This window comes from Streptomyces sp. NPDC056987 (genome assembly GCF_042673865.1).
Lineage (GTDB): Bacteria > Actinomycetota > Actinomycetes > Streptomycetales > Streptomycetaceae > Streptomyces.
The window spans coordinates 1-57671 of record NZ_JBHURV010000025.1 but is presented as its reverse complement, the minus strand read 5'-3'; the positions used below and the strand labels follow the sequence as shown (position 1 = coordinate 57671).

Sequence of the window (57671 nt, the reverse complement as noted above, 5' to 3'; positions counted from 1 at the left end):
CCGGTGAGATAGCCGAGGAACGTGCTGACGCCGAGACTCGCCCCGGAGGCGAGCGCGAGCACCGGCCGGGGGCGCCAACTGCGCTGGAAGGTGGCGATCCCCGCCTGGAACGCGCCGAACGCGGCGCTGGCGGCGACGCTCGGACCGAAGAGCGCGAGCGTGCCGAACACGACCACGGCGAGACCGGCGGCCCCGCGCAGCGCGACGAACGGTTCGAGCCGCCGCCGCTCGACACTGAGCCCGGAGAGGGCGGTGTCCCTCAACGCCCGGAGCCAGCTCATGGGGTGAGGGTAGCGATTACTCCCGGAATAGAGCGGTAAGGGAGGGAACGACGCGGGGTCAGCGGGTCCGGGGTCAACGGGTCCGGGTCAACGGGGCCGAGGGCAGCGGGGCCAGGGTCAGCGGGTCCGAGGGCAGCGGGTCCGAGGGCAGCGGGTCCGCGTACGGGCGGGTCAGGCGGGGCGGATGCGGCCGCGTCGGTCCGTACCGCCCGCACCGCCGCCCGTACCGCGAGCGTTTCCCGTGCCGCCGCCCGGCACATGGGCCGCGTCCGCCGCGGAGATGCCGTGGGTCCAGCCCTCCGCGTCCGTCACCCCGCGCACCCGCGTCGCGACGGTCTCCGGGAACATCCGGTCCGTACGGTCGGCCACCGCGGCTTCCCGCGCCGCGAGCACCGGGAGCAGTCCGGATCCGCCGCCCGACGCGGCGCTCCTCTCCGCCGTCCCCCCGGTGGCCTCGTCGGCGGCCTGTTCCGTCGCCTGCTCCGTGGCCGCCGCCAGGCGCTCGCCGAGACGGTGCGCGTACGCCATCAGGAACGACTGACGGAAGGTCTTCGTCCGCTTGCGGCCGCCCGCGCGCTGGGCCGCCTCCGCGCGGGTCATGGCCGCGGTGCCCTGCACCAGCAGGGAGGTGTGGAGTAGTTCGACCGCCTCCAGGTCGGGCTCGAACCCGACGACCGTCGAGAAACCGTACGCGCTGTTCCAGACCGCGCGGCAGCGGTTGGCGGCGGCGACCGCGTCGAGCAGGATCGCCTTCGCCGTCTCGTAGGGGGCGTCCACGCCGATCCGGCAGGCGCCGGGCACATCGCCCCGGTGCGTCCGGTCCGCGAGCAGCGCCTCGTCGATGCTGTGGCGCGCCATCAGCTCCTGCGCCTTGGCCGTGAGCGCCTCGGCCTCCTCCGGGTAACCCGTTGCCTCCGCCTTGGCGAGCAGCGCGCGGATCCTGGTGAGCATGCGCGGTTCGCCCTCGGCGGGCGGCAGATGGAGGGGCGCGCCGGGCACCGGCCCGACGGGCTCGATCGCGGGCAGCCGGGCGAGCAGCAGATACAGCTCCAGAACGGTGGTGGCGTACGAGAACCGGTCGGCCCGGTGCGGAGCGCCGCCCGCCGCCGGGCCCGACTCCTGGTCGAGTTCGTCCAGCTGGGCGGTCCAGCGCGGCGTCAGCCGCTCGTAGCGCCGCGCCTCCCCGGCCGCCAGCTCGGCGAGAATCCGCAGATGGGGCCCGTGCAGGTCGCGACGGACGAGGCGGGCGACATCGGCGGGCTGCCAGCCCCGCTCCCAGGCCAGCCGCAGGTACCGCTCGCCGCGCCGCCGGAGTTCCGGGTCGGCGGCCGGGTCGGCGGCGAGGAGGGAGGCGCCGGTGTCGATGCCGTCGGGACCGGGGGCGCCGGCGCCGGTGGAGAGCATCGCGGTCACGGCGCGGTCGACCGTGCGCGCGGGGTCGCCGGTGGCACGCTTCTCACTCATGCCGCGGCCTCGCGGTGCTCCATGGCCATGGGGGCGTCTCCTCCGTCTCGCGCCCTTGATGGTCCCAGGTCCGGGTGGAGCGGTCGCATCCGCCCCGTCCTGGCCCTCCCTGTCCTGCCCCGTCCCGCCCCGCTCTGTCCACAGCCTGTGGACAACGAACCGGCGGCCCGCGTACCGGGATTAGGGTGGTGCATCCAGTCGATGAGCGAGGGCTTTCATCCGCGGAGGAGCGTCCATGGGCGAGAACAAGCAGCGCATGCTGGCCGGCGAGTGGTATCTCCCCGACGACGAGGAGCTGATGGCGGAGACCGAGCGCCGCTTCGCACTCTGCGCGGCGTACAACGGGAACGGCGGCGCCGCGCCGGGCGATCGCGCCGGGATCCTCGCGGAGCTGCTGGGTTCGGTGGGCGAGGACGTCCGGATACGGCCACCGTTCCAGTGCGACTACGGGACGTACATCACCATCGGGGCCCGTACGTTCGTCAACTTCAACGCGGTCTTCCTGGACGCCGCGCCGATCACCATCGGCTCCGACGTCCAGATCGGTCCGAACGTCCAGCTCCTCACGCCCACCCACGAGCTGGACACGGAGCGCCGCCGCGCGGGCTGGGAGAAGGCGTCCCCGGTGACGATCGGGGACAACGTGTGGCTCGGTGGCGGGGTCATCGTCTGCCCCGGGGTCACCATCGGCGAGAACACAGTGGTCGGCGCGGGATCGGTCGTCACGAAGGACCTGCCCGCGGGCGTGCTGGCCGTGGGGAATCCGGCGCGGGTGATACGCGAGCTGACGGCGTCGGACAAGGGGCCGGAGACGGAGCAGGGGCCGGAGCCACGGGAGACGGAGCAGGGGGCGGCTCAGAAGGTGGAGCAGGGGGCAGGTCGGTAGGCGGACCGAACTCGCACCACACCACTTTCCCCCGGGCGGGGCCCGCGTGGTCACCCCAGTCCGAGGCCAGGGCCGCGACCAGGAGCAACCCCCTGCCCTCCGTCGCCTCCGTGTCGACCGATGCGACGCCCGTCGGCCATCTCGGCGGCGTACGGGCGGGGTCGGCGACCTCGACGCGCAGGCGGCCGTCCGGTGAGCGCAGCAGGGTGAGGGTGACGGCGCCGCGCGTGCAGCCGCAGACGCAGACGCCGTGCCGTACGGCGTTGGTGACGAGTTCGCTGACCGCCAGTTCGACGGTGGCCGCGGACTCGCCGCCCACCCGGCGCAGCGCGAGCACCTCGCGGGTGTGACGGCGGGCTCGCCGGGCCGCTTCCGGCGTGTGCGGGAGGGGGATCCGGGTGAGAGAGAGCCATGGCCGGCCGGAGTCGTAGACATCGTGCACAAGTCCACTGTCAGTGAGCATCGCTACTCTCAGGCATCAATAGATCGCAGAGGGCAACCTATCGTGCATGAGAGGAGCGCCGCCGTGCCACATCACCGTTCCCGGGCCCTGTCAGCGGCCCTCAGGAGGCGCCCCTCAGGGGGTGATCACCAGTCAGGGGGTGATCACCAGTCAGGGGGTGATCACCAGCTTTCCGCCCGCGTGTCCCTCCTCGCTCGTCTGCTGCGCCTTGCCCGCCTCCGCGAGCGGGAAGGTCCCCGCGACCCGCACCCGCAGCGCGCCCTCCGTCGCCAGCCGGGCGTTCTCGGCCAGCCCCGCGCGCTTGGCCTCGGGGGTCGTGCCGCCGGAGGAGAAGGTCACCCCCAGCTCCTCGGCCGCCGGGTCGGCGATGGTGACGATCCGGTCCGTCGTGCCGCCGCGCAGCTCGATCGAGTCGGGCAGCGCCCCCTTGCCCGAGGTGTCGAAGACCGCGTCCACCCCCTGGGGCGCGGCCGCACGCACCCGGTCGACCAGGCCGTCGCCGTACGCCACGGGGACGGCGCCCAGCGAGGCCACGTACTCGTGGTTGGCCGGGGAGGCCGTGCCGATCACGGTGGCGCCGCGGGCCACCGCGAGCTGCACGGCCAGGGCGCCGACCGCGCCCGCCGCGCCGTGCAGCAGCAGGGTCTCTCCGTCCCGGACGCCGAGCGCGTCGAGGCCGCGCAGCGCGGTCTCCCCCGCGACGGGGATCGCCGCTGCCTCGTCCCAGCTCAGACCGGCGGGCTTGGCGACGACGACGTCGGCCAGGGCGTAGGGGGCGTAGGCGCCGGTGGCGGACCAGCCCAGCACCTCGTCGCCGACGGCGAAGTCGGTCACCCCTTCGCCGGTCTCGTCCACGACTCCGGAGAACTCCAGTCCGGGGACGGCGGGGAACGTCGTGGGTACGAACGCGTCCATCCATCCGTGGCGGATCTTGTAGTCCATCGGGTTGACGCCTGCCGCCCGTACGGCCACCCGGATCTGGCCGGGGCCCGGGTGAGGCTCGTCGACGTCCTTGACGTGCAGCACCTCGGGACCGCCGAACTCCTCGAAAACGACCGCGCGCATCTCAACCTCCAGAGATCTCATGTTCTTCACGTGACCTGCGTGCCGTACGGGTCCCCCGGGCCCATGGGAGCCATCAACATCCCGGCGGGCTTCCCTGTTCCGGCTTCAGGACCGATCCTCCCGGCGACCGGCCGTGCCCGCCTCCCGGGCGGGCGGCGGGCGGTGACGGGCCGTCGACGGACGGGCCGTCTCGGACGGGCCGTCGTCGCGGGCCGTTGTCAGACCCTCCTGCCAGACTCGCTCCCATGACCGAACGATGGGCGGTGGCTCCGACGGACGGCGGCGGCGCGCTGCTCGTGCCGCTGGGCGAGGACGGCCGGGCGGCCGGTCCCGTGCTGCGGGAGCCGGATCTCGTCGCGGCGGTCGGGGCCCGCCTGCCCGAGGTGGGGCGATGGGTGTGGCGGGCCACCTCCGCGGTGTATCCGCGCCTGCTGGCGGCGGGGGTGCGCGTCGAGCGGTGTTACGACATCGAGGCGAGCGAGTCCCTGCTGCTGGCCCACGAGGGGAGGCTGGGCGAGCCCCGGTCGGCGGCCGCCGCGCTGGCCCGGTTGCGGAACGGGCCGGTGCCGCCCGATCCGCCGCCCCGCTCGGCGGAGCCGGGCTCCCAGTCCTCGCTCTTCGAGCCGCGGGCGGGAGCGGAGATTCCCTTCGAGGACCTGGTGGAGGTCTACGCGGACCAGCAGCGCAGGCATGGGGCGGCCGAGCATCCCGGGCGGCTGCGGCTGCTCACCGCGTCCGAGTCCGCGGGCATGCTGGTGGCCGCGGAGATGCACCGGGCGGGGCTGCCCTGGCGGGCGGACGTGCACCGGGAGGTGCTGCACGAACTGCTCGGCGAGCGGTACGCGGGCGGGGGCGAGCCCCGGCGGCTGGCGGAGCTGGCCGACGCGGTCTCGGCGGCGTTCGGCCGGCGGGTGCGGCCGGACCTGCCGGCCGACGTGGTGAAGGCGTTCGCGCAGGCGGGCATCCGGGTGAGGTCGACCCGGCGGTGGGAGCTGCAGGAGATCGACCATCCGGCGGTGGAGCCGCTGATCCAGTACAAGAAGCTGTACCGGATCTGGACGGCGCACGGCTGGAGCTGGCTCCAGGACTGGGTGCGGGACGGCCGGTTCCGCCCGGAGTACCAGCCGGGGGGTACGGTCTCGGGCCGCTGGACCACCAACGGCGGCGGGGCGCTGCAGATCCCCCGGGTGATCCGCCGGGCGGTCGTCGCCGACGCCGGGTGGCGGCTGGTGGTCGCGGACGCCGACCAGATGGAGCCGCGCGTCCTGGCCGCGATCTCCCGCGACCCGGGGCTGATGCAGGTGGCGGGGCACCCCGGCGATCTGTACACGGCGCTCTCCGACCGGGCCTTCTCGGGCGACCGGGAGCACGCGAAGCTCGCCCTGCTGGGGGCGATCTACGGCCAGACGTCCGGTGACGGGCTGAAGAATCTGGCCGCGCTGCGCCGGAGGTTCCCGCTCGCCGTGGCGTATGTGGACGACGCGGCCCGGGCGGGCGAGGAGGGCAGGATCGTACGGACCTGGCTCGGGCGGACGAGCCCACGCGCGGCCGGCGCGGAGGACGACGAGGCCGGAATCCCGCAGGAGGCACCGGAGCCGGACGGACCGGCCCCCACCGGCTCCGGCGGCTTCTCCGGCGGGGAGTTCACCCCCGGATACGCGTCGTCGAACGGCCGGGCCCGGGGCCGTTTCACCCGTAACTTCGTCGTACAGGGCAGCGCGGCCGACTGGGCCCTGCTGATGCTGGCGGCGCTGCGCCGGGCGATCGCGGGGATGCGCGCCGAGCTGGTCTTCTTCCAGCACGACGAGGTGATCGTGCACTGCCCGCGGGAGGAGGCCGAGGAGGTGGCGGCGGCGATCGGCGCGGCCGGCGAGCTGGCCGGGAGGATCGCCTTCGGCGAGACACCGGTGCGGTTCTCGTTCACGACGGCGACAGTGGAGCGCTACTCCGACGCGAAGTGATGGGACGTGATGGGACGTGTTGTCGAAGTGATGTCGAAGTGACCCGAAGCCGGTCCGGCCTGTGGACGCGTTTCAACGGACGGAGATCATCCGCTGCCCGGGGCCCCGGCACAGGGCCCCGGGCGTGGGGCGTTCGTCAGGCGTTGGGGTCGAACGGGATGCCGGCCGGTTTGGCCTTCTCCAGGTGGCTGTTGAAACTGCCGTCCTTGAGGCCGAAGTTGGCGCTGCCGAAATTGGCCTGGCCGAGCTTGTCGCGGAGGCCCGCGGGATACCCGTTCCAGCCCACCAGGGTCGGGTACTGCCACGCGCGGTAGTGGTTCTCCGGCGGCTCGTCGTTGGCGTTCGCGGCGCGGAAGGCGTGCGTGCTCAGGCCGTCCTTGTGGTAGACGATCTTGGGGTGCGCCCCGTCCCAGCGGATCTGGTCCCGGCCGTGGACGGTGAAGCCGCCGTGGGCCGAAGTGGAGACGTACTGCGCCTGATTGTTCTGCACCCACACCACGACGTGTTCCCAGTCGTGACGGTGTCCGCCGATCGTGGCCTGGTCCTTCTCGAAGTAGAGGCCGTACATGACCGCGCACCAGCCGTTGTTGCACTTGGACCGCGCGTACCCGTTGGTGTTGTCCAGGTCCGACTGGTCGCGGCACTCGCCCTGGGGCGCCCCGGACGGGTTGAGGCCGCCGTTGAGGGTGCCGTCGGGGCCGATGGCGGGGGTGGGGTAGCAGCCGTCGGTGTCGTAGTCGTAGGCCGGCTGGTACGTACGCTCCAACTCGTCCGCGTTCCCCGGCAGGGCCGTCGGAGGCGCGGCGAAAGCACTGCCCGGAAAGGCGACGACCAGCGCGACCGCGCTGCCGAGGGTGAGTGCGGCCTTACGCATGCGCGAGCTCTTCTTCACTGCGTCCTCCTGGTGGACCGCGACGTGGGGCCGACGGCGATATTGGCATGCCCACTTCACGTGTAGGGAACTCCGGCACATGGCAGCTCGTTACGAACGAAATGGAGCTTCGAGCAGAGCAACCAACGCCAGGAGAAGGCGAGTTGACATCGAGCTGACGCGGACCGGAAGCCGCGCGCCCGCCGGGTCCGCCGCTCCCGCTCCGCCGATCACTTCCATTCCATGGAGTCACCGAGTCCGCAGCGTTCCCGCTTCCCCACCCCCTTTCACGGAGGCCCTGAACCATGACCCGGAACCACCCCCACCCCCACACCCGCACCACGGAGCCGCCGTCCCGGCGCGCCGTGCTCGGCACCACCGCCCTCGCGGCCCTCGCCCTCGCGGCCGGCGCCGGCCCGGCGAGCGCCGCCGCACGGCCGAGCGGCGCGTGGCCGACCGAGTTCCCGCTGCCGGACGGCTTCCTCCCCGAGGGGATCACCATCGGCGACCGCCCGTACGCCTACATGGGCTCGCGCGCCAACGGCGCCATCCTCCGCACCGATCTGCGCACCGGCGAGGGCACGGTCGTCCACCCGGGCGAGGCCGGCACGGCGGCCGTCGGGGTCGAACTGGACGAGGACGGGCTGCTCTACGTCGCCGGGGGCGGCGGAGGGACGGCGCGGGTCGTCGACACCCGCACCGGCCGGCTCGTGGCCACGTACCGACCGACGCCCGCGACCGGTCACTTCATCAACGACGTGATCCTGCTCGGCGACCGCGCCTGGTTCACCGACTCGCGCGACAGCGTGCTGTACGGGATACCGCGCGGCCGGGCGGCCGCAGCGGGCCGGAAGGCCGGCATCCGCAGCCTCCCCCTCGGCGGGGACTGGGTGCAGACGCCCGACGTGAACAACGCCAACGGCATCGTCTCCGCCCCCGGCGGCCGGGGGTTGATCGTCGTGAGCAGCCAGCCCGGCCGGCTCTACCACGTGGAGCTGAAGACCGGTCACGCCACGGAACTCGCGCTGAACGGCGCGGCCGACGTCTCCAACGGCGACGGCCTCCTCCGGCTCGGGCGGACCCTGTACGTCGTCCAGAACCGGCTGAATCTGATCAGCGTGTTCGAACTCGACGCGGGGCTGCGCTCCGCCACCCTGCGCCGTACGATCACCGACCCGCGCTTCGACGTGCCGACCACCGTCGCCCGCTGGGGCGACCGGCTCTATCTGGTCAACGCCCGCTTCACCACACCGCAGACACCCGAGACGACGTTCAACGCCGTGGCCGTTCCCCTCTGACCACACCCACCGACCACAACCACCTACAAGGCCCCGAAAAAGGAATGCGCCGGATCCCGCCTCCGGCGCATTCCCCCTTTCCCCTTCGCGGCACTTGCTTTTTCCGCGAAAGCGTGAGCAACGAAAAAACCCATAACGATCCCATAACGCCACCGCTGCAGGTGAGTTAGGGTTCAACTCGTGATGGACCGTCTCGTAATCAAGGGTGCCCGCCAGCACAATCTCCGCGATGTTTCCGTGGACCTGCCCAGGGACGCGCTCATCGTTTTCACCGGAGTATCCGGTTCGGGGAAGTCGAGCCTGGCCTTCGACACCATTTTCGCCGAGGGTCAGCGGCGTTACGTCGAATCGCTTTCCGCATATGCCCGCCAGTTCCTCGGTCAATTGGACAAGCCCGATGTCGACTCCGTCGAGGGGATATCCCCGTCGATCGCCATCGACCAGAAGACCACCGGCCGCAACCCGCGTTCCACCGTCGGCACCCTCACCGAGGTCTACGACTTCCTGCGCCTGCTGTACGCGCGCGTCGGCCGCCCCCACTGCCCGGAGTGCGGGGAGCCGATCACCCGCCAGACGCCCCAGAAGATCGTCGACCGCCTGCTCGCGTACGACGAGGGCGTACGCCTCCAGGTGCTGGCCCCCGTCGTACGCGACCGCAAGGGGGAACACGCCGATGTCTTCCGGCAGCTGACGGCCGACGGGTTCAGCCGGGTCCGGGTGGACGGTACGGTCCTTCCGCTGACGAGGCCGCCCGCGCTCGACCCGCGCAAGAAACACTCGGTCGAGGTCGTCGTGGACCGGCTGACCGTGAAGCCGGCCGTCCGGCAGCGGCTCACCGAGTCCGTCGAGACCGCCCTCGGGCTGGCGGGCGGCGCCATCGCCGTCGAGTTCGTGGACCTCGCCGCCACCGACCCCGGGCGCGAGCTGACCTTCTCGGAGACGATGGCCTGCCCCCGGGCCCATGACATCGGCCTGCCGGAGCTGGAGCCCCGGCAGTTCTCCTTCAACGCGCCCTGGGGCGCCTGCCCCGACTGCGGCGGCCTCGGCTCGCGCGCGGAGGTCGACCCCGGCCTCGTCGTCCCGGACGCCGGGAAGTCGCTCGCCGAGGGCGCCATCGCCCCCTGGACCTCGACCAGCGGCGCCGAGTACTTCTCCCGGCTCCTCGACGCGCTGGCCGCCGAGACGGGGTTCAGCACCGCCACTCCGTGGCGCGAACTCCCCGCCGCCGTACGGAAGGTGGTGCTGCACGGCACGCCGGAGCGGCTCCGCCTCTCGTACACGAACCGGTTCGGCCGGGACCGTTCCCACACCACCCCGTACGAAGGCGTCATCCCGCACATCCGGCGCCGCCACGCGGAGGCCGAGGAGAACGCCTCCCCGTCGCGGTTCGAGGGCTATATGCGGGAGGTGGACTGCCCCGCCTGCGGCGGCGCCCGGCTCCGGCCCGAGGTGCTCGCGGTCACCGTGGGCGGACGCGGTATCGCGGAGCTGACCGCGCTGCCGCTCGACGAACTCGCCGCGTTCTCCCGCGACCTGCGGCTCGAAGGCTGGGAGCGCCGGGTCGCCGAGGCCGTCCTCGCGGAGATCGACGAGCGGCTGCGCTTCCTCCTGGACGTGGGCCTGGACTACCTGACGCTGAACCGCCCGGCCGCCGGTCTCTCCGGCGGGGAGGCGCAGCGGATCCGGCTGGCCACCCAGATCGGATCCGGGCTGGTCGGCGTCCTCTACGTACTGGACGAGCCGAGCATCGGACTGCACCAGCGGGACAACCAGCGGCTGATCGGGACGCTGCTGCGGCTGCGCGACCGGGGCAACACGGTGATCGTGGTCGAGCACGACGAGGAGACCGTACGGGTGGCCGACTGGGTGGTGGACATCGGTCCCGGGGCCGGCGCGCTCGGCGGGCACGTGGTGCACTCCGGTACGGCGCGGGAGCTGCTGGCCCACCCCACGTCGCTGACGGGCGCGTACCTCTCGGGGCGGCGGCGGATCCCGGTGCCCGAGCGGCGCCGGCCCCGGACCGAGGGCCGCGAGATCACCGTGCACGACGCGGCCGAACACAATCTGCGCGACGTGACGGTCTCGTTCCCGCTCGGCCAGTTCATCGCCGTCACCGGCGTCTCGGGCTCCGGCAAGTCGACACTGGTCAACGACATCCTCTACACGGCGCTGGCCAAACGCGTCCACCGCGCCCACCGGGCGCCGGGACGCCACCGTACGATCACCGGCGCCGAGGAGATCGACAAGGTGGTCCGGGTCGACCAGTCGCCGATCGGCCGCACCCCCCGCTCCAACCCCGCCACGTACACCGGGCTCTTCGACCATCTGCGCCGGCTGTTCGCGCAGACGGCGGAGGCGAAGGTACGCGGCTACCAGCCGGGCCGGTTCTCCTTCAACCTGAAGGGCGGCCGCTGCGAGAACTGCCTCGGCGACGGCACCATCCGCGTGGAGATGAGCTTCCTCCCGGACGTCCATGTCCCGTGCGAGGTCTGCCACGGGGCGCAGTACAACCGCGAGACCCTGGACGTCCACTACAAGGGGAAGTCGATCGCGGACATCCTCGCCCTGACCATCGCGGAGTGCGAGGACTTCTTCGCCGGGCACGCGATCATCGGCCGTCACCTCAGGACGCTGAACGAGGTCGGACTGGGGTACGTGAAGCTCGGTCAGGCCGCCACCACGCTCTCCGGCGGCGAGGCGCAGCGCGTGAAGCTCGCCGCCGAGCTGCAGAAGCGCACCAGGGGCCGCACCCTGTACGTACTCGACGAGCCGACCACGGGGCTGCACACCGACGACGTACGGAAGCTGCTGGCCGTCCTGCACCGGCTCGTCGACGCGGGCAACACGGTCGTGGTGATCGAGCACGACCTCGACGTGGTCAAGACCGCCGACCGGGTCGTCGACATGGGCCCGGAGGGCGGCCGCCGGGGCGGCACCGTCGTCACCGAGGGCACCCCCGAAGAGGTCGCGGCCCACCCGCACTCCCACACCGGCCGTTTCCTGCGCCCGCTGCTGGACGGCCCCCGGACCGGGCCGGGGACGGGCACGGGGACGGGGAGCTGACGCCATGGAGACGGACCCCGGCACCACCCGCACCACCCGCGCAGCCCACGCCGAAGAGGACACCGACGCCCCCGCGCCCCGGCTGCCCTCCGGCGGGGACTCGGTCGACCAGGTACGGGACTACCTCAAGCGCATCGGCCGCGTCCGCCTCCTCAGCGCCGAGCAGGAGGTGGACCTGGCGAAGCGGATCGAGGCCGGGCTGTTCGCCGAGAGGAAGACGGCGGAGGACCCCGGCCCGGACGCCCGCCACCGGAGGGAGCTGAACATCCTCGCCGAGGACGGCCGCCGGGCGAAATCCCACCTCATCGAGGCCAACCTCCGCCTGGTCGTCTCCATCGCCAAACGCTACAGCGGGCGCGGCCTCATGTTTCTCGACCTGATCCAGGAGGGGAATACCGGGCTGATCCGGGCCGTCGAGAAATTCGACTACACCAAGGGTTTCAAGTTCTCCACGTACGCGACCTGGTGGATCCGCCAGGCGATATCCCGGGCCCTCGCCGACCAGGGCAGGACCATCCGTATCCCGGTCCATATGGTGGAGGTCATCAACCGGCTCTCCCGGGTCCGCCGGGAATTGCTCCAGGATCGGGGGGTCCACCCCACTCCGGAGGAACTGGCGGAGAAAATGGAGGTGTCCGTCGAGCGGATCACCGAACTCGACGGCTACGCCAGGGAACCCATCTCCCTGCACACCCCTCTCGGCGACGACACCGCCACCGAACTGGGCGACATGATCGAGGACGTCGAGTCGGCCTCCCCTTCGGACCTGGTCACATTCCTGCTCCTGCGGACCGAGATCCACGCCGTCCTCGCCACGATGACCCCGCGCGAGGCCGGCATCATCTCCCTCCGCTACGGCCTCGCCGACGGCCGCGCGAAGACGCTGGAGGAGATCGGCCAGGTGTACGGGGTGACGCGCGAGCGCATCCGCCAGATCGAGTCCAAGACCATGTCCAAGCTCCGCCACCCCTCCCGCTCCCAGGTGCTCCGGGACTATCTGACGGCCGACTGACGCCGCGCCGGGGCTTCCCGGCGTCCAGGCCGCACGGCGTCACGGCGACACGGGCGCCGCGGTGTCCCGACAGGTCAGCGGACGATGCCGTGCTCCCAGGCCCAGGCCGCGATCTCCACGCGGTTACGGGCCGGCAGTTTGTCCTGGATCCGGCTGAGATGGCTCTTGACGGTGCTGAGGGAAAGACTCATCCCCCCGGCGATCTCGTTGTTCGTACGGCCCCGGGCGACCTGGGCCACCACCTTCAGCTCCTGGGGAGTGAGGCGGCGCGCGGCGGCCTCCGCTGTCTCGGCCCGGGAGGGCCCGCTGAGGTGTTCCAGGAGTCTGACCGTGACGGACGGTGAGATGAGGGACTCCCCCTTCACGGCGGCGTGCACCGCCTCTATCAGCAGCCGGGGGCCGGAGTTCTTGACCAGGAAGCCGCTGGCGCCGGCGCGCAGGGCACCGTAGACGTACTCGACCAGATCGAAGGTGGTGACGACGACGATCTTCGTACCGGACGCCATCGCGCCCCGGTCCTGGCGCAGGCGCTTCGTCGCCTCCAGGCCGTCGAGCCCCGGCATACGGATGTCCATCAGACAGACGTCGGGCTTCAGCCGGCGTACCGTCTCCACGGCCTCGATACCGTCGGACGCCTGGCCGACCACGGAGATGTCCTCCTGGCTCTCCAGGATGAGCCGGAAGCCGGTCCGTACCATCTCCTGGTCGTCCGCGATCACCACTGAGACGCTCAACGCGCTTCCCCACTCCCTCACTTCACCGGTATCGAGGCCGCCAGTTCCCAGCCGCCCTCGGGCATCGGGCCGCTGGTGAGCTCGCCGCCCAGCTCGGCCACGCGCTCCGACAGGCCGATCATGCCGAAGCCACTGTGCCGGAACCGTCCCCGGACCCGCTGCGGTCCGGTGGCGTTGTCACGGACGCGGACGGTCAGCCGGCTGTGGCCGGACTCCGCGCCTCCTCCGGACTCCGCGCCTCCTTCCATCAGGACGTGCACGGTGGTGGCCGTACGGGCGTGCTTACGGACGTTGGTCAGCCCTTCCTGGACCAGCCGTTCGACGGTCTTCGCCAGCGCGGGCGACCAGGCGGCGCTGTCCACGCCGTCGGCCACGTCCAGCCAGGCGTGCTGTCCCGTCGTGGGGAAGCGGTGGACCAGGTTCTCGATCGTCGTCAGGACGGGCGTGACCGGTGCCGGCGCCGCACGGTCGCCGGTCTCCCGCAGCAGTCGGACCATCCGCCCCATCGCCACCAGCCCTTCCTGCCCGGTCCGTTCGATGTTGGAGAACAGCTCGCGCGCCGTGCCCGGGTCACGCCCCGCGGTGTACTCCCCGGCCTGGGCCTGGACGACCATGGCCGTGACGTAGTGGGCGACATGGTCGTGCAGGTCGCGTGCGAGGTCCAGGCGTTCGGACTGGCGCACCCGGTCGGCCGCCGCCCGGCGTCTGCCGTCCTCGGTCCGCAGATAGCCGCCCAGCAGCGCGAAGCCCACCGCGAGCAGGGTGAAGAGCCGGTCGACCCCGTCGAGCAGCGGCAGATCCGACAGTACCGGAGCACGGCCATCGAGGAGCATCGCCGCCACGGCCGTCGGCACCGCCGCCACGGTGAGCGGCAGGGGCCGCCCGTACCGGCAGACCAGGCACAACAGCACCAGCAGCCCGAGGAGTTCGGCCCATCCGGGGGTGCGCTGGAGCACCGTACGTTCCACCAGCGAGGTGGTCAGCAGCGAGACGGCCGCCGCGGTGACGGACAGCGCGCACACCGTCCACTGCCGGCCGGCCCGGTACGCCGTCGGCACCGCGGCGGCCACGCCCAGGGCCAGGACACCGCTCGCAACGACCGCGAGCCCGACGCCGCTGCGGCTCACCACACCAGCGTCCAGCACCACCGGCAGCGCGCAGACGCCCGCCACGGCGGCGGCCTCCGGCGCGGGACGCGGAAGGGAGGGAGGCATGACGAGGAGGATAGACGGCCGTTCGCGGATCCGGCCGCGGCTGCGGGCGGATGCGTACTTTCGGCCGATGCCACCGCGGCGAATGCAGACTTTCGGAGGCACCGGGGCCCCTGCGCCGCCTCCAGAATGAGCCATGTCCGAGACCAACTCCCCGGCCAGGCACCAGGAGTCGAGATGCAGATCTCCCCGTTCCACCCATTCCGCGCATTCCCCGAGGCGTCCCGAAACACGTCCCGCAAAGCGTCCCGCGAGCCCTCCCGTACGTACCTCAGGTCGCTGGGGGCCGCCGGCGTCGCGGCCGTGGCGGCCGTGTCGCTCACCGGGTGCGGGCTGTTCGGCGGGAGCTGGGACGTGAAGATGGAGGTGACGGGAGCCGGGGCCGCCGACATCGCCTACAGCTTCTCCGGCGACAACGACGGGAAGACCGCAACGGGGCAGCAACTGCCGTGGACCAAGGCGCAGAACGTCGGATTCGGCTTCAACGACGTGGGGGTCAAGGACGCGCCCCCCGGCACCGCCTGCCGCATCTACGTCGGCGGCAAGCTCAAGGACGAGCAGAAGGAGCCCGACGACAAAGGCACCGTCTCGTGCTCCATCCATCTCAAGGACTGAACCGGTGGCCTCGAACGTGCTCACCCGTACGACCGTCCGCGCGGCGGCGTCACCAAGACGTACGGAACACCCGGCGTGCACGCCCTGCGCGGGATCGATCTGGAGGTGGAGCGGGGAAGGTTCCTCGCGATCATGGGACCCTCCGGCTCCGGGAAGTCCACCCTGACGCACTGTCTGGCCGGGCTGGACCGGCCCTCCTCCGGCACGATCACCATCGGGCACACCGAGATCACCGCGCTCTCCGAGCGGCGGCTCACGGACCTGCGCCGCGATCACATCGGCTTCGTCTTCCAGCAGTACCACCTGCTGCCGGAGCTGAACGGCTCGGAGAACATCCTGCTGCCGCTGGAGATCGCGGGCCGCCGCCCCGACCAGGGCTGGCTGGACGCGGTCGTGGGCGCGCTGCGGATCGGGGAGCACCTCTCACGCCGGCCCTCGGAGCTCTCCGGCGGCCAGCAGCAGCGCGTCGGCGAGGTGAGGTTGTCCGTCCCCTTGCCCGCGCTCAGAGGTGGTCCGCGTCGACCAGCCCGTCCTGGATGGCGCGGGCCACCAGGCTTGCCTTGGTGCGCGCGGGGCGGCCGACGTTCGCGTACTTGATCCGCACCCGGTCCGGATACGATGTGACCGTCCGTACGGAGATGCCGGGACGCTGTGCGACCAACTGCCGGGTGCGCCGACCGTCGCCACTGCGGGAGCGTGCGCGATGGAGACGACCGGCGGCCTCCGCGCACCGGTCAGCGTGGTCGTCGGCCCAGCGCATCGGCCTGAGACGTCGCACCCGCACCGACGGCACGGTCACCGAGCGGAAGCTGACGGACGAGGAGGAGGCCCGCCGCGTGCTGGTGGAGAACTTCGGCATCGACGCGTCCGAGGGCCTGACGCTACTGAGGTGAGGGCGACCGGATCGTGGTGGCGGCCTCACCCACGCGAGCCTCGATGCACTCCCGTTCGCCGTCGGCCGACGCGGGCAGGAAGCAGGCCCGGACCGTGCTGCCGGGGTGGGCCGCGGTCATCTCGGTGAAAACGTAGGTTTCCGTGTTGGCCCCGTCCTCGATGCGCACGTCGTGGGTCGGGCCGCCCGCGGTGACCTCCACCCGGTCGCCGATCTGCGTCCCCCAGGTCCGGGCCCAGCTCGCGCCGCACTTCTCGCTGTAGCGCAGCTCCACGCGGGCGCCGGTGGCGGTGCGGTACGTGGTGAGGGATTGGGGGTTGATGCCGCATACCAGGCGCATCGGGTCCCGGCCCTCGCAGGCGGTTCCGTGGCATTGGGGGGCGAGAGAGTACAGGGCGGAGGCCGACAGCGGTTCGTCCTCCGGGGCCTCCCGGTCCGGTGTCAGGACGAGCACCAGTGCCACACCACCGACGATCACGGTGCACGCCGACGCCAGCACCACCATGAGTCTGCCCACCCGGCCGCGCGGCCGCCTGGTTTCGGGGGGCCGGGGCGGCTCCTGCGGCCGCGGCTCGTCGGCGGCACGGGCGTGCACCGCCGCGCGTCCTCTCCAGTCCGACTCGGCGATCTCCCACAGGGCCAACAGCCGCCCGCCCGGCTCGTTCGCGATCCGGCACAGGTCCTGTACGGCCTGACGAGGGGGGAGGCTCTTGCCGTTGAGGTAGCGCTCCCAGGAGGACTTGCTGTACGCCGTGCGTTCCGACAGCGCCGCCAGGCTCAGACCCGTACGGGCCCGCAGCTCCCGCAGCGCGGCGGTCAGCCGGGTGTGTTCCACGGTCACTTCGGTGCCGCCTCCCGTAGGGCCTTCCAGGTGCGCGGGCCGATGACACCGTCCACGACCAGCCCGTCCCGTGTCTGGACGCGCTTGACCGCGTCATGTGTCTTCGGGCCGAAGACGCCGTCGATGTCTCCCGGGGAGATGCCCGCCCGGCGCAGCAGGCACTGCGCCTCGGCCACTTCCGGCCCGATGTGGGTGTTCGCCAGGATGGTGTTCGTGGTACGGCTGAGGCCCGCGTACCAGCGGCCGTCACGCTGCTCCAGCCGGCAGGTGTAGATGACCGGCACCATGGACTCCGACACGACGGCCGGGGTCGCCGCGACCGTATCGGCGCGGTCGTGCGCGAGCTGGGTGCGGGCGTCGGCGAGCCGCACCGCCAGCAGGATCGCCGCGGAGACCGACAGCACCAGGGCCACCGCTCCCGCCGCAACCGCGGCGCGCAGGTAACGCCCGTACGGCTGCTGCTCCGTGAGAGCGTGGTGCGGCGTCACCGGGGTACCCTCCGGGACGCTCTCCGGGGCACGGTTGGTGACCACGCGTCCCTCCGCCCAGCGTTCGGCGGCGATCTCGTGCAGCACCAGCAGCCGGGCCGGATCGTCACCGCCGATGCGGGCCACCGCCTCGACGGCCTCCCGGGGCGGCAGTGACCTGCCGTTCAGATACCGCTGCCACGACCTCGCGCTGTACCCGGTCCTCGTGGCCAGTTGACGCGTGCTCAGTTCGCTGCGGTCCTTCAGTTTGCGCAAAGGCACGATCAACTGGCGGACGTGTGGATGCAGTTCAGCAGGCAGCTCTTTCCAGCGCATGTTCCCCCGCTCCCGTTAGGGACCGCTGGTCGGGCCCCCGTATCCCGGTCTCATTCTGCATCAGCCGCCACGGCGCTCACCGAACGGCCGCCACGCCCGTGCAGAATCGGCCGTCCCCGCTCGCGGACGTCCCGGCGTACCGACTCGGCGGGCGACGTCCCACCAGGTCAGCGAGTGGGACGTCCCAGGGTGACGCCACTTCTGCGCCGGCTGTGGCCGGACATCGCGCTCAACCCGCAGTCTCGTTGCGGAGCCGACCGGTGCGGTCGGTTCCGTTCATCGCACGTCAACGGAGGGGAACAGCATGCGAGCTCTCACGAAGGCACTCGTCAGTGCCACCACCGCGGTCGGGATCGCCGTCGGTGGCCTTGCCACCGCGGGCACGGCCATGGCGGCTCCCGCGCCGGCCCAGCAGCAGGCGGTGAGCGCCGAGGTCGCGCCGCTCGCGGTGGTCAACCTGGGGCTGAGCACCGCCCAGGCGAAGCACTGGCAGTGCTGGCTGCGCGCATTGGGTTACAACCCCGGCACGATCGACGGGCAGCTGGGTACCAACAGCTGGAAGGCGGCACAGAGGTTCTTCACTCCCCAGGGCTTCTACAACGATTCCATCGACGGAGTCGTCGGACCCAACACGATCAAGGCGCTGCAGCGCTACCTGAACTCCCGCAACCTCGGCTACGACCTTGCCGTCGACGGGATCGCCGGAACACGCACCAAGGCCGCGTTCGCGCATTACGCCGACAGGTTCTCGCACCTCTGCTGAGCCGACCCGACGACCGCCCACGAGCTGCGGCCCGTCCTCCCACCAGGGAGAGGACGGGCCGCAGCGAAGTACGCGTCCTGACCAGTCGGCAGGTCTTGTGGCGGTGTTTTCCGGCCCCAAGATCAAAATTCAAGTCAAGAGAAAGAGAGAAGCCATGCCTTCCCGCTCTGTCCGAAATCGGGCTCTCGCCGCCGTAGGTGCCTTTGCCGCCGCGGTCGCCGTCGTCACTGCCACCGCTCCCACCTCTGCCGCGGCCGGCGGATACCCCACCTGCACCTCTTATAAGACCATTGCCGATGGCGGCCTGAATATAAAGGTGCCGTCCACGGCGGCTCCCAGCGGCAGCACCATCTGCAACCTGGTGCTGAACCCCAACTACACAGGTGATGACACGGCCGTCAAGACTCTCCAGACAAGCCTCAAGACCTGTGAGGGATACTCACACCTGGACGTCGACGGCGCTTACGGGCGCCAGACCTTCCTGGCGGTAGAGGCTGTCCAGAAGAAGTACGGCCTGGACACAGATGGTATTTACGGCCCGCGGACGCGCACTGCGATGAAGCACGCCGGTTCCCTGGGACACTGCGGCCGCATCTGATCCGTACGCGGCAGGCCGGGCGAGCGGGCCGATCCGGCCCACGGGTTCGGGGTGCGTGTGCTGGAGCCGGGACAGGGCGTGCCACAGGATGGCCGGCAGATCCTGCGCGGTCTCTTCTCTGCTGCGTCTCATGTGCCCTGCGTATGGCCCGGGCCGGGGCGCAACGTGTCCCCGGCCCAGGCCATCCCACGCGGTGACGCGACAACTCCGGGCGCCCTTCCGCCCCCTCCGGGCCGGGCTGTGCGCGCCATGCCGCACCCGGGCAAGCCCCTCGGGCAGGACGGGTTGCCTGGGTCAGGTTCGCCGGCGGAACAGGCCACAGAGCTAGCCCGGCTCCTGGTCACGGTCCTCCTCCGGCTCCGCTGTACGGCGGCCTACCGGCGGGCGGCTTCGTCGGCGGCTTCCTGCCGGGCGACGTCGTCGGCGTGGCACGTCCCGCACACGGACAGGTCGTCGGCTTCGAGGGTCTGTCCCTCGATCTGCGCAAGGCGGAGACGGCGAAGGACTACCCCGATCTGCTCTGCGAGACCGTCAAGGACACGGGTGTCCGCGCTCCGGCGGCGGAATGGCGGAACTCGTTCGCCACATCCGTCTGGCGCACCCCGAGCACGGACAACACGGTCGACATCCGGGTCAACAAAAACAAGAAACCGCAGGTCAGAGGTATGACCTGCGGCTCACCATGGAGCCGCCTTCGGGATTCGAACCCGAGACCTACGCATTACGAGTGCGTTGCTCTGGCCAACTGAGCTAAGGCGGCGTGCCGTCCGGACCATCGTGCGGTCTGCGGCGCCGCCAAGTCTACACAGTTTCGAGGGGTGCTCCGTCCACCCCCGGTGTGTGGGGGTTCTCGCAGGTCAGGGCGGTCTGGGCGAGTCAGGAGCACTTCTTTCCGCGGGCGGGGGGCGTGCCCTCCAGGAGGTAGGTGTTGATCGCCGTATCGATGCAGTCGCTGCCGCGCCCGTACGCCGTGTGGCCGTCGCCCTCGTAGGTGAGGAGCGTGCCCGAGGAGAGCTGGTCGGCGAGGGACCGGGCCCACTTGTAGGGGGTGGCCGGGTCGCGGGTGGTGCCGACCACGACGATCGGAGCCGCGCCCTTCGCTTCGATGCGGTGGGGGGTACCGGTGGCTTTGACCGGCCAGTACGTGCAGTTCAGGGCGGCCCAGGCGAGGCCCCTGCCGAAGACCGGGGAGGCCTGTTCGAAGGAGGGGAGCGCCTTGGCGACCTCGTCGGGGCCGGAGAAGGAGGGCGGGAGGTCCAGGCAGTTCACCGCGGAGTTGGCGAACATCAGATTGGCGTACGTGCCGTCGCTCTCGCGTTCGTAGTACGAGTCGGCCAGGGCGAGCAGCGCCGCCCCGTCGCCGTCCATCGCGGCGGCGAGGGCCTCGCGGAGCTGGGGCCAGGCGGACTCGTCGTACATCGCGGCGATCACGCCGGTCGTGGCGAGGGACTCGCCCAGCTCACGGCCTCCGCCCGCCGGGACGGGGCGCGCGTCCAGCTGTGTGAAGAACGCCTTCATCCGGTTCGAGACATCGGCCGCGGACTTCTGGCCCAGGGGGCAGTCCGCCTGCTTCACGCAGTCCTCGGCGAAGGACCGGAAGGCCGTCTCGAAGCCGGCCGTCTGGTCGCGGTTCAGCTCGCGGGCCGGGAGGGACGGGTCCATCGCTCCGTCGAGGACGAGGCGGCCGGTGCGCTGGGGGAACAGTTCGGCGTAGGTCGCGCCGAGGAAGGTGCCGTACGAGGCTCCGACGTAGGAGAGTTTCCGGTCGCCCAGCACCGCGCGGAAGAGGTCCATGTCGCGGGCTGCCTCGACCGTGGAGACATGCGGCAGGACCGTGCCGGAGCGCTTCTCGCAGCCCTGGGCGAAGTTCTTGAAGGACTCGGTCAGCTTGGTGATCTCCGCCGGGTCGTCGGGGGTCTGGTCGACCTGCGTGTACGCGTCCATCTCCGGCCCGCCGAGGCATTCGACGGGCTCGCTGCGGGCCACGCCGCGCGGATCGACGGCCACCATGTCGTACCGGGCGCGGACCGGGGCCGGGTAGCCGACGCCGGCGTACGCCTGGAGGTAGCCGATGGCCGAGCCGCCGGGGCCGCCCGGGTTGACCATGAGGGAGCCGAGGCGCTTGCCGGGGCCCGTGGCCTTCTTCCGCGCGACGGCCAGGTCGATCTCGGTGCCGTCCGGCTTCGTGTAGTCGAGCGGGGCCTTCATCGTGGCGCACTGGAAATCCGGGACGCCGCAGTCCCGCCAGGCGAGCTTCTGGTCGTAGTACTTCTTCAGGGCGGCCGGGTCGCCGGACACCGGGCCCGAGGCCGGGTTCGACGCGGACGCCTCCGTCGGCGAGCCACCGGAACTGCAGCCGGAGATCAGCAGGCCGGCTGCGGCCAGCGCGGTGGCGGAGATGCGGAACAGGCGCCTGGTGTCCATCCAGGGATGCTAGCCGTCCGGCCCGGCCCGGGGTCCGGCCACGCTCGTACGGGTGAATCCCGACCGGTACGGGTGATCTTGCGACCGTACGAGCGAGCGCGCCCCGGGTCAGCCCGCTCTCAGCGACACGGCCATCGCCTCCACCGCGAGCAGCGGCGCCACGTTACGGTCCAGGGCCTGGCGGCAGGCGACGATCGACTCGATGCGGCGCAGGGTCCGCTCCGGGGTGGAGGCGCGGGCCACCCGCTCCAGCGCGTCCTGCACATCGGCGTTGGCGAGCGCGACCCTCGATCTCATCTGGAGGGCGAGCACATCGCGGTAGAACCCGGTCAGGTCGGTGAGGGCCAGATCGAGGCTGTCGCGCTGCGTACGGGTGGAGCGGCGCTTCTGGCGGTCGGCCAGCTCCTTCATCACCCCGGCCGTGCCCCGGGGCATCCTGCCGCCCGCCGCGGCGCCGAGAGCGGCCTTCATCTCCTCCGTCTCCTTGGCGTCGACCTCCTCGGCGACCTGTTTGGCGTCCTCGGTGGCGGCGTCGATCAGCTCCTGCGCCGCCTTGAGGCAGCCGCCGATGTCGTCCACGCGCAGGGGCATCTTGAGGACGGTGGCCCGCCGCGCCCGGGCGCGCGGGTCGGTGGCCAGTCGGCGGGCCCGCCCGATGTGGCCCTGGGTGGCCCGCGCCGCGGCGTGGGCGGCGTCCGGCTCGATCCCGTCCCGCCGGATCAGGACGTCGGCGACGGCGGCCACGGGCGGGGTACGCAGGACGAGGTGGCGGCAGCGGGAGCGGATCGTCGGCAGGACGTCCTCCAGGGAGGGCGCGCAGAGCAGCCAGACCGTCCGCGGCGCCGGCTCCTCCACGCCCTTCAGCAGGACGTTGCCCGCGCCTTCGGTGAGCCGGTCCGCGTCCTCCAGCACATTGACCTGCCAGCGCCCGCCGGCCGGCGAGAGCTGGGCGCGGCGGACCAGTTCGCGGGTCTCCTTGACGCCGATGGAGAGCAGGTCCGTACGGATGACGTCCACATCGGCGTGCGTACCGATGAGGCTGGTGTGGCAGCCGTCGCAGAAGCCGCACCCCGGCTCGCCGCCGAGGGCCCGGTCCGGGCTGGTGCACTGCAGGGCCGCGGCGAAGGCGCGGGCCGCCGTGGACCGCCCCGACCCCGGCGGTCCTGTGAAGAGCCAGGCGTGCGTCATCTTGGACGCCTCGGGCGGGGCGCCGCCCCCGGCCTCTGCCGTGACCAGCGCGTCCGCGTCACGGGCGGCGGCGGCCAGCGTGGTCGTGACCCGGTCCTGCCCGACCAGCTCGTCCCATACGGTCATGCGCCGCCACCGCCCCGCCTTCTCGCGCCGCGAGCCTCGTGGCTCCACGGCTCCGTCACTCCGTACCTGTGCCGTCCCGCCAGGACGTACCCGATGGGACGTACCCGCTCGGAGTCCATTGTGGGGCCGGGGTCTGACAACCCGGCCCCACCGGGGCGGCTCCGGCCCCACCAGCGGCCGACCGGCAGGCACCGGCCGGCCGACGGGCAGCCGCCGACTGGCTAGCGGCGGCGCCTGCCGTCGGTGTCGCCGGTGCCGTTGGTGCCGTCGGTGTCTTTGGTGCCGTCGGTGTCGTCGGCCGTCCCGTCACGCGGGCCGAGCAGTTCGTCCGCCAGGGTCGGCAGATCGTCCAGCGGCGTCTCCTCCGCCCAGTCCGAGCGGCGACGCGGGCGCTCCGGCGGGCGCTGGAGGCGGGCCTCAGGAGCGGCGTCCGGGTCGATCACCGGCAGTTCCCGCGTGCGCTCGTTCTCCCGCTCCCCGGACGGCGCCGGGTCGTCCTCGCGGAAGAAGCCCCGGGGCACCCGGTCGGCCGGGTCACCGTTCCGTACGGGCGCCTGGCCACCGTCGCGTACGGGCGGCAGGACGGCGGTCTCGTCGGCCGCTCGCGCGTCCCGCGGAGACTCCCGCGGTTCGTCCCGCACCTGCGGCAGGAGCGCCGTCTCGTCGGCCGCGCCGGGCCGGTCCTGCCCGGCGCCCGGACGGTCCTGCCCGGGCCGCGGGGTGTCCGGGCGTACCGCCGGGACCTCCTGCGTCACGTCATCCGCGGCGCTCGCCGGCTTCGTGAAGTCCGGCTTCCTGAGGTTCGGCTTGACCACCGGGGTGGGAACCGTGACCTCGGCGGGTGAGACCTCCGCCGCGGCGGCCTCGGCGGCCGCCGCCCGCTCCGCGGCATGGCGCGACTCCTCGGCCCTGAGCAGCGCCTCCTCCGCCTTGCGCTGCTTCTCCAGGCGCCGCTCCTCCGCCTCGGCACGGAGCCTGGCCTCTTCCTGGGCCTGTCGCCTCAGGCGCGCCTGCTCCGCCTCGTACGCCCGCTCCTCGGCCTCGCGCCGCTTGCGCTCCTCCTCGGCGGCCCGGCGCTCCGCCTCGGCGCGCTCCCTGGCCTCCTGCGCCTGCCGCTCCTCCTCACGCCGGCGCGCCTCTTCCAGCTCGCGCCGCTTGCGCTCCTCCTCCTCGGCACGGAGCTTGGCGAGCTGCGCCTGGCGCTCGCGCTCCAGCCGCTCCTCCTCCGCCTTGCGCGCGGCTTCCTCCTCGGCCTTGCGGCGGGCCTCCTCGATGGCGGCCTTCCGCGCCTCCTCCCTGGCCTCGATCTCGGCCTCGGAGAGCGGCAGAAGCTGGTCGAGCCGGTGCCGTACGACCTTGGTGACGGCTTCCGGCTCCTGGCCCGCGTCCACGACGAGATAGCGCGTCGGGTCGGCGGCTGCCAGGGTGAGGAAGCCGGTCCGTACCCGCTGGTGGAACTCGGCGGACTCGGACTCCAGCCGGTCCGGCGCCTCCGTGAAGCGCTCGCGCGCCGTCTCCGGGGAGACGTCGAGCAGCACCGTGAGATGCGGTACGAGCCCGTCCGTCGCCCAGCGCGAGATACGGGCGATCTCGGTCGGGGAGAGGTCGCGGCCCGCGCCCTGGTAGGCGACGGACGAGTCGATGTAGCGGTCGGAGATGACGATCGCGCCGCGCTCCAGGGCGGGGCGGACGACCGAGTCGACATGCTCGGCGCGGTCCGCCGCGTACAGCAGCGCCTCGGCGCGGTTGGACAGCCCGGCGCTGGACACGTCGAGCAGGATCGACCGGAGCCGCTTGCCGACCGGAGTGGCGCCCGGCTCCCGGGTGACCACCACTTCGTGGCCCTTGGCCCGGATCCAGTCGGCCAGCGCCTCGACCTGTGTGGACTTCCCGGCGCCGTCCCCGCCCTCCACGGCGAGGAAGAAGCCGGTCCCGACCGGGGCCTGTACGGGGTCGGCTCCGCCGCGCAGCGCGTCGCGGAGGTCACGCCGGAGCGGCACGCCGGACCGGTCGTCCGTCTTGGCCAGCACGATCGCTGCGACGGGCAGCAGCAGTGCGCCGACCAGCATCAGGGTGAACGCGGCGCCGTCGTGGGCGAAGACGAAGGTGCCGCCGGCGAGGCGGTGCGGGCCGATGGCCGCGGCGAGGAGGGGGGCGGCCACCAGGCCGAGCGCGACGAAGACCCTGGCTACAGCTTGCAGGTGTTCGGTGACTCGCTGTCGACGGTACTCCTCGATCTCCACATCGACCAGGGCGTGGCCGGTATACGCCACGACGCCCGCCGTGAAGCCGGTGAACAGCGCGAGCAACAGCACCGTCGCCGTGTCCGGTACGAGGCCCATGGCGAGCAGCGCGACGCCGGTGACCGCGATGCCCAGCGCGAACAGCCGGCGCCGGGAGAGGGCGGGGAACACCTTCGCGCCGCAGCGGATGCCCAGCGCCGTACCGCCGGTCAGGGCGAGGACCAGCAGGGCGAAGGCGACCGGGCCGCCGCCGAGGTCCTTGGCCTGGAGGACGGAGACGGCCACCGCCGACGCGACGGCTCCGGCGATCGCGCCGCAGGCGAGGACGAGCAGCGGCACCGCGCCCGTACGGCCCTTGTCCCCGCCGCCGGAACCGGAACCTCCGGAACCGGCGCTCCCGGAACCGGTGCTACCCGGACGGCGCAGCCCTTCGAGCGGGGAGCGCGGCCGGGGCGTCGCCCCGTCGGGCAGTTCCAGGAAGTACAGGGCGGAGACGGACGCCGAGAACAGCCCGGCCGCGACATACGAGCCGAGGGCCGCCTGGTGCAGCGAGAACCACTCGATGCCCGTGCCCAGCAGGTTGCCGATCAGCGTCGCGACGAGCAGGACGGCGGCCGCGGCGGGGACGGACAGGAACGTCGTACGGAGCGAGAGCCGCCGCAGCGCGTCGAGGTGGTCCGGCAGCGGACGTACGGCGGCGCCCTCCAGCGGCGGGGCGGGGAGCAGCGACGGAGCGGCGCTCTCCTTGGCCACCGTCCAGAAGCGCTCGGCCACGCCCAGCACGAAGACCGTGCTGAGGAGGATCGGGAGGGCGCGGTCGGGGGTCCAGTCGAGCCACAGCGGCGCGACGATCAGCAGACCGAGGCGGAGGACATCGGCGACGATCATCGTCCAGCGGCGGTCCAGCGGCCCACCGTCCCGGTCCGGCTTGGCGGGCTTGGCGGGCCGAGCGGGAGTGGCTCCGGTACCGCCGGACTCCCCGGAAGCGGCGCCGTCAGGCGCCGTGCCCGCGTCCCCGGGCGACTCCGCCGCCCCGGACGCCCCGGGCTTCCCGGCGGCCGCCCGGGCTCCCGTACGCGGTGCGACCAACGCCGTCAGCGGCCCCAGCAGCACCGCTCCGAACAGCAGCGTGGCCAGGATCCTGGCGCCGAACACGGCGGCGACGGCGAACGCCGCGCCCCGGTATCCCGTACCGAACGAGCCCTCCGCGATCGCGGCTTGCAACGAAAGCAGCAGAAGCACGAGAACGGCGAGTACGTCGCCGATCCCGCCGACGAACTGGGCACCCCACAACCGCCGCAGCGGAGGAAGGCGCAACAGTGATCGAACGGCGCGCTCTCGTGAGTCTGCGGCAAGTGCGTCGGAGTCGGAGGAGGAGCTCACGACCCCTGGCTGCTCGGCTCGTGTCATTCGCCCAGCCTATCCGGAGCCACCGACAACCCCGGAGCCCCGTCCGAACAAACGACCACCTGGCCACCCTCGCCCGGTTTCCCCGCCGCGCACGACGGCCGTCACGCGTCCGTCGTCGCGGCCGCACGGCTCCGAGCCCACGGCCTTCACACATCCGAGCCACGGCAGCGCCCGGCGCGCGACACGCCTCGCGCGGCGCCCTCCGAGCGGCACAGTCCGGCGACGCGCGCCGGGCGGCTCACACCCGGCGGCATGCGCCGGGCGCCGCCCGCGTCCCGCCGCCGCTACAGGCCCCTCGTCGCTACGCGTCCGTCGTCGCTACGCGTCCGTCGTCGCCGAGCCCGAGGCCGACGACGACGCCGACGACTTCTTCGCCGCCGTCTTCTTCGCCGTGGCCGTCCCGCCGGTCGCGGTCGCCTTCTTGGCCGTCGTCTTCTTCGCGGCGGCCTTCTTCGCCGTCGTCGCCTTCTTGGCGGGCGCCTTCTTCGCGGGAGCCTTCTTCGCCGCCTTCTTGGCGCTCTTCTTGGCCGGGCCCTTCGCGCGCTTCTCCGCGAGCAGCTCGTACCCGCGCTCCGGGGTGATCGCCTCGACGCTGTCGTCCGTCCGCAGGGTCGCGTTCGTCTCGCCGTCCGTGACGTACGGGCCGAACCGCCCGTCCTTCACGACCACCGGGCGCTCGCTCACCGGGTCCGTGCCCAGCTCCTTCAGCGGCGGCTTGGCCGCGGCCCGGCCCCGCTGCTTGGGCTGGGCGTAGATAGCCAGTGCCTCTTCGAGCGTGATGTCGAAGAGCTGGTCCTCGCTGGTCAGCGACCGCGAGTCGGTGCCCTTCTTCAGATACGGGCCGTACCGGCCGTTCTGCGCGGTGATCTCGACGCCCTCGGCGTCCGTCCCGACCACCCTCGGCAGCGACATCAGCCTGAGCGCGTCGTTGATGGTGACCGTGTCGAGCGCCATGGACTTGAAGAGCGAGGCGGTGCGCGGCTTGACCGCGTTCTTGCCGGTCTTCGGCGTGCCGTCCGGCAGGATCTCGGTGACGTACGGCCCGTAGCGGCCGTCCTTCGCCACGATCTGGTTGCCGGTGACCGGGTCGGCGCCCAGCTCGAAGTCGCCGCTCGGCTTGGCCAGCAGTTCCTCCGCGTACGCGACGGTCAGCTCGTCGGGCGCCATCTCCTCGGGCACGTCGGCGCGCTGGTGGCCCTCCGCGTCCTTCTCGCCGCGCTCCACGTACGGCCCGTACCGTCCGACGCGCAGCATGATGCCGTCGCCGACGGGGAACGAGGAGATCTCCTTGGCGTCGATCGCGCCGAGGTCGGTGACGAGTTCCTTGAGGCCGCCGAGGTGGTCCCCGTCGCCGTTGCCCGCGCTCGAAGCGGCGCCCGCGTTGTCGTCGCCCTCGCCGAAGTAGAAGCGCTTGAGCCACGGCACCGAATGGGCCTCGCCCTGGGCGATGCGGTCGAGGTCGTCCTCCATCTTGGCCGTGAAGTCGTAGTCGACGAGCCGGCCGAAGTGCGTCTCCAGCAGGTTGACGACGGCGAAGGACAAGAAGGACGGCACCAGTGCCGTGCCCTTCTTGAAGACATAACCGCGGTCGAGAATGGTGCCGATGATGGAGGCGTACGTCGACGGGCGGCCGATCTCCCGCTCTTCCAACTCCTTGACCAGCGACGCCTCGGTGTAGCGGGCGGGCGGCTTGGTGGCGTGGCCGTCGACCGAGATCTCCTCGGCGGCGAGCGCGTCGCCCTCGGCGACCTGCGGCAGCCTGCGCTCGCGGTCGTCCAGCTCCGCGTTCGGGTCGTCCGCGCCCTCGACGTACGCCTTCATGAAGCCGTGGAAGGTGATCGTCTTGCCGGAGGCGGAGAATTCCGCGTCCCGGCCGTCGCTCGACGTTCCGCCGATCCTGACGGTGACGCTGTTGCCGACCGCGTCCTTCATCTGGGAGGCGACGGTCCGCTTCCAGATCAGCTCGTACAGCCGGAACTGGTCGCCGCTCAGTCCGGTCTCCGCGGGGGTGCGGAAACGATCACCGGAAGGACGGATCGCCTCGTGCGCCTCCTGGGCGTTCTTGACCTTCCCGGCGTACGTACGCGGCTTGTCGGGCAGATAGCCCGCCCCGTACAACTGCGTGACCTGGGCACGGGCCGCCGCCACCGCGGTGTCCGAGAGGGTCGTGGAGTCCGTACGCATATAGGTGATGAAGCCGTTCTCGTACAGCTTCTGCGCGACCTGCATCGTGGACTTCGCCCCGAAGCCGAGCTTGCGCGACGCCTCCTGCTGGAGGGTCGTCGTGCGGAAGGGCGCGTACGGCGAGCGGCGGTACGGCTTGGACTCGACCGAGCGCACGGCGAAGGAGGAGTCCGCCAGCGCGGCGGCCAGCGCCCGCGCGTTCGCCTCGTCGAGGTGCAGCACCTGGTCGGACTTGAGCCGGCCGTCCGGACCGAAGTCGCGGCCCTGCGCGACGCGCCGGCCGTCGACCGAGTTCAACCGGGCGACCAGCGAGGACGGGTCGGACGGGTCCCCCGGGCGGCCGGTGGCGAACGTACCGGTCAGGTCCCAGTACTCGGCGGAGCGGAAGGCGATGCGCTCGCGCTCGCGCTCGACGACGAGCCGGGTGGCGACGGACTGGACGCGGCCCGCGGAGAGGCCCCGCATGACCTTCTTCCACAGGACCGGCGAGACCTCGTAGCCGTACAGCCGGTCGAGGATACGACGGGTCTCCTGGGCGTCGACCATGCGCGTGTTCAGCTCACGCGGATTGGCCACCGCGGCCCGGATCGCGTCCTTGGTGATCTCGTGGAAGACCATCCGGTGGACGGGGACCTTCGGCTTGAGGACCTCCTGGAGGTGCCACGCGATGGCTTCGCCCTCGCGGTCCTCATCGGTGGCGAGGTAGAGCTCGTCGGATTCGGCCAGCAGCTCCTTGAGCTTTCTGACCTGTGCCTTCTTGTCGGCGTTGACGACGTAGATCGGCTGGAAGTCATGTTCGACGTCCACTCCGAGGCGGCGCACCTCGCCCGTGTACTTCTCGGGCACCTCGGCGGCGCCGTTCGGGAGGTCGCGGATGTGCCCGACGCTCGCCTCGACGACATAGCCAGGGCCGAGGTAGCCCTTGATCGTCTTCGCCTTGGCAGGCGACTCGACGATGACGAGTCGGCGGCCGCCGTGTGCGGTCTCGCTGGTCGGGGACAACTTCGCTCTTCTCTCCGGTCGACGCTGGGTGGGCCCGTACGGCAGTACGGCAGAACGGCACGGCGGGGCGCGTGACGGCCCAGCGGTGACGCTGCTTCGCTGCGGAGTGTGACGGTACAACCCGCCCCCGTGTCAAACGGCAAAAGACCGCAACGGCCACTCGAACGGTAACCCGACTCCAGCCGTTCCTGCCGCCCGGACCCCCTCGCCCGTCGCGTCGGGCCGCCCCGGCGGTGGGCGCTCCGGGGCGCCTGGTGACAGTCGGGTACGGGCGTCGCGTGGGGCGCCCGGGACTCGTCCCCGCCGGGTCGCGGCCCAGGTCCGGGGCGCTTCCGCAGCAGGTCCGGGGGATGGTGGCACCGTGCGCCGGGGCGTGCGGGTCCCGCCCGCCGGGCCGGGACGATCATGGTCGCCGGGGTGGCTTCAGGATGGTGGAGCGCTTGGATCAGATACGACCGAAGCACCACACGCCGAGAGCGAGAAAGACCACGCCCGAGAGTGTCGCGAGCGTGATGGATGCCGCGGGCCGCACGCCGTGCGCCACCGGCGCCCGGTGCAGGACGCAAGCGCCCGTCCACAGCAGCAGCCCGGCGCCGAACAGCGTGAACACCACTCCCGCGAAGATCGCCGGCTCGCTCTCCACGGCCGCCTCCCGTCTCTCCGTGGCGCCCGTCTCGGGGCGCCTGGAATCCAGAAGGCAGATGCTGGCACCCCGGGACATACCCGGCGCGAACTCCGGGTGAACGCGGCGCGTCACGGGGCGTCCGACGACTCACCGGCTGGCGGCTCACCAGCGTGCGGCTCACCAGCGGGCAACTCACCGGCCCGCGGCTCACCCCAGCGCCGGACCCGGTGCGGCCCCCCGGGCGGCCGGCGAGCCGGGGACCGGGGCCGAGGCCGGCTCCAGGAAGCCCTCCTCCACCAGCAGCCGGATCGACTGCGGCGTCCGGTCCCGGAGCAGGACCGGGTCCTCCCCCATGAGCTGGGCGATCGCGTCCAGGATCCGCCCGGCGCTCAGGGACCCGTCGCAGACCCCGGCGAACCCGGCGCCGACCGTGTCCACCTTGGTGGCCCGGCGCATTCCGCGGTGCTGCCGGAGCACCACATGCTCGGGGTCCTCGGCACCCGGCAGCCCGACCTGCTCCTGGACGACCTCCGCCGCGAGGACGAAATGCTCGGCGAGCAGTGCGGCGTCGTCCCGCGCCCGCAGATAGTCCTGCCGCTCGAAGTGGGCCCGTACGCTCTCGCCGAGCGGCTGCTCCACCGAGTGCGGCCACTCCTCCACGACGATCGACGGCTCTGCGGCGCCCGACTTCCGGAGCGAGATCCAGCCGAAACCGACCGCCTTCGTCCCGCGGGCCTCGAACTCGTCCAGCCAGGCGTCGTACCGCGCCGCGTACGCCTGCGGATCGCTGCGGTGGTCTCCGCTGTCGCGCAGCCACAGCTCGGCGTACTGCGTCACGTCCTGGACCTCGCGCTGGACGATCCAGGCGTCGCAGCCGCGCGGCACCCACGACCGCAGCCGCTCCTGCCATTCCTCCCCCTCCACGTGCTGCCAGTTGGCGAGGAACTGCGCGTATCCGCCTTCGTTGAGCCGGTCCCCCGCCTGCTGAACGAGCGTGCGGCACAGATCGTCCCCGCCCATTCCGCCGTCCCGATAGGTCAGCCGGGCGCCGGGGGAGATCACGAACGGCGGGTTGGAGACGATCAGGTCGTACGTCTCGTCCCCGACCGGATCGAAGAGGGAGCCCTCGCGCAGCTCGGCCGCGGGCGCCCCGGAGAGCGCCAGGGTCAGCCGGGTGAAGCCGAGCGCCCTCGGGTTGAGATCGGTGGCGGTGACCCGGGTCGCGTGCTGGGTGGCGTGCAGCGCCTGGATCCCGGAGCCCGTGCCCACGTCGAGCGCCCGGTCCACGGGCGTACGGACCGTGAGCCCCGCCAGGGTCGTCGAGGCACCGCCGACGCCGAGCACCACGTCCTCGCCGTGCCCCCGCGCGCCCGCGGCACCGCCGACGGAACAGCCCAGGTCGGAGACGATGAACCAGTCCTGCCCGTCCGGTCCGCCGTACGGCCGTACGTCCACGGTGGCGGTGATCCGGTCGCCGTCCCGTACGACCCAGCCGTCCGTCAGCGCGGCATCCAGCGGAAGGGCGGCTTCCGCACGCTCCCCGGGGACCGCCCTCTGGAGCAGGAAGAGCCGGACGAGCGTTTCGAGCGGGGTGTCACCGCGGGTGGCGCGCAGCGCGGGTACGGTCTCGCTGCGGGCCAGCGCGGCGTAGGCGGAGGCACCGAGCAATTCCAGGAGGCCGTCGGCGGTGAAGTCGGCGGCGAGCAGGGCCGCACGGAGTCGGGGCGAGTGGTCGGGCGAGGGAAGGCTGGTCGTACTCACCCGCCCATTGTGGCGTCTCCCACTGACAACGGCCCGCGGCCCGGCCCCTGGACGTGTGAGTCCGATGGGGCCGGGCCGCGGGTGCCACGTTCGGGAGTGCGGTCCACGACAGGGCCCGCGACGGGGCCCACGGCGGTCGGGCGCCGCCGCGCGGTCAGCGCTCGCTGCCCGCCGTCGTGGGAGAGGCGGACGCGCCACCGACGGTGGGCTTCTGGCAGCCGGGCTGCTTCACCATCGCCTTGCCGACATCGCCGGACTGCAGCTTCTGGAGCGCCTGGTCGCCGCTCTTGCTGAGGGTGGCCAGTTCGTCCGCGACATCCTTGAGGCCGTCGGCGAACTTCGCCTGGTCCTTGGTGTCCAGTTCGTCGACCTTCGTCTTGAGGCCCTCGTAGGACGCCGCGGTGGAGTTGAGCTCCTTGACGGCCTCCTGCTGGGTCTTCTCGCCGTCGGTGACGGGCGGGGCGCCCGCGCTGTTCACGGCGGCGCCCAGCGACTTGTACGCCTGGGAGATGGACTGGAAGGCGGCGGCGTCCGCCGTCTGGACGTCAGCGGGTTTACTGCTGTCCGAGGTCGCCTGCTGGATGGACGTGTTGGCGTCCGCGATCTTCTTTAGCTGTGGCTGGACCTGGTCGCAGACCTTCTTGGCCCAGTCGTTCACCTTGCTGTCGTTGTCGTCACCGCTGCAACCGGACAGCGCCATGAGCAGTACCGCACCGCCGGACAGCGTGGCCACAAGCTTCTTGTTCACCGGATGGGTCCCTTCCAAGGCTCTCGGCCCCGGAACATACACGCCGCCGGGGTGGCAGCCGCGCGCCGGACGTCCGGTACGTAGGCTATTGCAGCCATTTGCACCAAGGGAGAGACACCTCACGCGCACGGCCCGCTCCGGCGCGGCGCGTAGGGGCCGCACGTACCGACCGCAGATTCGGACGGCACGTACGGACGCCACGTACGGCACGTACGGACGGCCGGTCAATCCGCGCCGTCCGTACGCACCTTGACCGGCTCCGATCATGACCGGCCCCGATCGATGGCCTGGACAGAGCCGGACCAGCTGTCCGGTCAATCAGGCGGAGAAAAGTGACCAGAAGCGGTCATCCGGTGGCCGAAGGACGACCGACGGGTGACCGGAGGTCATGACGCCGCCACCGGATCGGGCGACTTCTCGCTGCCGCCGCCACTGCCCTCCCCGCCGCTCCCGTCCCCGTCGTCCACGGTGACCGAACGCCGCTTGGAGACATAGACCGCCCCGACGATGACCACCAGGGCGAGCACCGCGACCAGGGTGCGCACCCCCGCGCTGGCATCGCCCCCGTAGCTGAACTGCACGACCGCCGGGGCGATCAGCAGCGCGACCAGGTTCATCACCTTCAGCAGCGGGTTGATGGCGGGGCCCGCCGTGTCCTTGAACGGATCCCCGACGGTGTCGCCGATGACCGTCGCGGCATGCGCCTCGCTGCCCTTGCCACCGTGGTGCCCGTCCTCGACCAGCTTCTTCGCGTTGTCCCAGGCGCCGCCGGAGTTGGCGAGGAAGACGGCCATCAGGGTGCCGGTGCCGATCGCACCCGCCAGGAACGACCCGAGCGCCCCCACGCCGAGCGAGAAGCCCACGACGATCGGCGTGAGCACGGCGAGCAGCCCCGGTGTGGCCAGCTCGCGCAGCGCGTCCTTGGTGCAGATGTCGACGACGCGCCCGTACTCCGGCTTCTCCGTGCGGTCCATGATCCCGGGGTGCTCGCGGAACTGCCGCCGCACCTCGTAGACCACCGAGCCCGCCGACCGCGACACCGCGTTGATGGCAAGACCGGAGAAGAGGAAGACGACCGCGGCGCCAAGGATCAGCCCGACCAGGTTGTTGGGCTGGGAGATGTCCAGGCTGAGCGTGAGTTCGCCCGCTCTGGCCCCGACGTCCGCGACGGCGGTCGCGATGGCGTCCCGGTACGAGCCGAAGAGCGCCGCCGCGGCGAGTACGGCCGTGGCGATGGCGATGCCCTTCGTGATCGCCTTGGTGGTGTTGCCCACGGCGTCGAGCTCGGTCAGCACCTGGGCGCCCGCGCCCGTCACCTCGCCGGACATCTCGGCGATGCCCTGCGCGTTGTCGGAGACCGGCCCGAAGGTGTCCATGGCGACGATGACGCCGACCGTGGTGAGCAGCCCGGTGCCGGCCAGGGCCACCGCGAACAGGGCGAGCATGATCGACGTACCGCCCAGCAGGAAGGCCCCGTACACCGCGAGACCGATCAGCAGTCCCGTGTAGACGGCGGACTCCAGGCCGATGGCGATGCCCGCGAGCACGACCGTGGCGGGGCCGGTCAGGGCGGACTTGCCGATGTCCTTGACCGGTCGCCGGGTGGTCTCGGTGAAGTAGCCGGTGAGCTGCTGGATCAGGGCGGCGAGCACGATGCCGATGGCGACCGCGACCAGGGCGAGGAGCCGGGGGTCGCCGCCGTGCGTGAGGATCGACCGGTCGGAGACGCCGTCCAGCTCCGCGTACGAGGACGGCAGGTAGACGAAGACCGCCACGGCCACCAGGACGAGCGAGATCACCGCGGAGATGAAGAAGCCGCGGTTGATGGCGCTCATGCCGCTGCGGTCGGTACGGCGCGGGGCGACCGCGAAGATGCCGATCATCGCGGTCACCACGCCGATCGCGGGGACGATCAGCGGAAAGGCGAGACCGAAGTCGCCGAACGCCGCCTTGCCGAGGATCAGCGCGGCGACGAGCGTCACGGCGTACGACTCGAAGAGGTCGGCGGCCATGCCAGCGCAGTCGCCGACGTTGTCGCCCACGTTGTCGGCGATGGTGGCGGCGTTGCGCGGATCGTCCTCGGGGATGCCCTTCTCGACCTTGCCGACGAGGTCGGCGCCGACATCGGCGGCCTTGGTGAAGATCCCGCCACCGACGCGCATGAACATGGCGATCAGCGCGGCGCCGAGGCCGAACCCCTCCAGGACCTTGGGGGCGTCCGCGGCGTAGACGAGGACCACGCAGGAGGCGCCGAGCAGCCCGAGCCCCACGGTGAACATGCCGACCACGCCGCCCGTACGGAATGCGATCTTCATGGCTTTGTGCGAGACGGCCGTCAGATCTTTTTCCGGTTCGCCTTCGGCCGGTGTCGCCTCACGCGCGGCAGCGGCCACCCGCACATTGCTGCGTACGGCGAGACGCATGCCGATGTAACCGGTGGCCGCGGAGAAACCGGCACCCACCAGGAAGAACAGCGAACGTCCCGCGCGCTGCGACCAGTTGTCGGCCGGCAGCACCATGAGCAGAAAGAAAACCACCACGGCGAATACGCCGAGGGTGCGCAACTGCCTGGCCAGATAGGCATTCGCGCCTTCCTGTACAGCGGCAGCGATCTCCTTCATGGAATCGGTGCCCTCACCGGCCGCCAGGACCTGGCGCACCAGCAGCTGGGCCACGAACAGCGCGGCCAGCGCGACGACCGCGATGACGATCACGATCAGCCGATTGCCGTCCGTGAGTATCGCGGCCGCGAGAGAAGTGGGGTGCTCGGACAGGTGTGGTTGGAAGTGTCCCGCCATTCGTCCTCCTTGACGCTCAGCGTTCAAGATGGACGGATTGTAGGGAGCGGAACCTGATCAAAACAGAGCGCGCCACAAGGTAATTGACCTTGACATAAGGAATCACCCGGGAAACGAGTAATGGGATAAAAGCGTTTACGCGGTCGGATGGAAACCGGCAGAAATAAGAAAGGCCCTGCTCAGCAGGGCCTTTCCCGGTACGGCCGGAAGGGGTGCGGCCGATGAAATGATCAGGACATCCGAAACCGTCAGGATGTCGCGACGGGCGGTGTCGTGGGCCAGCTCATCCGGATGACGCCGCCGTCGTCTCCCGAAGTCACCTCGACGTCGTCGACGAGCCCGCTGATGACCGCGAGGCCCATCTCGTCCTCGCCCTCGGCGTCACCCTCGTGGCCGCCGGGGGACGCGCCCTCGCCCGCTTCCGAGGCCCCGGCTCCGCCGGAGCCCGTACCGGACACCCCGTCGCCGACCTCGATGGAGAACGCCTTCTCCTCCTCGGTGAGCACGACTCTCACCGGGTCGGTGATGCCATGACTGCGGTGCAGCCCGACCGCACGGCTGCATGCCTCACCGACCGCGAGTCTGACCTCGTCCAACACAGCTTCGTCGACGCCTGCCCGGCGAGCAACGGCGGCCGCCACCAGACGGGCCGTTCTGACATGTTCGGGCTGGGCGCTGAAGCGGAGTTCAACGGTGGCCATGCGATCCCCCTCGAACGTATGAGCGTGCAAACTCACGGGCGCGGGCACCCGGGCGCGACGGCCCGGTGCCTCTGCCCGCTCCTCCGGAAAGCGGCGTCCGACCTCAGTCGGTGGCCGCCACGGCCTCGTCGACCGTGGTGTGGATCGGGAACACCTTGGTCAGACCGGTGATCCGGAAGATCTTGAGAATGCGCTCCTGGTTGCAGACCAGGCGCAGCGAGCCCTCGTGGGCGCGCACACGCTTCAGTCCGCCCACGAGCACGCCGAGACCGGTCGAGTCCAGGAAGTCCACGCCCTCCATGTCGACAACCAGGTGGTAGCTGCCGTCGTTCACCAACTCGACCAACTGCTCGCGCAGCTTGGGCGCGGTATACACATCAATCTCGCCACCGACCTCGACGACCGTACGGTCGCCACCAGGGCCGGACACATTGCGAGTCGACAGGGACAGGTCCACGGATCCTCCAGCACCTTGCTATCGAGCGGTCGCCCCTCGGGTCTCCCCGACGGAGCCAGGGGACGTATCGCCAGCCGCGATGGCATTCAATCACTTACCAGCGGTCATGCACGACGCCTTGGGCCCATTGTCCGTCATGCCAGTGACACACTCGATGCCGATGGCCAGGAATCATCGTCCCAGTGGACCCCCGCAGACCGGGGGCGAACGCCCCTCTCCCGGCACGGTCCTCGACCGCCTCGCCGCAGGGGCGGGCCGTGCTGCGCGCATCACCCATACGGAGCACCTGCCCCCACGTGAGGGCCGTCATGCCGTGTGGCCCGATCGCATCCGCGCGGAAGTGATCAACGCCATTCAGCGGGCGGGCGTCGAGCACCCGTGGACGCATCAGGCGGTGGCCGCCGAGCACGCCCTGGACGGCGAGTCCGTCGTGATCGCCACCGGAACGGCCTCCGGCAAGTCGCTCGCCTATCTCGCCCCCGTGCTGACCACCCTCCTCGACGGCGCCGAGGCGCCCAACGGCCGTGGCACCACGGCGCTCTACCTCGCCCCGACCAAGGCCCTCGCCGCCGACCAGCGGCGCGCGGTGAAGGCCCTCGCGGCCCCGCTCGGCAACGGCGTACGCCCCGCCGTCTACGACGGCGACACCCCCGTCGAGGAGCGCGAATGGGTCCGGCAGTACGCGAACTACGTACTGACCAACCCCGACATGCTGCACCGGGGCATCCTCCCCTCCCACCCCCGCTGGGCCTCCTTCCTGCGCGCGCTGCGCTATGTCGTCATCGACGAGTGCCACACCTACCGCGGCGTCTTCGGCTCGCACGTCGCCCAGGTGCTGCGCCGGCTCCGCCGCGTCTGCGCCCGCTACGGCGCGCACCCGGTCTTCCTCCTCGCCTCGGCCACCGCCGCCGAACCCGCCCAGGCCGCGGGCCGGCTCACCGGTCTGCCCGTGCGCGAGGTCACCGACGACGCCTCCCCCCGGGGCGAACTGGTCTTCGCCCTCTGGGAGCCCCCGCTCACGGAGCTCCACGGCGAGCGAGGGGCGCCCGTACGCCGTACCGCCACCGCCGAGACCGCCGACCTCCTCACCGACCTCACCGTCCAGGGCGTCCGTACGGTCGCCTTCGTACGATCCCGGCGCGGCGCCGAACTGATCTCCGTCATCGCCCAGGAACGCCTCGCCGAGGTGGACCGCTCGCTGGCCCGCCGGGTCGCCGCCTACCGGGGCGGCTACCTCCCGGAGGAACGCCGCGCGCTGGAGAACGCCCTGCACTCCGGCGAGCTCCTCGGCCTCGCCGCCACCACCGCCCTGGAGCTGGGCATCGACGTCTCCGGCCTGGACGCCGTCGTGATCTCCGGCTACCCCGGCACCCGGGCCTCGCTCTGGCAGCAGGCGGGCCGGGCGGGCAGATCGGGACAGGGCGCGCTGGCCGTTCTCGTCGCCCGGGACGACCCGCTGGACACCTTCCTGGTCCACCACCCCGAGGCGCTGTTCCAGCAGCCGGTGGAGTCCACCGTCCTCGATCCGGACAATCCGTACGTCCTCGCCCCCCATCTCTGCGCCGCGGCGGCCGAACTCCCCCTCACCGAGGACGACCTGACGCTCTTCGGCCCGGCCGCGCCCGCCCTGCTGCCGCAGCTGGAGTCCGCGGGGCTGCTCCGCCGTCGCGCCGCGGGCTGGTACTGGACCCGCCGCGAGCGGGCCGCCGATCTCGCCGACATCCGGGGCGAGGGCGGGCGTCCCGTCCAGATCGTCGAGGCGTCGACCGGGCGGCTGCTCGGCACGGTCGACGAAGCGGCCAGCCACACCGCCGTCCACGACGGCGCCGTCCACCTCCACCAGGGCCGCACCTATCTGGTGAAACACCTCGACCTGTCGGATTCGGTCGCCCTGGTCGAGGAGGCCAACCCGCCGTACTCCACCACCGCGCGCGACACCACCGCCATCTCCGTGCTCGAAACCGACACCGAGATCCCGTGGGGCACCGGACGCCTGTGCTACGGCTCCGTCGAAGTCACCAACCAGGTCGTCTCCTTTCTGCGCCGCCGGCTCATCACCGGCGAAGTACTCGGCGAGAGCAAGCTCGATCTGCCGCCACGGACCCTGCGCACCCGGGCCGTGTGGTGGACGGTCACCGAGGACCAGCTCGACGCGGCCCGGGTCAACCCCGAGCAGCTCGGCGGCGCGCTGCACGCCGCCGAACACGCCTCCATCGGCATGCTGCCGCTCTTCGCCACCTGCGACCGCCGGGACATCGGAGGCGTCTCCGTACCGCTCCACCCGGACACCCTCCTGCCTACCGTCTTCGTGTACGACGGCCACCCCGGCGGCGCGGGATTCGCGGAACGCGCCTTCCGCACGGCCCGCGCCTGGCTCACCGCGACCCGTGAGGCCATCGCCTCCTGCGAGTGCGAGGCGGGCTGCCCGTCCTGCATCCAGTCGCCCAAGTGCGGCAACGGCAACGACCCGTTGCACAAGCGGGGCGCCGTACGCCTGCTGACCGAACTACTCAGGGCGGCGCCGCCGGATCCGGAGGACTCGTCGGAGGAAGCGCAGGCCCAGAGCCCGGCCCGTTCGGCGCATCCGGCGGAGGAGGCGCGTCCCATGGAGGAAGTGGATCCGGCGGATACGCCGATCGCGGCGGACCGGCCCGCGCCCTGACCGTGGGCGCGTACGGACCGAACCGCGCGGTGGCCGTCACCTCCGCGACCTCCCCGCTCAGCACGCACCGGACCACCCGCGCCCCCTGTGCCGCCGCCACCTCGGCCGCCCGGCGGCAGGCGTCGGCCGGCCCGCTCGGCACGCGGTCGGCCGCGGCGAGCGCCGCCAGATCCGCGGCGGCCCCCGCGCGGTGGCGCGCGACGACCGCCTGCCCCATCGCGAGCACCGCCGCGAAGACCACACACATCGTGGTCGCCGCCATGGCAGCCCACACCGTCGCCGCGCCCCGGTCCCGGCTCATGGAGCCGCCCCCGCCGGTTCCGGGCCGCCTGGCGCCCCTTCAGGGCCGCCCTGGGCGTCCTCCGCCGGCGCGACGGCCTCCGAGGCGAGCGTCAGGGCCAGTGAGCCCGGTCCAGGCGCCGGTGCCTCCACCCGGACCCGCCAGACATCACCCGTACGGCCCAGGGTGACCCTGGCTCCCTCCGGGGCGGCCGAACGGGCGGCGGCCAGCGCCGTGGCCCGTGGCTCGGACCTCGCCGCCGCCCGCGCCCCCGCCCTGGCGGCGTCCACGCACTGGATCTGCGCGGCTGCCGCCGTCAGGCCCCAGACCAGCGACAGGGTGAAGACCACCAGCGCGGGCACCGTCACGGCCGCCTCCGCCGTCACCGAGCCCCGATCCGCCCCACGCACCCGGACGGGACGCCTCCGGGCCGTACGCACCGGCTCAGAACTGCGCACCGAGCGCCCTGCCGATCAGCCCCTCCAGCGCGCCCGAGACGGACCCGCTGGTGACCACCCGGTAGAGCACCGCCGCGAAGGCGCAGGCGGCGATCGTCCCCACCGCGTACTCGGACGTGGTCATCCCCGTATCGGCCCGCGCCCGCCGCAGCAGTGCGCGGAGCAGCCCGTCCCTTCGCCGTACCGGTCGCGTCTCGCGCGTCTGTCGCGTCTGTCGTGTCCACATGTGACTCTCCCCGTCCTCCGTGACAAATCATGGGAAAATGCTGGAAATCATCGACGGCGGAAATCAGTTGCCGTTCAGCAGTCCGCTCGCCAGACCGATCACCACCGGGGCCACCCCCACCGCCAGGAAGGCGGGCAGGAAACACAGCCCCACCGGTGCGGTGATCAGCACCTGGGCCCGCTGGGCCCGGGCCACGGCCTCCCGCGACCGGGCCGCCCGGAGGCCGTCGGCCAGCCGGGACACCGGCTCCGCCGCCGGCGCTCCGGTGGCGGACGCCCGCTCCAGGCAGCGGGCCAGCCCGGCGGCGCCCGGTATCGCGCCGAACCGCCCCCACGCCGCCGCCGGTTCACCACCGAGCCGGATCTCCGCCGCCGCACGTGCCAGCCCGTCACCGACGGGGCCGCCCAGCGACTCCCCGACGACCTCCGCCGCCTCGCGCGGCCCGGCCCCGGCCGCGACACAGGCGGCCAGTAGATCGGCCGCGAGCGGAAGCTGCCCCGCCGCCGCGTCGGCCTTGGAGCGGTCGCGGGAGCGGTGCGTACACAGCCACCTTCGGACCCCGTACGCCCCGGCCAGCCCGACCACGATCCCCGTCACCCCGCCGACCAGGGCCCAGGCGATGACCACCACACCGAGCGGCGGGCCCCAGCGCCGGGCCCGTTCCGCCGTCCACGGGCGGGTCCGCGACGGCCGCTGTACGTGCCCGGCCCCCAGGAGCACGGCCAGCCGCCGACGGACCCACCGTCCGCGCCGCCCGACCGACACCGCGACGAACAGACACCCCATGGCGACCGGCACCAGAACCGCCGTCCACAGCCCGGGTACCGGAGCGGGCCTCATGACGCCTCGCCGATCCGTACGATCCGGGCGGCCCACCACAGCCCGGCGGCCTCCAGCAGGCCGCCCACCGCCAGACAGCCCAGGCCGGCCGGGGTGTGCAGCAGCACGCGCAGCGGATCCGCGCCCAGCGCCCAGCCCATGGCCAGCCCCACCACGGGCAGCAGCGCGAGCACGACCACCGTCGACCAGGCGCCCGCCAACTGCGCGCGCAGCCCCTCACGCTGCTCGCTCTGCGCCCGGAGGGCCGCCTCCAGCCGGTCCAGCCCGGAGGCCAGCCCCGCGCCGCCGTCCACCGCCACCCGCCAGCAGGCCGCGAGCCCCACCAGGCCCTCCGCCCCCGGCTCACGCGCCGCCCGCCGCAGCACGTCCGGCACATCGCCGCCGAACCGGGCCGCCGCCAGTACGGCGGGCTCGGCGCCGCCCAGTCCACCGGTCGAGGCCGCCGCGACCAGCAGGGCCTGCACGGGCTGCAGTCCCGCCCGCAACTCGCCCGCGGCGGCGCCGCAGAGCGCCACGATCCCGGCGGCGCGCCGCTCACGCTCCTTCCGCCGCTCGCCCGCCCGCAGCCGCCGCCCCACCAGCGGCACCGCCAGCGCGCCGCCGAGCAGGGGCAGCACCGACTCGCCCGCCAGGGCGAGCAGCAGCGCGGGGGGCAGGCACAGCCACTCCTTGGGCAACCCCCGCACGCTGTCCCTGAACCGCGGAAGCAGACGCTCCCGCGAGGGCTCCCCGTGCGCAGGCCCCATGGGCGCGCCGCCGGACGCCAGCAGCAGTCCGGCCCGGCGCAGCCCTCTCTCCTGGCGGGCCGTCAGCCGGACCGCGGCCACCGCGCACGGCACCGCCGCACACGCGAGGGCCGTCATGGACATCCCGGTCACAGCGCACCCCCGAGCAGTGCCCGCAGCCGCGGCCAGCCGCAGTCGTGCGCGAAGGCGTCGGCGCGCCACCGCAGCGCGGGTACCGGCACGACGAGTCCGGCGGCATCCCGTTCCAGCACATGTACCTCGGCGAGCCTCCTGTGCCCGTCGCGGTCCCGCACAAGATGGATCACGACGGACAGCGCCGCCGCCAACTGGCTGTGCAGGGCCGCCCGGTCCAGCCCCGCCGCCGTCCCGAGGGCCTCCAGCCGCGCGGGTACGTCCGCGGCCGTGTTGGCGTGCACCGTGCCGGAGCCTCCTTCGTGTCCCGTATTGAGGGCGGCCAGCAGTTCGGTGACCTCCGGTCCTCTGACCTCACCGACGACCAGCCGGTCCGGCCGCATCCGCAGTGCCTGGCGGACCAGGTCCCGCAGGGTCACCAGGCCCGCGCCCTCCTGGTTCGCCGGGCGGCCCTCCAGCCGCACCACATGCGGATGGTCCGGCCTCAACTCGGCCGAGTCCTCGGCCAGTACGATCCGCTCGCGCGCTCCGACCAGACCGAGCAGGGTGGACAGCAGCGTCGTCTTCCCCGTGCCCGTACCCCCACTGATCAGGAAGGAGAGCCGGGCGTCCAGCAGCGCACGGAGCAGCCGCTCGCCGCCCGGCGGGATCGTCCCGGCCCGGGTCAGCTCCGCGAGCGAGAACGCCTTGGGGCGCACCACCCGCAGCGACAGACAGGTCGAGCCGACGGCGACCGGGGGCAGCACCGCGTGCATCCGTGTGCCGTCCGGGAGCCGTGCGTCGACCCAGGGCCTGGCGTCGTCGAGCCTGCGCCCGGCCACGGCGGCGAGCCGCTGCGCCAGTCTCCGTACGGACGCCGCGTCCGCGAAGGACACCGTTGTCAGTTCGAGCCCGCCACCCCGGTCCACCCACACCCGGTCGGGTGCGGAGACCAGCACATCCGTCACGGACGGATCGGCGAGCAGTGGTTCCAGCGGGCCGCTGCCCACCAGCTCGCACCGCAACTCCTCGGCGGCCCCTAGCACTTCCGAGTCGCCCAGCAGCCGTCCCTGCGCCCGCAGGGCGGCGGCCACACCGGCCGGGGTGGGCTCGGCCCCGCTCTCCGCGAGCCGCTGCCGCACCGCGTCGAGCAGCCCGCCGGCCGCGGAAGGGGAGAAGGGCTTCAAAGGCATCGTGGAGGTCATGCGGGCACGCTCCCGTCCGTGGCGAGGGCTCGCTCCCAGAAGGCCCTGCAGAACGCCGCGAGCGGCCCGCGCGCCCGGGCTCCCGGCGGTGCTCCGTTCTCCAGCGTCTCCGACAGCCCCGGCTCCAGCGGTAGTTCACCCGCCAGCGGAAGGCGGAGCGCGTCGGCGATCCACTGCCCGTCGAGGCCGGCGGCGTAGGGTCCGCGGACCACCGCGCGCAGGTCGTGGAGGACCATGCCCACCGCCGAGGCCACCCGCCCGGCCGCCGCGACGGCCCGCAACTCCGCGGGGACCACCAGCAGCCCCACGTCCACCTGGGCCAGCGCCTCGGCCATGGCCTCGTCCACTCTGCGCGGGAGATCCACGACGACCACACCGCCGCGCCTGCGGGCCGCGGCCAGCACCGATCTCATGGCCTCCGGCCGGACCGCCACGGAATCTCCACGATCCCAGCTGAGAACCCTCAGTTGGTGCAGTAAGGGCAGCGACTCCTCCAGTGCGCCGCCCGCGACCCTCCCCTTGGAAGCCGCGAAATCCGGCCACCGCCGCCCCTCGGCCTGTTCACCACCGAGCAGCACGTCGAGCCCTCCGCCGAGCGGATCGCCGTCGACGAGCATCGTGCGCCGGCCCTCGCGCGCCGCGGTGACGGCCAGCGCGCAGGCGAGTGTCGACGCCCCGGCGCCGCCCCTGCCGCCGATCACCCCGACGGTCAGCGCCGGCCGGCCCACGCCCTCGGCGGCGTCCGCGATGCGGTCCACCAGCCAGTTCTCCGCGTCCGGCAGCCGCAGCACACACTCGGCCCCGATCTCCACCGCCCGGCGCCACACGTCCGGGTCGTCCTGGTCCTTCCCGACCAGCATCACCCCGCGCCTGCGCGTGGCGCCCCGGCAGCGGGCCGCCGCATCGTCCCCGACGAGGACCAGCGGCGCGTCCTCCCAGGAGCCCTTCCGCTCCGGCACCGCGTGGTGCACCTCCGGCTCGGCACCGGCCGCGGCGCACAGGCGCAGCAGGTCGTCGAGCAACTCCGCGTCCTCGGTGAGGATCAGCGGTCCGGCCCGGTGTCCGTCCGGCCCGCGCGAGCGATCGGATGTCATGGATCCAGCCACGATCTCCGCCCCCTATCTCTGACGTGATCCGGTATCCGCGAGCGCTTCTCTCCGCGATCTCGCACTGATCCGGTATCCCTGATTCCGGCTTCCGCGAAGTTCGCGGCCGGAATCACCGTGCAGGAGAACAAGAAATCGTGTGGATCTTGCTGAAAAACTGTGGACAACTCACCAGTTGTGAATATCCCGGTAGCTCATACCGGTGACTTCCGGAGCGGAGCGCTTTGACTACGCAACGTGACGGGCATGCTGGTGGCGCGGTCATCGCGCGGAGAGATCGAAGAGAGGAGGACGCCGTGGCGTGAAGGCCCAAAACGCGTCCGGACATGCGACGACCCCCGCCGGGGGGGAGAGCGGGGGTCGTCCCCACGGCCGACTCGGGGGGGGGGGAGGAGCCGGACCGGGTTAGCACGGTCGCGAACGATCCGTGACTTCCATGGTGTACCCGAGAGCCTTCTCAGGCAAACCCACGCGCCGCACCTTACGCCGAATGGTGGGCGCATATGCTCGACCCCGTGGAAAACCACTCCTTGCCGCGCACAGCAGCCTTCTTTGACCTGGACAAGACGGTCATTGCGAAGTCTTCGACGTTGACCTTCAGCAAGTCCTTCTACCAAGGCGGCCTGATCAACCGCCGCGCCGTACTGCGCACCGCGTACGCACAGTTTGTCTTCCTCGCCGGAGGGGCGGACCACGACCAGATGGAGCGGATGCGGGAGTACCTTTCCGCGCTCTGCAAGGGCTGGAACGTCCAACAGGTCAAGGAGATCGTCGCGGAGACCCTGCACGATCTGATCGACCCGATCATCTACGACGAGGCGGCGTCCCTCATCGAGGAGCACCACACCGCCGGCCGCGACGTGGTGATCGTCTCCACCTCGGGCGCGGAGGTCGTCGAGCCCATCGGCGAACTGCTGGGCGCCGACCGCGTCGTGGCCACCCGGATGGTCGTCGGCCCCGACGGCTGCTTCACCGGCGAGGTGGAGTACTACGCGTACGGGCCGACCAAGGCCGAGGCGGTCAAGGCGCTCGCCGCGTCCGAGGGGTACGACCTGGCCCGCTGTTACGCCTACAGCGATTCCATCACCGATGTGCCGATGCTCGAATCGGTCGGCCACCCCTTCGCCGTCAACCCGGACCGGGCGCTGCGGCGCGAGGCGGTGGCGCGCGCGTGGCCGGTTCTCGTCTTTAACCGGCCCGTCCGGCTGAAGCAGCGCCTGCCCGCTTTCTCCATGCCGCCCCGCCCCGCCCTGGTCGCGGCGGCCGCGGTGGGCGCGGCGGCGGCGACAGCCGGACTGGTCTGGTACGCCAGCCGCCGTCGGCAGTCCGCCCTCTTTGCCCGTGTTTGAACCTAAAAGTAAAGAAGTGGGGCCGGGGGTTCCGCATCCTGGCGGACTGGAGTACAAAGGATTCAACGGCCCGCGAGACCAAGGACATCCGAGAGGATCACCTTTATACGCACCAGGCCCCACGGACCGAGCATGGAAGCCGAGCACCCACGCGACGTCGACCCGTCGATTACGGGCCAGCCGCACCAGGCGACGGGCAAAGTACGCGACCTGATGGGCAATACACGAGGACGCTTGGTAACTCGACGGACATGCCAGCGGCGGTGCCCCCACGGTACCGCCGCATCTTCGTCCAGGGGGCGGGCCTCAGGCAGCGCCCCGCTGCAGGGCCTCGCAGACGGCCGTGGACTCCCGTACCCCCAGCTCGACGGCGCGACCGCAGTGCGTGATCCACGCCGCCATGCCCTCCGGGGTTCCGGTGAGATAGCCGTCAAAGGCAGCCGCATACGCAGCGCGCCCCAGTTCCGCGTGACCGACCTCCGCCGGGCAGATCGACTTGGGGTCGAGACCGCTGCCGATCAGCACGATGCGCTCGGCCGCCCGCGCCACCAGGCCGTTGTACGACCCGAAGGGACGCAGCGCCAGCAACTCCCCGTGCACCACCGCAGCCGTCACCAGCGCGGGCGCCGTACTGGTCGCGATCACCAGCCGGGCCAGTCCGTCCAGCCGTGCGGCCACCTCGTCCGCGCCCGGCAGCGGCGCCTCGGCCCACGGCCCCGCGGCCGGCGCCTCGTCGGGCAGCGCCCCCTCGGCCAGCAGTGCCCCGGCGCCGGAAGCCGCGGGGCCGGAGCCGGGCACCTCCACGACCGGTTCACCCGCCAGCCGGGGCCGCCCCACGGTGCGGTCGGACACCCCGGCGCCACCGGCCGCCACCAGGTGCAACCGGGCCAGCACCCGGAGCGGCGACTGCGACCAGATGGAGAGCAACTGGCCCGCCTCGGCGTTCAGCCGCAGGGCGGCGCCGACCGTACGCGCCTCGGCGTCCGAGCCGAAATCGCTGCGCCGGCGCACCTCTTCGAGCGCCCAGTCCGCCCCGGACAGCGCGGCCGAGCCGCGGGCCGCCCGCAGGGCCGCCTCCGAGGTGACCTCGCCGCCGCGACGCCGCATCACGCGGTGGCCGTACACCCGGTCGACGGCCTTTCGCACGGAGTCCACGGCGTCGGGGACGCCCGGCAGAGCCGCCAGGGTGGCCAGGGGGTCCTCCGGCCATGGCGCGGAGGAAGCGTCAGAGGCTGTCGTACTCATAAGTAGCGAGGCTACGCGCCCCGCGCGTACGTCCCACCTTGGAGTGGTCTTCTCCACACAAGCACCTCACCCGCAGCGAGAATGCAGCTACCCTACGTGAACATGAAGATCGCTTTCGTGGGGAAGGGCGGCAGCGGCAAGACGACGCTGTCCTCGCTCTTCATCCGCCACCTGACCGCCAACGAGGCCCCCGTCGTCGCAGTCGACGCCGACATCAACCAGCATCTCGGAGCCGCGCTCGGCCTCGACGACACAGCAGCCGCGACGCTGCCCGCGATGGGGGCACACCTGCCGCTGATCAAGGAGTATCTGCGGGGCACCAACCCTCGGATCTCCTCGGCGGACTCGATGATCAAGACAACGCCGCCGGGCGAGGGATCGCGGCTGCTGCGAGTCTGCGAGAACAACCCGGTGTACGACGCGTGCGCCCGCCCCGTGGCCCTGGACGACGGCGAGATCCGGCTGATGGCCACCGGCCCGTTCTCGGAGTCCGATCTGGGCGTGGCCTGCTACCACTCGAAGGTCGGCGCGGTCGAGCTGTGCCTGAACCACCTCGTCGACGGGCCCCACGAGTACGTGGTCGTCGACATGACGGCCGGCTCGGACTCCTTCGCCTCCGGGATGTTCACCCGGTTCGACATGACGTTCCTGGTCGCCGAGCCGACCCGCAAGGGGGTGTCGGTCTACCGCCAGTACAAGGAGTACGCACGGGACTTCGGGGTCTCGCTCAAAGTCGTCGGCAACAAGGTCCAGGGCCGGGACGACGTGGAGTTCCTCCGTGACGAGGTGGGCGAGGACCTGCTCGTCACGGTCGGCCACTCCGAGTGGGTACGGGCGATGGAGAAGGGCCGGCCCGCCCGGTTCGAGCTGCTGGAGGCGGACAACCGCTGCGCGCTCCAGACGATGCAGGACACGGCGGAGGACTCGTACGAGCTGCGCGACTGGGAGCGGTACACCCGGCAGATGGTCCACTTCCACCTCAGGAACGCCGAGAACTGGGGCAACGCGAAGACGGGTGTCGACCTGGCCGCCCAGGTCGACCCCGCCTTCGTCCTCAGCGAAGCACTCGCCCTGCCCCAACCCTCCTGACGAAAAGCCGGCCGGCCGCTCAGCTTTCCGCGGCGGTGGCCGGGGAGGCGGAGGCGGCGGGGGAGGCCGGCGAGGCCGAGGCGGCCGGGGAGGCGGAGTTCATGGGGGAGGTGGCCGCCGTGTAGGCCGCCCAGCCGCCCTTCGGGGCCTCGCCCACGCCGAGGCCCCGCAGCTTCTCCAGGGTCGCCGGGTCCTGCGCGTCCAGCCAGTCCACAAGCTGGCGGAAGGTCACGCACTGCACGTCCTTCTGGGGGCAGACCGTCTTGATGGTCTCCTCGACGGCGCGCATGTACGTGCCGCCGTTCCAGGACTCGAAGTGGTTGCCGATGATCAGCGGGGCGCGGTTGCCCGCGTAGGCACGGTCGAACGCCTGGAGCAGGCCGTCACGCATCTGGTTGCCCCAGTACGTGTGCTGCGATTCTTCGCCGCTCGACTCCCCCGACTGGTTGTACATGAAGTTGTAGTCCATCGAGAGCGTCTCGAACTCGCGGCCCGGCACCGGAACGAGCTGGAGCGGGACGTCCCACAGCCCCTCCTTCTTCTTCGGCCAGACCTGGTTGCCGATGCCGCTGGAGTCGTAGCGGAAGCCGAGTTCCCGGCCGGCCCGCATCGCGTTCTTCTGACCCTCCAGGCACGGCGTACGGGCGCCGATCAGCTCCTTGTCGTAGTCGAAGGGCAGCGGGGCCTCGTCCTGGAGGCCCGCGTTGGTCTTCCAGCCCTTCACGAACGACTTGGCCTGGTTGATCTCGCTCTTCCACTCGTCGACGGACCAGGTGCCGACGCCGCCCTCGTTGCCGCAGAAGTGGCCGTTGAAGTGGGTGCCGATCTCATTGCCCTCGCTCCAGGCGGCCCGCACCTCGCGCAGGGTGTCCTTGATCCCCTTGGTGTCGTTGAAGCCGATGTCCGACTGGCCGGGCAGGTGCTTCGGCGGGTCGTACTGCTGGGCCTTCTCCTCGGGGAGCAGGTAGACCCCGCTCAGGAAGTACGTCATCTTCGCGTTGTACTTCCGGGCCACCTCCCGGAAGTGCGAGAAGAGCTGCTGGCTGTCCTCGCCGGCACCGTCCCACGAGAACACCACGAACTGCGGGGGCTTCTGGCCGGGCTTCAGCCGCTGCGGCGTGGAGAGATGCGGCTGCGCACCGGTGAACGCGGTCGAGCCGTCACCGATGAGCCGTACGGCGTTCTGCGCTCCGGGCGCCCCCTTCTCCGCCCGGGCGCCCTTCGCCGCCCCCTCCCTGGCGCCCTGGGCACCCGAGCATCCGGCGAGACCGACGGCGAGCGCCACAGCAGCCGCGCCGAAGGAGATCCGTTTTGTGGCGGCCAGCATCCGCCCACCTCTTCCTTCAGGTTCCGTACCGAAGTGCCGAGCGGCGACTGCCGACGCGGCGTCGAGCGCGGACAACCTCGCACTGAGACCAATAAGAAGAAGAAACGACAAGCCGGACAAAATGACTAATCACCACCCCGGGTGAATAACTAGACCATTTGCCCGAAATGACCTACATAAATCTTTACCCTCCATTACGATCCGTTTACCAAGAGTTGAATCGGGCGCCGAACAGGTGTCCGCCAGCCGCCCGGAGGGGACGGAAATCATGACCGCCGGCGTTCCCAGTCAGACCGACCGTCCCGCCCGCCCCGCGCCGCCGGGCGGCCACAGGTTCCGGATCGCCGGGGCCGATCTCTCCGCGTCCATCTCCGTCTTCCTGATCGCGCTCCCGCTCTCCCTGGGCATCGCGCTCGCCACCGGCGCACCGCTCCAGGCGGGCCTGGTGGCCGCCGCGGTCGGGGGGCTGGTCGTGGGCCGGTTCGGCGGAGCGCCGCTCCAGGTCAGCGGGCCGGCGGCCGGGCTCACCGTCGTCACCGCCGACTTGATCCAGCGGTACGGCTGGCGCACCACCTGCGCCATCACCATCTGCGCGGGCCTCGCCCAACTCGGCCTCGCCGCGCTGCGGGTGGCCCGCTCCGCGCTCGCCGTCAGCCCGGCGATCGTCCACGGCATGCTCGCGGGGATCGGTGTGACGATCGCCCTCGCCCAGCTGCACATCGTGCTCGGCGGTTCACCGCAGAGCTCCGCCGTCGCCAACGTACGCGGGCTGCCCGCCCAGTTGGCCAACCTGCACCCCGGCGCGCTCTCCGTGAGCGCCCTGACGGTCGCGGTGCTGCTCCTGTGGCCGCGTATCCCCGGGAACGCGGGCCGAGTGGTGCGGAAGATCCCGGCCGCGCTCGCCGCGGTGGCCCTCGCGACCACGGCGGCGGCTCTCGCCGGGCTGCGGCTGGAACGGGTCGACCTGCCGTCCTGGAGCAGTCACGCCCTGCCCGAACTGCCCGAGGGGCCGGTGCTCGGGCTGCTCGCCGCCGTCCTCACGATCACTCTGGTCGCCAGCGTCGAATCACTCCTCTCCGCGGTCGCCGTGGACAAACTGGTGGCCGCGCGCAAGACACCCGGCGTCCGGATCCCGCGCGCCCGGCTCGACCGGGAGCTGGCCGGACAGGGCGCGGGGAATCTGCTCTCCGGCGCCCTCGGCGGCCTCCCCGTCACCGGGGTCGCCGTGCGCAGCTCCGCCAATGTCGCCGCCGGGGCGGTGAGCCGGAACTCGACGATGCTGCACGGCCTGTGGATCGCGGTGGCGGCCCTGCTGCTCGTGCCCGTGCTCGATCTGATCCCGCTGGCGGCCCTCGCCGCGCTGGTGATGGTCGTCGGGGTCCAGATGGTGAACATCACGCATCTGCGCAGCGTGCGCCGGAACCGGGAGATGCTGGTGTACGCGGTGACGATCACCGCCGTGGTCCTCACCGGAGTGCTGGAGGGGGTCGTGATCGGCATCGCCGTGGCCGTGGCGGTCGCGCTGCACCGGCTGGCGAGAACGCGGATCACGGTGGAGGAGCGCAACGGTGTCCACCGGGTGCGGGCCCGGGGCCAGTTGACCTTCCTCGCCGTCCCGAGACTCAGCCGGATGCTGCACCAGGTCCCGCAGGAGGCCAGATGCGTGGTGGAGCTGGACGGGTCGTTCATGGACCACGCGGCGTACGAGGCCCTGCACGACTGGCGCACCGCGCACATCGCCCAGGGTGGTGCGGCCGAGTTCACCGGCCGGGAGGGCGGCAGCATCGCGGAGCCGCCCTCCGGTGAGCCGCATGTCTGCTGCGGCCCCTGGACGCCGTGGCGCAATCACCACCGGAGCGGCGAGGAGGCCCCGTGGTCGGGCGGGCTGCAACTGGCCAGCGGGCTCAGCTTCTTCCAGCGCAACACGGCCCCGCTGGTGCGCGGCGAGCTGGCGCGGCTGGCGCGCGAGGGCCAGCGCCCCTCCCAGCTCTTCCTCACCTGTGCCGACTCCCGGCTGGTCACGAGCATGATCACATCCAGCGGCCCGGGCGACCTCTTCACCGTACGGAACGTGGGGAATCTGGTGCCCCTCCCCGGGGCCGACGGCGCGGACGACTCTGTGGCGGCCGCGATCGAGTACGCCGTGGACGTGCTGCGCGTGGAGTCGATCACTGTCTGCGGTCACTCGGGGTGCGGCGCGATGCAGGCCCTGCTGAACACGCCCGAGCAGCGTCCCGGCGACCCCGACGCGCCGACGACCCCACTGACGCGGTGGCTGCGCCACGGGCAGCCCAGCCTGGCGCGGATGAGGAGCCGTCAGCACGCGTGGGCCGGGATCTCCGGACGGCCGACGGACGACGTGGTCGAGCAGCTCTGTCTGACGAATGTGGTCCAGCAGCTGGAGCATCTCCGGGCCCATGAGGCGGTCGCGCGCGCACTCGCCGAGAACCGGCTGGCGCTGCACGGCATGTACTTCCATGTCGGCGAGGCCCAGGCGTACCTGCTGGCGGGCGGCCCTGGGGCGGGCACGGCCGACGCCCTGGACGAAGAAATGTTCAACCGGGTCGCGCCCACCGAGCGGGAGGAGTCGCGCGCCTGAACCGTCCGCGTACCGCATCCGTGAGAGTGTGTGGCCCCTTCCCTCCTCTTCCCACTCACCTGTCCGGGGGAAGCGGGCCGCTCCCGCCCGGCAGGGCACCGGGCGGGGGGCCGGGTCGGGAGGGCCATGCGCGGGTAGCCGGGCGGCCAGGGGCCTGCGGAGAAGCCCCTTGTCACCCGGTCATTCGCCTGATGAGCTAGTGACGCGACCGGCAAGGTGCGCCCCGCGACGGGCAGAGCTTGCCGGAAGGGGCACCGGCCCCGGGACACATAGGACGCTAGGACGCCCTGGGAAAGGGAGATGTCGTGAGCAACGAAAGCCTGGCCAATCTTCTCAAGGAGGAGACGGGACGATGAGCGAGACTTCTTCCCTCTCCAACCTGCTCAAGGAGGAGCGGCGGTTCGCCCCGCCGGCCGAGCTGGCCGCGCACGCCAATGTCACGGCGGAGGCGTACGAGCGGGCCGAGGCGGACAGGCTTGGCTTCTGGGCCGAGCAGGCGAGGCGGCTCACCTGGGTCACCGAGCCGACCGAGACGCTCGACTGGTCGAACCCCCCGTTCGCGAAGTGGTTCGCCGACGGTGAGCTGAACGTCGCGTACAACTGTGTCGACCGCCATGTCGAGGCCGGCCACGGTGACCGGGTGGCGATCCACTTCGAGGGCGAGCCCGGCGACAGCCGGACCCTCACCTACGCGGAGCTGAAGGACGAGGTGTCGCGGGCCGCGAACGCCCTCACCGAGCTGGGCGTGCGCACCGGGGACCGGGTCGCCGTCTATCTGCCGATGATCCCCGAGGCCGCGATCGCCATGCTGGCGTGCGCCCGGATCGGGGCCGCGCACTCGGTGGTCTTCGGCGGCTTCTCCGCCGACGCCGTCGCCTCCCGTATCCAGGACGCCGACGCCAAGCTGGTCATCACCTCCGACGGCGGGTACCGCCGCGGCAAGCCGTCCGCGCTCAAACCGGCCATCGACGAGGCCGTCGCCAAGTGCCCGCAGGTCGAGCACGTCCTCGTGGTCCGCCGCACGGGGCAGGACACCGCCTTCGACAGCGCGCGGGACGTGTGGTGGCACGAGATCGTGGGCCGGCAGTCCAAGGAGCACACCCCGGAGGCGTTCGGCGCGGAGCACCCGCTCTTCATCCTCTACACCTCCGGCACGACGGGTAAGCCGAAGGGCATCCTGCACACCTCGGGCGGCTATCTCACCCAGGCGGCCTACACCCACCACGCGGTCTTCGACCTCAAGCCGGAGACGGACGTGTACTGGTGCACGGCCGACATCGGCTGGGTGACCGGCCACTCGTACATCGTGTACGGGCCACTCGCCAACGGCGCCACGCAGGTGATGTACGAGGGCACTCCCGACACCCCGCACCAGGGACGATTCTGGGAGATCGTCCAGAAGTACGGGGTGACGATCCTCTACACCGCGCCGACCGCGATCCGTACGTTCATGAAGTGGGGCGACGACATCCCCGCCAAGTTCGACCTGTCGTCCCTGCGCGTGCTGGGCTCGGTCGGCGAGCCGATCAACCCCGAGGCCTGGGTCTGGTACCGCGAGCACATCGGCGGGGGCAGTACCCCGGTCGTGGACACCTGGTGGCAGACCGAGACCGGCGCCATGATGATCTCCCCGCTCCCCGGGGTGACCGCGACGAAGCCGGGCTCCGCACAGCGTGCCCTGCCCGGCATCTCCGCCACGGTCGTGGACGACGAGGGGCGTGAGGTGCCCGACGGGGGCGGCGGCTATCTCGTCCTCACCGAGCCGTGGCCGTCGATGCTCCGCACCATCTGGGGCGACGACCAGCGGTTCATCGACACGTACTGGTCGCGTTTCGAGGGCCGGTACTTCGCCGGGGACGGCGCCAAGAAGGACGACGACGGCGACATCTGGCTGCTGGGCCGTGTCGACGACGTCATGCTGGTCTCCGGCCACAACATCTCCACGACCGAGGTCGAGTCCGCCCTCGTCTCCCACCCCAAGGTCGCCGAGGCGGCGGTCGTCGGCGCCGCCGACGCCACCACCGGCCAGGCCATCGTCGCCTTCGTGATCCTGCGCGGCACCGCCTCCGCGGACGACGGCCTGGTGGCCGAATTGCGGAACCACGTCAGCGGCGTGCTCGGCCCGATCGCCAAGCCCAAGCGGATCCTCCCGGTCGCCGAACTGCCGAAGACCCGCTCCGGCAAGATCATGCGGCGTCTGCTGCGGGATGTCGCCGAGGACCGCCAACTCGGCGATGTCACCACCCTCACCGACTCCTCCGTCATGGAGCTGATCCAGACCCAGCTCCCCACCGCGACCAGCGAGGACTGAGCGCACGCGGACCGGGTACGGGGGCAACGGCTTCTGTACCCGGTCCGGCACGACCCGGTCCGGCACGACCCGGTCCGTCACGCGGACCTGCACCCCGGGCGCCCCGTTCGGCGCATCCGGGTAGGGTGAGGAACGCGTCGACAAATGAACAAGAAGTCCACAGGGGCGCCGGGAAGTCTGGTCGGCATGTGATACGTCATGCCCGCCGACCCGACCGGAGCACACCGAATGCCCGCGCCCACGCCCGCACGCACGTTCCTCGGACGGCTCTCGCTCCCCGAGCGGAACTACCTGGCGGAGCAGCTCCGGACCGAAACCGTCGGCGGTGTGCTGCTGCTCGTCGCCGCCGTCGCCGCCCTCGTCTGGGCGAACACCCCCCTCAGCGGCAGCTACGACGCCGTACGCGATTTTCATTTCGGTCCCGGCTCGCTCGGCCTCGACCTCTCCGTGCAGCACTGGGCCGCCGACGGCCTGCTCGCCCTCTTCTTCTTCGTCGCCGGTATCGAACTCAAGCGTGAACTCGTGGCCGGGGAGCTGCGCGACCCGAAGGCCGCCGCGCTCCCCGTCATCGCCGCGCTCTCCGGAATGGCCGCGCCCGCGCTGGTGTACGTGCTGGTCAACACGGTGAGCGGCGGTTCGCTCGACGGCTGGGCCGTGCCCGTCGCCACCGACATCGCCTTCGCCCTCGCCGTCCTCGCGGTCCTCGGCACCTCCCTGCCGTCCGCGCTGCGCGCCTTCCTCCTCACGCTCGCCGTCGTCGACGACCTCTTCGCCATCCTGATCATCGCCGTCTTCTTCACGAGCGAGCTGGACTTCCTGGCGCTCGGCGGCGCCTTCGCCGGCCTCGCCGTCTTCTGGCTGCTGCTGCGCGCGGGGGTGCGTGGCTGGTACGTGTACGTCCCGCTGGCCCTGGTCATCTGGGGGCTGATGTACAACAGCGGCGTCCACGCCACCATCGCCGGGGTCGCGATGGGACTGATGCTGCGCTGCACCCGCCGCGAGGGCGAGGAGCAGTCCCCCGGCGAGCACATCGAGCATCTCGTCCGCCCCCTCTCCGCGGGCCTGGCGGTGCCGCTGTTCGCGCTCTTCTCGGCGGGCGTCGCGGTCTCCGGCGGCGCGCTCGGCCGGGTCTTCACCGAGCCGGAGACCCTCGGGGTGGTCCTGGGGCTGGTGGTCGGCAAGGCGGTCGGCATCTTCGGCGGTACGTGGCTGGCCGTACGGTTCACCCGCGCCGAGCTGAACGAGGACCTGGCCTGGCCCGATGTCTTCGCCCTCGCCACGCTCGCCGGGATCGGGTTCACCGTCTCGCTGCTCATCGGTGAGCTGGCCTTCTCCGGCGATCCCGGGCTCACCGACGAGGTCAAGGCCGCGGTGCTGACGGGCTCCCTGATCGCCGCCGTGCTGGCGGGCATCCTGCTCAAGCTGCGGGTCCGTGAGTACCGCGCGCTGTACGAGGCGGAGGAGCTCGACGAGGACCGGGACGGCATCCCCGACATCTACGAACAGGACGACCCGGAGTACCACTTGCGGATGGCCGCGCTGTACGAGGCGAAGGCCGCGGAACACCGACGGCTGGCGGAACACGCGGGGGCGGCGCGCGATGACGGCGCCGGTCCGGCATGATCGGACATCCGACGCACCTGCGATCCGCAGACGGACCGACCTGCGATCCGCAGACGAGAAGAGCGAGAAGGTAGGGAGTCACCGATGAGCGACCCCGGCATGCACGTCGCCGACGCCGTCACGACCGGCACCGTTGTCGAGGCCGGCGGTGCGGACCGCAGTATCGGTCAGCTGGTCGCCTCGGCGACCGCCGAGATGTCCGCGCTGGTGCACGATGAGATCGCCCTGGTCAAGGCGGAGGTCCGGCAGGACGTCAAGCGCGGGGTCGCGGGCAGCGCGGCGATCGCCATCGCCGCGGTGTTCGCGCTGTTCGCACTGCCGGTGCTGAGCTTCGCCGCCGCGTACGGGATCCACAATCTGGGCCTGGGCCTGGCCTGGTCGTTCCTGATCGTGGGCGCCGCGTTCCTGGTGATCGCCGGGCTGCTGGCCTTCATCGCGCTGCGGAAGTTCAAGAAGGTCAAGCCCCCGGAGAAGTCGATCGCCTCGGCCAAGCAGACCGCCGCCGTGCTCCAGAATGTGAAGCCCCACCCCCGCGAGGTCGGGGAAAGCTCCAAGTCTGTGGCACGCTCGACTGCATGACCGCCCCTGATTCCGAGCCCGGCGTCACTCCCGGTTCGACCCCGGCGAGTTCGCCGGAACCGGCCCGGCCCGCGCCGGCGCCGGGTTCTGCCGTACGCCTCGACGGGCCCTGGACCCATCGCGACGTCGCGGCCAACGGCGCGCGCTTCCACATCGCCGAGATGGGCGACGGGCCGCTGGTGCTGCTGCTGCACGGCTTCCCGCAGTTCTGGTGGACCTGGCGGCACCAGCTCCCGGCGCTCGCGGAGGCCGGGTACCGGGCGGTCGCGATGGATCTGCGCGGGGTGGGCGGCAGCGACCGTACGCCGCGCGGATACGACCCCGCCAACCTGGCCCTCGACATCACGGGCGTGGTGCGCTCCCTCGGCGAGCCCGACGCCGCGCTCGTCGGCCATGATCTGGGCGGCTATCTCGCCTGGACGGCGGCGGTGATGCGGCCCAAGCTGGTGCGCCGGCTGGCGGTCTCCTCGATGCCGCATCCGCGCCGCTGGCGCTCGGCGATGCTCTCCGACTTCTCGCAGAGCCGGGCCGGCTCGTACATCTGGGGTTTCCAGCGGCCGTGGCTGCCGGAGCGTCAACTGCTCGCCGACGACGCGGCGCTGGTGGGGCGGCTGATCCGGGACTGGTCGGGGCCGCGGCTGCCCGACGACGAGACCGTCGAGGTCTACCGGCGGGCGATGGCCATTCCGTCCACGGCGCACTGCTCGATCGAGCCGTACCGCTGGATGGTGCGGTCGATGGCGCGCCCCGACGGCATCCAGTTCAACCGGCGGATGAAACGGCCCGTGCGGGTGCCGACCCTGCAGCTCCACGGGTCACTCGATCCGGCGATGCGTACGCGCAGCACGGCCGGTTCCGCGGAGTACGTGGAGGCGCCGTACCGCTGGCGGCTGTTCGACGGTCTGGGACACTTCCCGCACGAGGAGGATCCGGCGGCGTTCTCGTCGGAGCTCATCAACTGGCTCAAGGACCCCGAACCGGACCGTTGAAGAGCCGGACGGGGGCGGAAGTGACCGGCGCACAGACCGGCACACACCCCATTGGGCGAACGTCACGAACGCTTGTCCTATGAACAGCCAAATGCCGCGCGCATAGGCCGATTGGCCGCCTCGGGAGCGGTTACCGACCATGGGGCACGGGCAGACGTCGGTGTATGGGCTGGACGCACGACTACGGTGACGCAGCACGCAACCGCCGCTCGGCCTCGGGGCCGATCACCCGCAGGAGGGGCGGCTCCGAAGATCAGGGCCATGATGCCCGGCTCGGTATTTCGCTGATTCTCCGCCGCAGGGCGCGCTGGGTCTCGGCCCGGCTACGCCATCAACGCGGCTTGGGTCGCGGCGCCCCGGGGCCGCGAGCGGCTGGGGCGCCCTCCCCTGGAGCGCCCTCCCCCTAGAGCGCGCACCCCTCGGTGTCGACCTGCTGGT

At 71.9% G+C, this 57671-nt stretch carries 43 protein-coding genes, 1 tRNA gene and 4 pseudogenes (1 of these 48 running past the window's edge); 18 read left to right on the top strand and 30 right to left on the bottom strand.

The features are described from left to right. Together ACFTZC_RS26250 and ACFTZC_RS26245 are read right to left on the bottom strand one after the other, a co-directional pair. A protein-coding gene (locus ACFTZC_RS26250) for an FUSC family protein (RefSeq protein ID WP_382893725.1) crosses the window boundary here: on the bottom strand, positions 1–281 show its start. It extends 1924 nt beyond the left edge of the window; 281 of the gene's 2205 nt are visible here — the first part of the coding sequence; it begins with the start codon at positions 279–281; its stop codon lies off the left edge, out of view. Between the two features lie 171 nt (positions 282–452). Further along, positions 453–1745 (bottom strand): DUF2786 domain-containing protein, encoded by a 1293-nt coding sequence (locus ACFTZC_RS26245; RefSeq protein ID WP_382893724.1) that lies wholly within the window; start codon positions 1743–1745, stop codon positions 453–455. A gap of 235 nt (positions 1746–1980) precedes the next feature. On the opposite strand from ACFTZC_RS26245, the pseudogene ACFTZC_RS26240 reads away from it, so the two are divergent. Next, positions 1981–2535, top strand: a pseudogene (locus tag ACFTZC_RS26240) (sugar O-acetyltransferase); the annotation flags it as partial. Here ACFTZC_RS26240 and ACFTZC_RS26235 read toward each other — a convergent pair. Then, positions 2468–3094 carry an ATP-binding protein gene (locus ACFTZC_RS26235; RefSeq protein ID WP_382893722.1) on the bottom strand — a complete coding sequence of 209 codons (627 nt, stop codon included), beginning with the start codon at positions 3092–3094 and terminating at the stop codon, positions 2468–2470. The pseudogene ACFTZC_RS26240 and the gene ACFTZC_RS26235 overlap by 68 nt on opposite strands. A 150-nt stretch (positions 3095–3244) precedes the next feature. Then, positions 3245–4159: an NADP-dependent oxidoreductase gene (locus ACFTZC_RS26230; protein WP_382893720.1), complete on the bottom strand. Its 915-nt coding sequence runs from the start codon at positions 4157–4159 to the stop codon at positions 3245–3247. Positions 4160–4404: 245 nt separating this feature from the next. On the opposite strand from ACFTZC_RS26230, the gene ACFTZC_RS26225 reads away from it, so the two are divergent. Continuing rightward, the gene (locus ACFTZC_RS26225; protein ID WP_382893718.1) at positions 4405–6120 is read left to right on the top strand and encodes a bifunctional 3'-5' exonuclease/DNA polymerase; all 1716 of its coding nucleotides are present in this window, start codon (positions 4405–4407) and stop codon (positions 6118–6120) included. A 136-nt stretch (positions 6121–6256) separates the two neighbouring features. On the opposite strand, the gene ACFTZC_RS26220 is transcribed toward ACFTZC_RS26225, so the two are convergent. Then, on the bottom strand, positions 6257–6994 hold the full coding sequence (locus ACFTZC_RS26220) for an NPP1 family protein (protein WP_382893716.1): 738 nt from the start codon (positions 6992–6994) through the stop codon (positions 6257–6259). Positions 6995–7296: 302 nt separating this feature from the next. Here ACFTZC_RS26220 and ACFTZC_RS26215 point away from each other — a divergent pair, with 302 nt between their 5' ends. From ACFTZC_RS26215 to ACFTZC_RS26205, 3 genes are all read left to right on the top strand, one after another. Continuing rightward, on the top strand, positions 7297–8289 hold the full coding sequence (locus ACFTZC_RS26215) for an SMP-30/gluconolactonase/LRE family protein (protein ID WP_382893715.1): 993 nt from the start codon (positions 7297–7299) through the stop codon (positions 8287–8289). 183 nt (positions 8290–8472) lie between these two features. Next, positions 8473–11352, top strand: coding sequence for an excinuclease ABC subunit UvrA (gene uvrA, locus ACFTZC_RS26210; protein ID WP_382893713.1), 2880 nt, complete (start codon positions 8473–8475; stop codon positions 11350–11352). A 4-nt stretch (positions 11353–11356) separates the two neighbouring features. After that, entirely contained in the window at positions 11357–12364 is a 1008-nt protein-coding gene (locus ACFTZC_RS26205) for an RNA polymerase sigma factor (RefSeq protein WP_382893711.1), read from the top strand. Positions 12365–12438: 74 nt separating this feature from the next. Here the strand turns inward: ACFTZC_RS26205 and ACFTZC_RS26200 are convergent, their stop codons facing one another. Both ACFTZC_RS26200 and ACFTZC_RS26195 read right to left on the bottom strand, forming a co-directional pair. Continuing rightward, on the bottom strand, positions 12439–13098 hold the full coding sequence (locus tag ACFTZC_RS26200; RefSeq protein ID WP_382893709.1) for a response regulator: 660 nt from the start codon (positions 13096–13098) through the stop codon (positions 12439–12441). A gap of 17 nt (positions 13099–13115) precedes the next feature. Next, positions 13116–14312: a sensor histidine kinase gene (locus ACFTZC_RS26195; RefSeq protein WP_382893707.1), complete on the bottom strand. Its 1197-nt coding sequence runs from the start codon at positions 14310–14312 to the stop codon at positions 13116–13118. Positions 14313–14486: 174 nt separating this feature from the next. Here ACFTZC_RS26195 and ACFTZC_RS26190 point away from each other — a divergent pair, with 174 nt between their 5' ends. Further along, the gene (locus ACFTZC_RS26190; protein ID WP_382893705.1) at positions 14487–14924 is read left to right on the top strand and encodes a hypothetical protein; all 438 of its coding nucleotides are present in this window, start codon (positions 14487–14489) and stop codon (positions 14922–14924) included. Positions 14925–14999: 75 nt separating this feature from the next. Next, a pseudogene (locus tag ACFTZC_RS26185) lies at positions 15000–15389 on the top strand (ABC transporter ATP-binding protein); the annotation flags it as partial. A gap of 37 nt (positions 15390–15426) precedes the next feature. Here the strand turns inward: ACFTZC_RS26185 and ACFTZC_RS26180 are convergent. Continuing rightward, positions 15427–15594, bottom strand: a pseudogene (locus ACFTZC_RS26180) (DNA-binding response regulator); the annotation flags it as partial. On the opposite strand from ACFTZC_RS26180, the gene ACFTZC_RS26175 reads away from it, so the two are divergent. Then, the gene (locus ACFTZC_RS26175; protein WP_382893871.1) at positions 15518–15817 is read left to right on the top strand and encodes a hypothetical protein; all 300 of its coding nucleotides are present in this window, start codon (positions 15518–15520) and stop codon (positions 15815–15817) included. The pseudogene ACFTZC_RS26180 and the gene ACFTZC_RS26175 sit on opposite strands and share 77 nt — an antisense overlap. Here ACFTZC_RS26175 and ACFTZC_RS26170 read toward each other — a convergent pair. Together ACFTZC_RS26170 and ACFTZC_RS26165 are read right to left on the bottom strand one after the other, a co-directional pair. Then, the gene (locus tag ACFTZC_RS26170; RefSeq protein WP_382893703.1) at positions 15806–16657 is read right to left on the bottom strand and encodes a DUF2690 domain-containing protein; all 852 of its coding nucleotides are present in this window, start codon (positions 16655–16657) and stop codon (positions 15806–15808) included. The two genes, ACFTZC_RS26175 and ACFTZC_RS26170, sit on opposite strands and share 12 nt — an antisense overlap. Next, entirely contained in the window at positions 16654–17460 is an 807-nt protein-coding gene (locus tag ACFTZC_RS26165; protein WP_382893701.1) for a peptidoglycan-binding protein, read from the bottom strand. The genes ACFTZC_RS26170 and ACFTZC_RS26165 overlap by 4 nt, the downstream gene beginning before the upstream one ends. 304 nt (positions 17461–17764) lie before the next feature. Here ACFTZC_RS26165 and ACFTZC_RS26160 point away from each other — a divergent pair, with 304 nt between their 5' ends. Together ACFTZC_RS26160 and ACFTZC_RS26155 are read left to right on the top strand one after the other, a co-directional pair. Continuing rightward, positions 17765–18223 carry a peptidoglycan-binding protein gene (locus tag ACFTZC_RS26160; protein ID WP_382893700.1) on the top strand — a complete coding sequence of 153 codons (459 nt, stop codon included), beginning with the start codon at positions 17765–17767 and terminating at the stop codon, positions 18221–18223. 103 nt (positions 18224–18326) lie between these two features. Continuing rightward, positions 18327–18821 carry a peptidoglycan-binding protein gene (locus ACFTZC_RS26155; protein WP_382893698.1) on the top strand — a complete coding sequence of 165 codons (495 nt, stop codon included), beginning with the start codon at positions 18327–18329 and terminating at the stop codon, positions 18819–18821. Between the two features lie 683 nt (positions 18822–19504). Here the strand turns inward: ACFTZC_RS26155 and ACFTZC_RS26150 are convergent. The 11 genes from ACFTZC_RS26150 to ACFTZC_RS26100 all read right to left on the bottom strand — a co-directional run bounded on the left by ACFTZC_RS26150 (position 19505) and on the right by ACFTZC_RS26100 (position 36488). Continuing rightward, positions 19505–19581: transfer RNA gene (locus ACFTZC_RS26150), tRNA-Thr, on the bottom strand. A 116-nt stretch (positions 19582–19697) separates the two neighbouring features. Continuing rightward, on the bottom strand, positions 19698–21245 hold the full coding sequence (locus ACFTZC_RS26145) for an alpha/beta hydrolase (protein ID WP_382893696.1): 1548 nt from the start codon (positions 21243–21245) through the stop codon (positions 19698–19700). Between the two features lie 108 nt (positions 21246–21353). Continuing rightward, complete coding sequence (locus ACFTZC_RS26140; protein WP_382893695.1) at positions 21354–22559, bottom strand: DNA polymerase III subunit delta'; 1206 nt, start codon at positions 22557–22559, stop codon at positions 21354–21356. 221 nt (positions 22560–22780) lie between these two features. Continuing rightward, entirely contained in the window at positions 22781–26212 is a 3432-nt protein-coding gene (gene tmk, locus ACFTZC_RS26135) for a dTMP kinase (RefSeq protein WP_382893693.1), read from the bottom strand. A 318-nt stretch (positions 26213–26530) separates the two neighbouring features. Then, complete coding sequence (gene topA, locus ACFTZC_RS26130; RefSeq protein ID WP_382893691.1) at positions 26531–29398, bottom strand: type I DNA topoisomerase; 2868 nt, start codon at positions 29396–29398, stop codon at positions 26531–26533. 445 nt (positions 29399–29843) lie between these two features. Continuing rightward, a complete protein-coding gene (locus tag ACFTZC_RS26125; RefSeq protein ID WP_382893689.1) occupies positions 29844–30041 on the bottom strand; it encodes a hypothetical protein in 198 nt (65 codons plus the stop codon). 189 nt (positions 30042–30230) lie between these two features. Then, the gene (locus tag ACFTZC_RS26120) at positions 30231–31784 is read right to left on the bottom strand and encodes a methyltransferase (RefSeq protein ID WP_382893687.1); all 1554 of its coding nucleotides are present in this window, start codon (positions 31782–31784) and stop codon (positions 30231–30233) included. Positions 31785–31938: 154 nt separating this feature from the next. Then, complete coding sequence (locus ACFTZC_RS26115) at positions 31939–32532, bottom strand: small secreted protein (RefSeq protein WP_382893685.1); 594 nt, start codon at positions 32530–32532, stop codon at positions 31939–31941. Between the two features lie 386 nt (positions 32533–32918). Beyond that, a complete protein-coding gene (locus ACFTZC_RS26110; RefSeq protein WP_382893683.1) occupies positions 32919–35330 on the bottom strand; it encodes a sodium-translocating pyrophosphatase in 2412 nt (803 codons plus the stop codon). 248 nt (positions 35331–35578) lie between these two features. Next, complete coding sequence (locus ACFTZC_RS26105) at positions 35579–36031, bottom strand: ATP-binding protein (RefSeq protein WP_382893682.1); 453 nt, start codon at positions 36029–36031, stop codon at positions 35579–35581. A gap of 103 nt (positions 36032–36134) precedes the next feature. Further along, entirely contained in the window at positions 36135–36488 is a 354-nt protein-coding gene (locus ACFTZC_RS26100) for an STAS domain-containing protein (protein ID WP_003967428.1), read from the bottom strand. 79 nt (positions 36489–36567) lie between these two features. On the opposite strand from ACFTZC_RS26100, the gene ACFTZC_RS26095 reads away from it, so the two are divergent. Then, entirely contained in the window at positions 36568–39150 is a 2583-nt protein-coding gene (locus ACFTZC_RS26095; RefSeq protein WP_382893680.1) for a DEAD/DEAH box helicase, read from the top strand. A gap of 40 nt (positions 39151–39190) precedes the next feature. On the opposite strand, the pseudogene ACFTZC_RS26090 reads toward ACFTZC_RS26095, so the two are convergent. The 7 genes and pseudogenes from ACFTZC_RS26090 to ssd all read right to left on the bottom strand — a co-directional run. Beyond that, positions 39191–39451 (bottom strand): annotated as a pseudogene (locus tag ACFTZC_RS26090) (Rv3654c family TadE-like protein); the annotation flags it as partial. After that, positions 39448–39888, bottom strand: coding sequence for a TadE family type IV pilus minor pilin (locus ACFTZC_RS26085; RefSeq protein WP_382893678.1), 441 nt, complete (start codon positions 39886–39888; stop codon positions 39448–39450). The pseudogene ACFTZC_RS26090 and the gene ACFTZC_RS26085, both read right to left, overlap by 4 nt. Further along, positions 39875–40114: a DUF4244 domain-containing protein gene (locus tag ACFTZC_RS26080; protein WP_382893676.1), complete on the bottom strand. Its 240-nt coding sequence runs from the start codon at positions 40112–40114 to the stop codon at positions 39875–39877. Before ACFTZC_RS26080 ends, ACFTZC_RS26085 begins: the two co-directional genes overlap by 14 nt. Positions 40115–40177: 63 nt before the next feature. Then, the gene (locus tag ACFTZC_RS26075; protein ID WP_382893674.1) at positions 40178–40954 is read right to left on the bottom strand and encodes a type II secretion system F family protein; all 777 of its coding nucleotides are present in this window, start codon (positions 40952–40954) and stop codon (positions 40178–40180) included. Further along, a complete protein-coding gene (locus tag ACFTZC_RS26070) occupies positions 40951–41817 on the bottom strand; it encodes a type II secretion system F family protein (RefSeq protein ID WP_382893672.1) in 867 nt (288 codons plus the stop codon). Before ACFTZC_RS26070 ends, ACFTZC_RS26075 begins: the two co-directional genes overlap by 4 nt. An 11-nt stretch (positions 41818–41828) precedes the next feature. Then, entirely contained in the window at positions 41829–43016 is a 1188-nt protein-coding gene (locus tag ACFTZC_RS26065) for a TadA family conjugal transfer-associated ATPase (protein ID WP_382893670.1), read from the bottom strand. Then, a complete protein-coding gene (gene ssd, locus ACFTZC_RS26060; protein WP_382893668.1) occupies positions 43013–44110 on the bottom strand; it encodes a septum site-determining protein Ssd in 1098 nt (365 codons plus the stop codon). Before ssd ends, ACFTZC_RS26065 begins: the two co-directional genes overlap by 4 nt. A 515-nt stretch (positions 44111–44625) precedes the next feature. On the opposite strand from ssd, the gene ACFTZC_RS26055 reads away from it, so the two are divergent. Continuing rightward, the gene (locus ACFTZC_RS26055) at positions 44626–45471 is read left to right on the top strand and encodes an HAD family hydrolase (protein ID WP_382893666.1); all 846 of its coding nucleotides are present in this window, start codon (positions 44626–44628) and stop codon (positions 45469–45471) included. 306 nt (positions 45472–45777) lie between these two features. On the opposite strand, the gene ACFTZC_RS26050 is transcribed toward ACFTZC_RS26055, so the two are convergent. After that, positions 45778–46716, bottom strand: a complete 939-nt coding sequence (locus ACFTZC_RS26050) for an oxidoreductase (RefSeq protein ID WP_382893664.1) — start codon at positions 46714–46716, stop codon at positions 45778–45780. A 102-nt stretch (positions 46717–46818) separates the two neighbouring features. On the opposite strand from ACFTZC_RS26050, the gene ACFTZC_RS26045 reads away from it, so the two are divergent. Next, positions 46819–47805: an ATP-binding protein gene (locus ACFTZC_RS26045; RefSeq protein ID WP_365806269.1), complete on the top strand. Its 987-nt coding sequence runs from the start codon at positions 46819–46821 to the stop codon at positions 47803–47805. A 19-nt stretch (positions 47806–47824) separates the two neighbouring features. On the opposite strand, the gene ACFTZC_RS26040 is transcribed toward ACFTZC_RS26045, so the two are convergent. Continuing rightward, the gene (locus ACFTZC_RS26040; RefSeq protein WP_382893663.1) at positions 47825–49132 is read right to left on the bottom strand and encodes a hypothetical protein; all 1308 of its coding nucleotides are present in this window, start codon (positions 49130–49132) and stop codon (positions 47825–47827) included. 268 nt (positions 49133–49400) lie between these two features. Between ACFTZC_RS26040 and ACFTZC_RS26035 the strand changes: the two genes are divergently transcribed. The 5 genes from ACFTZC_RS26035 (at position 49401) to ACFTZC_RS26015 (ending at position 57233) form a co-directional block, all read left to right on the top strand. Further along, entirely contained in the window at positions 49401–51731 is a 2331-nt protein-coding gene (locus tag ACFTZC_RS26035) for a bifunctional SulP family inorganic anion transporter/carbonic anhydrase (RefSeq protein WP_382893661.1), read from the top strand. A 352-nt stretch (positions 51732–52083) separates the two neighbouring features. Next, a complete protein-coding gene (gene acs / locus ACFTZC_RS26030; protein WP_382893659.1) occupies positions 52084–54042 on the top strand; it encodes an acetate--CoA ligase in 1959 nt (652 codons plus the stop codon). Positions 54043–54270: 228 nt separating this feature from the next. Next, positions 54271–55665, top strand: a complete 1395-nt coding sequence (nhaA, locus tag ACFTZC_RS26025) for a Na+/H+ antiporter NhaA (RefSeq protein ID WP_382893658.1) — start codon at positions 54271–54273, stop codon at positions 55663–55665. Positions 55666–55749: 84 nt separating this feature from the next. After that, positions 55750–56244 (top strand): phage holin family protein, encoded by a 495-nt coding sequence (locus tag ACFTZC_RS26020; protein WP_382893656.1) that lies wholly within the window; start codon positions 55750–55752, stop codon positions 56242–56244. Then, positions 56241–57233, top strand: a complete 993-nt coding sequence (locus ACFTZC_RS26015) for an alpha/beta hydrolase (protein ID WP_365806277.1) — start codon at positions 56241–56243, stop codon at positions 57231–57233. Before ACFTZC_RS26020 ends, ACFTZC_RS26015 begins: the two co-directional genes overlap by 4 nt. Positions 57234–57671: the final 438 nt, after the last annotated feature.

Coding starts and splice junctions, on each gene's coding strand:
- ACFTZC_RS26235 (WP_382893722.1), bottom strand. CDS start 3,094: ATGCTCACTGACAGTGGACTTGTGCACGATGTCTACGACTCCGGCCGG.
- tmk (WP_382893693.1), bottom strand. CDS start 26,212: ATGACACGAGCCGAGCAGCCAGGGGTCGTGAGCTCCTCCTCCGACTCC.
- ACFTZC_RS26050 (WP_382893664.1), bottom strand. CDS start 46,716: ATGAGTACGACAGCCTCTGACGCTTCCTCCGCGCCATGGCCGGAGGAC.
- ACFTZC_RS26065 (WP_382893670.1), bottom strand. CDS start 43,016: ATGACCTCCACGATGCCTTTGAAGCCCTTCTCCCCTTCCGCGGCCGGC.
- ACFTZC_RS26230 (WP_382893720.1), bottom strand. CDS start 4,159: ATGCGCGCGGTCGTTTTCGAGGAGTTCGGCGGTCCCGAGGTGCTGCAC.
- ACFTZC_RS26095 (WP_382893680.1), top strand. CDS start 36,568: ATGGCATTCAATCACTTACCAGCGGTCATGCACGACGCCTTGGGCCCA.
- ACFTZC_RS26195 (WP_382893707.1), bottom strand. CDS start 14,312: ATGCCTCCCTCCCTTCCGCGTCCCGCGCCGGAGGCCGCCGCCGTGGCG.
- ACFTZC_RS26045 (WP_365806269.1), top strand. CDS start 46,819: ATGAAGATCGCTTTCGTGGGGAAGGGCGGCAGCGGCAAGACGACGCTG.
- uvrA (WP_382893713.1), top strand. CDS start 8,473: ATGGACCGTCTCGTAATCAAGGGTGCCCGCCAGCACAATCTCCGCGAT.
- ACFTZC_RS26015 (WP_365806277.1), top strand. CDS start 56,241: ATGACCGCCCCTGATTCCGAGCCCGGCGTCACTCCCGGTTCGACCCCG.
- ACFTZC_RS26110 (WP_382893683.1), bottom strand. CDS start 35,330: ATGGCGGGACACTTCCAACCACACCTGTCCGAGCACCCCACTTCTCTC.
- ACFTZC_RS26215 (WP_382893715.1), top strand. CDS start 7,297: ATGACCCGGAACCACCCCCACCCCCACACCCGCACCACGGAGCCGCCG.
- ACFTZC_RS26070 (WP_382893672.1), bottom strand. CDS start 41,817: ATGACGGCCCTCGCGTGTGCGGCGGTGCCGTGCGCGGTGGCCGCGGTC.
- nhaA (WP_382893658.1), top strand. CDS start 54,271: ATGCCCGCGCCCACGCCCGCACGCACGTTCCTCGGACGGCTCTCGCTC.
- ACFTZC_RS26160 (WP_382893700.1), top strand. CDS start 17,765: ATGCGAGCTCTCACGAAGGCACTCGTCAGTGCCACCACCGCGGTCGGG.
- ACFTZC_RS26035 (WP_382893661.1), top strand. CDS start 49,401: ATGACCGCCGGCGTTCCCAGTCAGACCGACCGTCCCGCCCGCCCCGCG.
- ACFTZC_RS26245 (WP_382893724.1), bottom strand. CDS start 1,745: ATGAGTGAGAAGCGTGCCACCGGCGACCCCGCGCGCACGGTCGACCGC.
- ACFTZC_RS26220 (WP_382893716.1), bottom strand. CDS start 6,994: ATGCGTAAGGCCGCACTCACCCTCGGCAGCGCGGTCGCGCTGGTCGTC.
- ACFTZC_RS26140 (WP_382893695.1), bottom strand. CDS start 22,559: ATGACCGTATGGGACGAGCTGGTCGGGCAGGACCGGGTCACGACCACG.
- ACFTZC_RS26105 (WP_382893682.1), bottom strand. CDS start 36,031: ATGGCCACCGTTGAACTCCGCTTCAGCGCCCAGCCCGAACATGTCAGA.
- ACFTZC_RS26205 (WP_382893711.1), top strand. CDS start 11,357: ATGGAGACGGACCCCGGCACCACCCGCACCACCCGCGCAGCCCACGCC.
- ACFTZC_RS26055 (WP_382893666.1), top strand. CDS start 44,626: ATGCTCGACCCCGTGGAAAACCACTCCTTGCCGCGCACAGCAGCCTTC.
- ACFTZC_RS26040 (WP_382893663.1), bottom strand. CDS start 49,132: ATGCTGGCCGCCACAAAACGGATCTCCTTCGGCGCGGCTGCTGTGGCG.
- ACFTZC_RS26165 (WP_382893701.1), bottom strand. CDS start 17,460: ATGCGCTGGAAAGAGCTGCCTGCTGAACTGCATCCACACGTCCGCCAG.
- ACFTZC_RS26190 (WP_382893705.1), top strand. CDS start 14,487: ATGCAGATCTCCCCGTTCCACCCATTCCGCGCATTCCCCGAGGCGTCC.
- ssd (WP_382893668.1), bottom strand. CDS start 44,110: ATGACATCCGATCGCTCGCGCGGGCCGGACGGACACCGGGCCGGACCG.
- ACFTZC_RS26145 (WP_382893696.1), bottom strand. CDS start 21,245: ATGGACACCAGGCGCCTGTTCCGCATCTCCGCCACCGCGCTGGCCGCA.
- ACFTZC_RS26225 (WP_382893718.1), top strand. CDS start 4,405: ATGACCGAACGATGGGCGGTGGCTCCGACGGACGGCGGCGGCGCGCTG.
- ACFTZC_RS26075 (WP_382893674.1), bottom strand. CDS start 40,954: ATGAGGCCCGCTCCGGTACCCGGGCTGTGGACGGCGGTTCTGGTGCCG.
- ACFTZC_RS26020 (WP_382893656.1), top strand. CDS start 55,750: ATGAGCGACCCCGGCATGCACGTCGCCGACGCCGTCACGACCGGCACC.
- ACFTZC_RS26080 (WP_382893676.1), bottom strand. CDS start 40,114: ATGTGGACACGACAGACGCGACAGACGCGCGAGACGCGACCGGTACGG.
- acs (WP_382893659.1), top strand. CDS start 52,084: ATGAGCGAGACTTCTTCCCTCTCCAACCTGCTCAAGGAGGAGCGGCGG.